Here is a 57,671-nt window from a genome sequence, read left to right on the forward strand (position 1 = left end):
AGTAATATCTAATTCATATTTTATTAATAATTTGGAGTTATAGTAACTACTAGAGGGGATAGCATGCGTGGCTATCAGGGTATTTGGCGAAGGTGGAGCAAGTACTTGCAGGGAAGTGTTTGTTTTTCCCTATGTCGATATTGCGAAGGGATTCCCAGTATTTTTCGCATAATAAATAGCTCGGAGTAATTCTCCAAGCCATTCTTCACATAATTACTCGTTTTTTCTAAAACACTTGTTACCTGAAATAAAAAACCTTGGATTTAAGGTCTAAATTTAGGTTAATTTTCTTCACATGCAGCTGATGTAAGAGACCAGAAATGCTTTTGCCCGACCACAGCGGTTCCTCCATTATCTACGCACGATTCTAATATAAGTTTGTTCGCTTGATAATTACTTTTTATTTGAGTGAACCTAACAACTCCAACTGTTAAGATTATGATGGTTACCATTATTGCGGCCAACACATTTATTTTATTTTTATTCAATCCCGAGCTCCCCCTTCAAGTTAAAAAAATAAAACCCATCAGAGATAAACATATTTACTTACTATTAAAATACAATTCAATGAAAGAAATCAATGTCGTGGCGCCCACAGCATGACTGAGACGCCAATTAAACAAATAAATGCACCAATCCAATCGTATGTATCAGGGGCCTTTTTATCAACGGCCCATCCCCACAATACAGCAAGAATAATAAAGACGCCCCCATAGGCAGCATATACTCTGCCAAAGCTTGGGAATTTTTGAAGGGTAGGGATGATACCATACAGAATGAGGATGATGCTGCCGATTATTCCATACCAAAATGATTTATCTTCCCGCAGCCACAACCAAACTAGGTAACCGCCGCCAATTTCCGCTAATCCTGCAAAAATAAATAATATAATTGAATAAACCATTTATTCCACTCTCCTCACCCAAAGATTTATGCCTCGTAATGCGTTTATAGGGGGCTTACCCTACTCATTCTCAAATCATCAAAATTTCCCGAATATCTTCCTCGCTAAGAGTAGAATTTATTTTTTCCTCAGAATCGATGATTTCTTCGATGAGATGGCGCTTCTTGTCTTGCAGTTCATTCATTTTTTCTTCGATGGTCCCTCGGGCAACAAGCTTGATGACCTGAACCACGTTTTTCTGTCCCATTCGGTGAGCACGGTCGGCTGCTTGTTCTTCGACTGCTGGATTCCACCAAGTATCATATAAAATTACGGTATCCGCACTCATCAGGTTCAGGCCCGTTCCTCCAGCCTTCAAAGAAATCAGGAATAAATCGCGCTCACCCTGATTAAATCGTTCGCAGATTTGCACCCGTTCTTCTGCGGGAGTTGTTCCATCAAGGTAAAAGAAGGGCAGTCCTTTCGCCGTTAACGCCCTGCCAATAAGCTCAAGCATTTTCGTGAACTGGGAAAAAATTAACACCCTTCTACTAGATTGCTTTGATTCTTCGACAATCTGCAAGAGCTGTTCAAATTTCGCTGAACTTCCTTTATAACCGTCGACAAACAAGCTGGGGTGGCAGCAAATCTGCCGCAGCCGGGTCAAACCAGCTAAAATTTTGATGCGATTTTTCCGAATCGTATCTTTATCGAGGTGCTTCAACGTATCATGCCTCAATTTCGCCAAATATGCTGCATACAGCTTCTTTTGTTCAGGAAACAGCTCCACTGATTCCTGCGACTCAATTTTTTCAGGAAGTTCTGCAAGCACATCCTCCTTTATCCTGCGAAGTAAAAAGGGCCGGATTCTTCGGGCAATGTTTTTCCTTGAAAGCTTACTATATTCCTTTAAGCCGCGGAACAGTTCCGGAAAGACGACGTGAAAAATCGACCACAGCTCCTCTGATGAATTCTCCACCGGTGTACCCGTAAGCGCGAAACGGTGAACAGACTGGAGCTTCTTCGCCGCCCGTGCCGTTTGCGTCAAAGGATTTTTAAATGCTTGGGCCTCATCAAAAAACACCGTATGAAACGATTGTTTCTCAAACCAAGTGATTTCCCGGCGTAATAACGGGTAGGAGGTGATCAGCACATCAAAATCTTTTACTTCCTTCAACAGTTTGGACCGCTCAGCCTTATTCCCATCGATAACAACCGCTTGTATCTCAGGACCTGCAAATTTCTTGATTTCATTCAGCCAGTTATACGTCACGGATGATGGGCAAACAACGAGGACTGGCTGCTTATTTTTGCGAATATCGGGAAGCACTGACACGACAAACGCGATGCTTTGGATTGTTTTTCCGAGTCCCATATCATCGGCTAATATCCCGCCAAATCCATAGTAGGCAAGGGTTTTCATCCATTTATACCCAAGCTTTTGATAACTTTTGAGTATCGGGTCCAAGCTGGTTGGCACCTCGAACTCCAAGCGGCCGGGATGGTAGAGGTGATCAAGCAGCTGCCGGAAGGATTCCTCCAGCTTGAAGGCATCGCTTACATCAACTGAATCAAGTAGTTGAAGACTCCTTTCAATCGGTAAATCTAAACCGCCTGCGATATCTTTATTTTCTACATGCGGCGACTGAAGAAAACGCTGAATTTCTTCCAATTCTCTTGTCTGGAGCGAAAGCAGCGTGCCGTTTGGCAAACGATAATATTTCCGCTTTTCCTCTAAAGCCTCTAATATCTCGCGTATCTGTTTTTCCGGAATACCGTCCATTTCAAATTTGAATTCAAGCCAATTGGTCCGTTCCTTTTTGACCCTCACCCTTATCTGTGGACGAGCATTTTCTCTAAAAATTCGATTTCTTACGGCCGTCGTTGCATAAATTTGAACCAGCTTTTGGAGCTTCGGAACAATATAGTACAAAAACTCATACTCGAGTTCTTCATTATGTAAATAATAGCCGCCGTCTGTTTTGGCAAACGAGCTATCCTCGATTAGCTTTAAGATCTCTTCTTCCTTGTCCACATCCCTAACCATCATCGTGCCTGCAGGGAGTTCCCTGTTTTCCAATGGGTTAAGAACGATATTTTCGTAGTGAAACTCATGCCCAGCTAAGAGACGATTCTTGACACGGTCAAGGTAGAGTTTGGCGGACAACGGCGTCTTCATCCATTGACTGGTTAAGCTTTCAGCTATGGTTACCTTGCCTAACTTTTTTAATCCCTGGGCCACTTTTTCCAGGAAAAAATGGAGTTGCTCCTGGGGTATCGGAATTTGATCGGTTCCGGAAGCAGCGAGCATCTGTTTCAGGTCTGAAAGCCGTTTACAGTCTTGAGTTTCCAGCTGCTTAATTTTCCCTTCAAATAAAACAGTCCGATAGGCCTCAAGGACAATCATCTGATGAAAGCCGTTCACCTTCAGTTGATAGCCCATTCCTTCCGCTTCTCTAAAATCAAACTGTAATGGCAGCGATTCATCTGTTACGTGCATTCCCGCAAAGGTTCGTCCATTATATTCCAGATCCACTTGCGGTGCTTTAAGCAGTAAAGGCAGCAGCCGTTCCCATGTAGTTGGCGGAATATGGAGTGTCTGATGGTTTTCCATCTCTGACTCAGCGTTACCATACACCCTTTCATCACGAATCAGGTGGATGAGCTGCTGAATAACCGCATCTGTTTCATTTTGAAAACAATGTAGACTGGGGTCGTACGTGAATGAAGTGGAAAGTAAGCAGCGTTTTCCTTCTCGAACTTGCTCCAAAAAATCGCGGATATTTCCCACTTTCGTTGACCCTAGCTTGATTTCTATCCCGAATATGTATCGGCCGTTTCCGATTTCAACTGGTTTACAGGTAATTTCGACATCAAGCACTGTTCTTTTTTCAAAATGAAGCTGGTGACCGCTTGAGCGGACAGGCGGATCAGTGAAAAGAGTCCTTAAGCCTTCTGCAAGTCCCTGATTAGCTGCCGTGGAAGGGATGGTTCCTTGACGCTGGTGGTCGTAAATCGCTATTAAAACAGCTGCAATATGCTGACAATCCTTAGCAAAGGATGCGAGCTTCGGACAGCTGCATTCGGTTAGGATATCTCCATGGGCATCCGTTTCAACTGTTACATGAAACTTTTCCTCCCCAATAACGGTTGCTTGACAACGATTAGGCTGATAGTGTTCAAAAGTTACTTTATCCGAACGATAAAAATAATCTCCTCGTTTGAAGGAGACCATGCCACACATTTCTTGAATGACTTTATGATTTAATCTAATGTTCACGCGGCTTGCTCCTTCCTTAAGGATTATTAGTTAATATCCTGATTGTACCATAAGCCTGAAGCACGCGAAAAGGATGCTCTCCCCCGTGAGTTAAAACGTAACACATCAGTGGCAGGCCCAATCTTCAAGTTCGAGTATTTTATTAATATACGGGCAAATTACAGTAAAAGATATAGACAGGGGTGTTAAATACATGAAAAAGTCTGGTTGGATTATTATTGTTTTATTGCTTTTGATTATTTCCGGGTGTACTACTACAAACAAGCCTGAGAAACATGGAAAGAATGCGACGAAATCAGAAATAAAGAAAGAAAACAAGGGAGAGGACAGCGCACAGCAAATGGATGATAGTAAGCCGAAGGATCAGTTGGCGGGCACCGATTATCGTTCTTATCAGCATATGGATTACAAAGCCAAGATTGCGCCAAAGTTTGCAGCCGATGAACTGACTAAACCTCCAGCAGGGAATTGGACAACAAATGGCGGAGATATTCATAATAGCAGATATTCTCCCCTAGAAAAGATCACTGCTTCAAATGTAAAAAATTTAAAAGTGGAATGGGTCACAAGCTTAGGTTCGGGTTTAGAATTTAAATATTCGGGTGAGGCGACTCCGCTTGTCTATGATGGGGTCATGTTCACCACTACAGGAGCCAACCAAGTCCAAGCCCTCGATGCTAAAACGGGGAAAATGATTTGGGAATATCGCCCACAGCTTGCTGATGGATTAAACACTGTCTGCTGCGGGTGGACAAGCCGCGGGGTGGCATTAGGCGACGGAAAAGTCTTTGTAGGATTATTGGATGCAAGACTGGTCGCTTTAGATCAAAAGACCGGGAAGGTGTTATGGGAAACGAGGGTGGATGATTGGGAGAAAGGCTATACGATTACAAGCGCCCCCCTCTATTATGATGGCAAGGTCTATACGGGGATTGCTGGCGGCGAGTATGCAATAAGAGGGTATGTTGCCGCCTATGATTCAGAGATAGGCAGACAAGTTTGGAGAAGCTATACGCTGCCTGCACCAGGCGCCAAAGGAAGCGATACCTGGCCGAAGGATAGCAGGAACTGGCTGACAGGCGGTGCCCCGGTTTGGCAGACTCCAGCCATTGACCCGGAACTGGGACTGATTTATTTTTCAACCGGGAATACCTCCCCAGACCTGGATGGCAGCAAAAGGGAAGGTGATAATTTATTTGCCGACTCCATTCTGGCGTTGGACGCCAATACAGGCGAATACAAATGGCATTTTCAAGAGGTCCATCATGATATTTGGGATATGGATCCTTCCAACCCTGTTGTTCTATTTGATGTAAAAATGGGCGGACAGATGAGAAAAGGAATGGCCCAGGCCGGCAAAACAGGGTGGCTCTACATTTTGGACCGGACAAACGGGAAGCCGCTGATTGGTATTGAGGAAAAGCCAGTTCCGCAAAATGCAAACCAAAAAACCTCTCCTACCCAGCCATTTCCAACTGGAGATGCCTTTGTACCGCAGGCAGTCACGGAGGAAGATGTTAAACGTGATCTGCCAAAAGATTTTAAAGGTGAGATTGGCAGTATCTTTACACCATTCTGGGATAAGCCGATGACCCTCAAACCGTCGCCTCAAGGGGGCGCGAACTGGCCGCCATCCGCCTATAACCCGAACACAGAGTATTTTTACGTATTGGGTAATGACAATTATTTTGCTTATGCCCATTACGGGGAAGAGGAAAAGGATCGGTTTACAGAAGGGAAAGAGTATATCGGTAGTGTCTGGCAGCCGGTAGAAAAGTCCCCAAGCCGTGGCACCGTGACCGCACTCGACATTAAAACGAATAAAATCGTTTGGCAAAAGAAGTGGGATGCAATCGCCTACAGCGGCCTTTTAACAACAAAAGGGAACCTGGTATTCACGGGGCATAATGACGGCCGGATTATTGCCTATGATGCCTCCAAGGGTGACCAATTATGGGAGTTTAAAATGGATGCCGGCGCAAATGCCCCGCCAATCACCTATGAAGTCGATGGAAAACAGTATATCTCCATCTTCGCCGCCGGAAATACATTAGCGGGAACAAAACATGGTGATAAAATTTATACCTTCTCATTAGAGGGTAAATATGGATCTGTCAAGGATATTCCTAAGGATAAAATCAATACATCACCAGTCAAGAATAAGGCTGCTAAAACAGAAAAGCAGCCAGCAGCCGATAAAAATAAAGCCAAAAAGGAAGACACCAGCACGGCAGCAGGAGAAACTGTCTATAAAAACAATTGCTTGGCCTGCCATGGTGCAGGCGGCGGAGGCGGACATAACGGTCCAAATTTACAGCAGACAAAAATGGACTTGGATGCCATCATTAAACAGGTGACAAATGGAAAAGGCCAGATGCCTCCGTTTAAAGATACGTTGAGTAAAGACGAAATTCAAGCAGTTGCCAAGTATGTAAAGAGCCTTGGCGGCGGATAATGCAAAAAAAGGTAATCGTCCCGTTTTAGCGGACGATTACCTTTTTGATTATTTTTTATTAGTAGATGCCTTTTCTGTTAAAGAAAGATGAATTAAGCGGTCATCTTTTTCAGTTGGTTTCCCGCGTTTGTCACGGTTACTGGTAATCGTATACAACTCATTGTTCTCTACTAGCACATCCCTTAATCTGCCGGCATCTCCGTAAAACTCATGAAATTGCTTATTTGTGAGGTCATAGGTAAATATTTTTTTGCCAGCTAATGAAGCGACAAAAAGTTTTCCATCATTAAAAGCCATACCTGATGGTGCCCAAGTTTTCTCACCTGATTGAATAATCGGCTTCATCATGTCCTTTGCTTCTTCATCCCCTTGAATTACTGGCCATCCATAGTTCTTCCCTGCTTGAATTAGGTTAATTTCATCATGCCCTGATTCTCCATGCTCGGAACTATAGAGGTTCTTATCATTATCCCAAGCCAACCCCTGAGGGTTACGATGACCATAGGAGTAAATATATGAATTTTTATATGGGTTGTCCGCTGGAATACTGCCATTTACATTCATTCTTAAAATTTTTCCGGCTAAACTGTCAAGTTTTTGTGCATTGTTCGATTGGCCAACATCTCCTGTAGTTGCGTATAACATTCCATCCGGACCAATTTTAATCCGGCCGCCGTTGTTTACCACGCCGCCTGGAATCCCATCTAAAAGGACTTTTTCTTCCATCCACGTATTACTTTTAAGTTTGAGCGAAATAATTCGGTTTAGTGTTTTACCATCTTTCTTATAGGTATGATAAGCAAATGCCCTCTTTGATGTCGCAAAATCAGGTGCTAACGTAAAGCCAAGAAAACCGCCTTCGCCTTCATGGAAAATATTCTCTGAAACCTTTACATTCTGCACATCTACTAAGCCAAGATTGCCGTCAATTTGAATGACCGAACCGTCCCGCTGACTTAAGAAAATCCAACTGCCATTCTTGTTAACCGTCCATGGGATATTCAAATGATTCGCATTGACACTCCCATCATCCGAAACCGCAACCTCTACCGCCCTTTTGATTACCTCATTTGCATCCTGCTGAAAGGAACCCTGTTTTTTATCTGCATCATTCGCCACATCCTTACCATCCCAAAACAATGCAATCCCAAGCCCTGCTGCCAAAACAACCCCCAGCACGCTAAAAAATACTGACCTTTTCAAAATACCACCTCAAAATATAATAATTTTCTCCAACAGTGTAGACAACTTTCGGACTATTTAAACTCTTTTAAAAAGAAGGTGCCTTAACTCCAGTGAGTTAAAGCGTTAACGCAACGGGTGTCAGGCACCAATAGTCAAGAGGTTTTGTCTTAAGACCATCGTTCACCATCTTTAGTATCTGTTTCCGTCCTTTCGGATGAACCAGAAGCAGGTCTACGGAACTAGTCTTGGATCAAAATACTAGGAGAGAATAACTGTTTTGTTGAAAATTTACATTAGCTTAATATTCTAGATATTTTCTCAGATTATAATAGGGTCGTCATCATAAACAAGGAGGAGCGACATAATGAGAAACAAATTTTTTAAGAGGTTTTTAAATTTACTAGTTATTGCTGCGCTGGTTCTACCAATCTTCTCTAGTATTTCCATACGTGCGCATGCAGAAGACACTGTATCTGTTAAATTACTTTCTGTAAATGATTTACATGGGAAGATTGATGTAACTGGAACTGTTAATAATGTCGATTATGGACGCGCAGATTATTTGGCTACTTACTTAAAAGACCGTAAAGCAACCAATCCAGATAACACGCTGATTATCCATTCTGGAGATATGATTGGCGGAAGCTCTCCGGTTTCAGCCTTGCTTCAAGATGAGCCTACAGTCGAAATCATGCATGCTATCGGATTCGATGTAGGGACTGTAGGTAACCACGAATTTGATGAGGGTACACAAGAACTCCTTCGGATGGTGCATGGCGGAGATCATCCAAACGGTACAAAAGGTTACAAAGGGATGAACTTTCCAGTTGTTGCTGCTAACGTGGAATACAAAGATACCGGAAAGCTCGTATTCGATCCCTATGCCATTAAAGAAGTAGCTGGTGTAAAAATAGGCTTTATTGGTGTAGCCACGGTTGAAACACCTAATATGGTGATGGCTACTGGAATTAAAGATATTCGATTCACGGACGAAGCAGCTGCGGTAAATAAATATACGGAAGAGTTAAAAGCGCAAGGAATTAAAGCAATTGTCGTTTTAGCTCATGTTCCCGGAGATCAAAGCGGTGAAACGGCCACTGGTCAAATTGCCAAATTAGCGAAGAGCTCAGATGACGAAGTAGATGTCATTATTGCTGCCCATAACCATGTGAAACTTAATGCGATTGTAAACAACAAGCTAGTTGTCCAAGCATGGGAATATGGAAAAGCTTTTGCAGACATTGATTTGAAAATTGATCCTGTGACAGGTGATATTGTTGAAAAACAAGCGGAAATTGTGGATGTTATTCAAAAAGATGTAACTCCCGATCCTGAAGTCAGTGCCATTTTAGCTAAATATCATGAATTGGTTGGACCAATATTAAAAGAAGTAGTGGGTGTTGCTTCCGTTCCAATGACTGGCGGCTATCCGATAAAAGGTATCATTGGTGACAATGCGCTAGGAAACTTGATTGCAGACGGAATGAATTATGAAATGAAGTCTGATTTTGCGTTAATGAACGGTGGAGGAATACGTGACATTCTAGGTAAAGGCGAGATTACTTGGGAGAATCTTTTCAATATCCAGCCATTTAACAACACGTTGATTACGGTTACCATTCCAGGATCTGCATTGGAACCGATTTTAAATGCGCAAATTTCATCCTATGGACCGGACGTTTCCATTGGCGGTTTCTCTTATACTTGGAATAGTGCGACAAACAAAGTAGTGAACATCTATCTTCCAGATGGAACGCCAATTGATAAAAATAAGACGTATTCACTTACGGTCAACAATTATATGTACGAACATGCGACTGATAAATATAAAATTCGCCAATATGGCAAAAACCCAATTCAAGGACCTGAAGATTTACAAGCCACTGTAAATTTCGTGAAAAGCATTGATGGGCCAATCCATTATGCAGGGGTAGGAAGAATTTCGGAAGATACCAAAGCGCCTGAACTAGCGGATGCGAAATTACCTGCGGCCGACTTCAGAGATGGGTCCTATCTTCATGATGTTACCATTGCCTTAGAAGCAACAGATGCAGGTATTGGTGTATCGCATATTGAGTATAGCCTTGATAAAGGTGTCACTTGGAACCGTTATGACAAAGGGCTTACTGTAAATAAAGCGGGTAAAAACTCTATTCAATACCGTGCAATCGATAAGGTGCATAATGTTTCAGCGACGAAAAACATTGATGTAGTCATTACATCTGCGACAGTCGAAAATGCAATTACTCTAGTGAATCAAGCAAAGGGTAATAAAGGAGTCAAAACTTCTCTTATCGCTCAATTGGAAGACGTGATTAAAACATTTGAAAAAGATCAGGAAAACAAATCATATCAATCTTTAGAAAAAATTAACTCACGTATTAGTAAGCTCTCAAATAAGGATCTAGAAGAAGTGGATAAAAAGGAAATCATGTCCATGCTTCAATACATCATTGAACATCGAACAGCAAGTAGCGGAGAAGAGTTCCCTGCCTTAAAAGCAAGTTAGTTTAGACAAAAAAACAGCGGTTTTCTTCTGTAAAGAAGACCGCTGTTTTTTTTCAATGTTTTACTATAAATATTGCATACTCTTTATAATGTTCCTGCAGATTGATAACCAGACAATATTTCTGGTAAAATCATCTAAAAGGATTGGGAGAGGATTTCCATGATTACATATCCGCATTTACAAAATGGAGCGTCGATAGGGGTAACCGCACCATCTTCAGGAGTACCTGCCGAATTACACGAACTCGTCAAACTTGCATGCAGCCGATTAGAGCAGAAAGGTTTTCAAGTTACATGCGGCGACACTGTGTGGACGCAATACAAGGCAAAATCTGCACCTGCGCTAAAACGGTCAGCCGAATTTAATGAGATGATGACTGACAGTGACACCGACATCATAATTCCCCCATGGGGTGGTGAACTATTGATGGAGGTTCTCGAACATATTGACTATGAAAATATTAAAAATAAGTGGGTATTAGGCTATTCCGATATTAGCGGCTTACTTTTAGCCATCACTTTGAAGACAGGAATCGCTACTGCTCACGGGACAAACTTAATTGATTTACGTGGTGAATTTTCAGACGAAACGACAGCCAAATGGGAGTCCGTATTATCGACAGGCACAGGTGAATCTGTCCTACAACATTCCTCGGTTCAATATCAGAAGGAATGGAATCACGCTGATCCCTCTCCTTGCGTTTTTCATTTAACAGAAAAAACTGAGTGGAAAACTGTCTCCAATCGTAATGTGAAGATACAAGGCCGCTTGTTAGGCGGATGTATTGATATCATCAGACATCTAATCGGAACACCATTTGGTGATGTTCGAAGCTTTAGAAATCAACAAATCAATGGAGAGCCTATTATTTGGTATTTGGAGAACTGCGAAATGAACACTGCAGATTTACGGAGGTCATTGGTACAAATGAAATTAGCCGGCTGGTTTGATCATTGCTCAGGCCTAATGTTCGGCCGAAGCCCAGCAAATACGCCGGTCGATAACTATACGGCGGAGGATGTTTATCAAGACCTGGTTGATGAACTCGACATACCGATTATTTACGACATTGATTGCGGCCACGTTCCCCCACAAATCACCTTCATCAATGGTGCTTATGCTGAGGTTGAGGTTGCAGAAGGAAAAGGAACCGTTTTGCAATTTTTCCGGCCATAATGGAACTTCATATGGAATGTATCCGTAAAGAAAGGCAACTCCCTGAAGTTGCCTTTTTATGTTCAAAATTAAAGGGTTGATTCATGTGATTTCTAATTCCCCTGTTTTTCATATAAGTAAAAGATATAGTCTGTAGATGGACCTGGATACCCTAATTGACGGAGCATAGCCGTAATATTTCCCCTATGGTAGGTGCCGTGATTGACGACATGCTGGACCAATTCTGAAATCCGTGTTTCCAGTTGACCATGCATCGGATGCTTAAGCGTCTTATTGGCATCTAAATCATCTTGGCTGCTTAGAAAATCTGTATATTGCTCCGAGAATTTCAAATACTCTCTTTCCATTTCTTCGAGAGTTTTATTTTCCATTTCCGCGGAATACTTTCCAACAAACTGCTGTATTTCTTCATAGTTTTTATCTGACATCGCACACAACCAAACTACATCTGTTTTAAAAAGATGGATCACGACCTGTTCCAAACTTGAAAACACACTCTTTACTTCCTGGCGATATACTTCATTAGGCAAATCCTTTAAGTGGTTAAAAACCCGCTTATTCGCCCAAACATGGTAATCATACAAACGCAGCGAATCCTGTTTCATTGGTAAAACACCTGCCTTTTTATAATTATATTCAATCTATATTTTCTCTAAAGAAGACGTATTTCCTTTTTTCTATAGGTACAATTAAAAATAGTTGCACGAAAAGTATGAATAGAGTATCCTATATACATAGAAATTCTACATATATAGAATACTTATATACAAGGAGATCTGATGATGGAAGATGAGCAAGTAAGAGTTTTTGATACCAATCGGAATCCTATTGGAGTAGCAACTAGGGAAGAAGTCCACCGACTCGGGCTATGGCATGAGTCGTTTCATTGTTGGATTGTTAGCCGTGAAGAAGAAATCGATTATCTTTATCTGCAGCTTCGCTGTGAAATGAAAAAAGACCATCCGAATCTGTTCGATATTACCTCAGCAGGACACTTATTAGCCCACGAATCGGCATTGGATGGCATTAGAGAGATCAAAGAAGAATTAGGAATTGATGTTACTTTTTCAGATCTTATACCATTAGGGATCATCAATTACTGTGTCAACCATGAGGACTTAATTGATAATGAACTTGCACACACATTTTTATATAAAAAGAATCTTTCCTTTGATGAATTTACCTTACAGAGGGAAGAAGTTTCAGGGATCGTTAAAGTTAAATTTGCCGATTTCACCGACCTTTGGATTGGAAAAAAACAAGAAATATATATGATGGGATTTGAGATCAATCAAAACGGGGAAAAGCTCACTATTGACAGAATGGCTGATAAAAATCAGTTTGTCCCGCACGAGCTTTCATTTTACGAAACAATTATCCAGTTGATTTCAGAACAACTAAATGAATGAAGCTAACCTGCCTTTCAGCGAATCAAAAATCAGGCGAACAGTAATGGAAATTGTTCGCCTATTTTTTGATTCGCAAATAATATAAACCTTACCGTACGGACGCGTGAAGATATTATCCCTTCTTCAATATTTTCATATTGCACCACTTTTCCTTACCTTTTTTGTTAATCACATATTCTCTCCCTTCATTTTCAAGCAAAATTTGACTGCTGTTTCTGTTTTCTCGGTCCCCACGGTTTGAAGACCGAAATTACGAACATGGAAACTAGAGAAATGATCTGGAGGATGATTCCAATCCACATCTGCCACTTGTTTACCGTATAAGCTGGATTCAAAAGAGCATTGACCCCATCATTTGTTGTCAACGTTACCGCGTTTAGCGTCAAGAAATACATAGCGATGGGCCCAAGGACTATTGAGAAAAGGGTTAGTCCTTCTTTGACGATTATCCAATAATATTTGAATAATCCCCATTTGGTCAGCACAGATAGTAAAATTCCTGTTACAACCGTTCCAATCGTCGAAGCACGAACAGTTGTCTTGGCAAGCACATACATGCTGCTATAACACGCTTTAAGCACACCCGCATCATCCGTGGTGGCAGCAGTTATACTTAATATCAGAAAAACGAATGCCGTGCCTAACATAATGGCTGAAAACAATAGATGAAGGATTAGTAACCATTTTCTCTTAGTAATGCTAAGTCTTTTCATACACGGAAACTCCTTTCTTCAAAATCTCTATTATTTATGTTACTAGGGGTATCTAAATGGACTCTAAACGAAATCTAAAAAAAGTATAAAAAAATAAAACGGCCCTCACCAAAATGTGAATAGGCCGCTAAGAATTCCAAATAGCTCAATTTTTCCACCACAATTAAACATTAAAGCGATACCCAACACCCCAAATCGTCTCAATATATCGCGGCTTTGATGGGTCCGTTTCAATTTTTTCACGCAGTTTGCCAATAAAGACGGTTACCGTCGCATTGTCCCCGATAGAATCCAGTCCCCAGATTTTTTCAAACAGCTCGTCTTTGCTGAAAACCCGATTTGGGTGGATCGCCAAAAATAGCAGGAGATCAAACTCTTTCGAGGTGAACGGAACTTCCGTTTCATTCACATAAACCTTACGCGATAACTTATCAATGCGAATCCCTCTTATTTGGACTTCGTCCATTTGTCTCACCCGGTTATCTGTCATTAATCGATCATAACGAGCTAGATGTGCTTTAACCCTCGCCACTAGTTCGCCAACACTGAACGGCTTGGTCATGTAATCGTCTGCACCAAGTCCGAGACCGCGTATTTTATCGATTTCTTCCTTTTTGGCTGATACCATTAAGATGGGAATGTTTTTCTTACTGCGTACCTGCCTGCAAATCTCAAATCCATCCGTTTGCGGAAGCATGAGATCGAGAATAATTAGATCATAATCCTCCTCCAAGGCCTTTTTGAGGCCCAGGTCTCCACTGGTGGCAAGCTCCACCATAAAACCGCTAGCTTCTAAGTAATCTTTTTCCACTTCCACAATTACCTGGTCGTCCTCTATGATTAATATTCGTTTCACTCTTGCTCACCCTCATTATTGGTCTTTGGCAGCGTAAAATAAATGCTTGTACCTTCCCCTAATTGACTTTCGGCCCAAACACTACCGCCTTGCCCTTCGACAATCTGTTTGACGATCGCAAGTCCAAGGCCGGAGCCTCCCGTTTCAGTATTTCTTGATGGATCTGCCCGGTAAAAACGATCGAAAATATGGCTTAGTGCCCCACTCTCGATTCCCGGCCCGTTATCACGGATGTGCACAGTTGCTTTCGTCTTGTCGTCGAACAATTCCACTCTGATTTCCTTTTGAATCTTGTTCATATATATTAAGCTGTTACCAATGATATTCATCATGACTCTTCGCAGCTTTTCACGGTCGGCCATGATAGAAACCGGCCTAACAGTTTCAGCAAAGAACGTAAGATTGATTTCTTCCATTCGCGGGTCAAGGCGCAAATCTTCCACACAATCCTGTAAAAACAAATGAAGATCGATCGGTTCCAAATAAAACGGCAGACGGTTTAAATCAAGTTTAGAATATAACATCAATTCGTCAATCAAATGATCCATATCTTCCGCTTTTTTCGCAATCATATTGATATATTTTTCCTGTTTCATAGCGGTATCCGCAATACCCTCTTGAATGCCTTGAACACAAGCTTTAATTCCGGTGATCGGTGTTTTTAAATCATGAGAAATGTTGGAGATTAATTCTTTACGGTTTTCTTCGTACTCCAGCTGAAGATGGATGGACTCGTTTAACCTGATGCGCATTTCTTCAAAAGAAGCACCAAGTTCTCCAATTTCATCTTTCCTGTTTAACACGACTTCCTGTTCAAGGTTCCCTTCTTTTATTTGTTCCGCAGCATGTTTGAGCGTGTACAAAGGTTTAATGAAACTGCGGGAAACTAAAAAAGTAAGAAATCCATTGGTTAGCCCAATCACCAATAGGAGAGACAATAAAAGCAGCGGAAAAAACTTGCTTGCTTCATTAAAAAAAGATTTTAAATCAGAGAGCAAATACACCGTACCTGCAGTGCCATCGCTGTAGGTAATCGTATATTTTTCAATCGAATAACGACTTTTCCCCCAACGTTCTTGGGACTGACTGGTTTGCAGTTCTTGAATCTCTGTATTTAAATGAAGGTTGCTCACAAAGGGTGACGTAAAGCTAACTTGGTTATTCTTCAGCACCACAAGTCCTGTATGCAGACGATTCAATTGGCCGTCGGTTTTTTTCAAAAACTCACTGTCAGTAAATCGGTCAGGATCTGTTTGCGTCATAAACTTAACTCCGGCAATCAAATCTCGGCGTTGGTTGGCCGTTTCCCAAAAGGCCGGCATTCCCTTCCCACCCTCTGTACCTGCCATACCTTTATAAAAAGATGAAACTAGCGTTGTAGCTATTAAAACAAACAGGACGATCGGAATAATCGTCATAGCAATATAGGAAAGCAATAGTCTCTTCTTGATGGACATCGGCGAATCTCCTTAAAGCTGTTTTTTCTCGAACAGAATCACACCTGCTGAATATGTCATTATACAATATGAAACCATCAGAATGAACGAGTTGGCAAGTTTCGCAAAAGAGGCCCCGTTTCCAATCCAGAGAACATACCAGTTTGTATAGGAAAAGATCGACCATACTGAGATTACCGGGAATAGGAACGGTGCGAACTTAGCAGCAGCATAAATGAGAATCATCGTTACCAAGGCTCCACTGCTTTTGTTAAAAAATTGGGCGATGAACACCGAAACGAAACCAATGGCCATTAATGGAATAAACGCTGCCGCATAGGCCGTAATGATTTCGAGAAAACCACTCGCGATATTTCCACCTGGAACCAACCCTCCCGAAATGATAGTCGTAATCATTAGCACCCCGAGAAGAATGGCTAGAAAGATGGTGATAGCCGCCACTTTCGATGCAAACACTTTTGACCTTGTAATTGGGCGAACAAGTCCCAGCTTTAATGTGTTTGATGCTACTTCACCTGAAAAAGATTCCGATGCAGACATAAACAAAAACAACGGGAGTAAAGAAAACGTGAACAAACGAAGCATCAACATGGGAAGATTGCTGCCAAGTCCCAAATTATTATGCAAAAAAAGAAGAATAATAGCAGATAGCACTGGGAGCAAAATGGAAAGTAGCAGAAATCCCTTTGTTCTATTATGTTTCCATAATTTTTCCGTCTCATTTAATATATTGGCGATGATCATCATGATCTCCTTCCTTTGATGTGTGTAATTGGGAAACAATATACTGTTCTAACGTAATGCCTGGCTTCACGAATTCATTCACGCCACCAACACGGATCAGCTGCCCGTTTTGCATGATCCCAATTTGACCCGCAATGAGACTAAGTTCATTAATCATATGGCTAGAAATCAAGAAGGTAATCCCGTGTTCGCGGGCCAACTGCTGAATCGTGTTTCGGAAATTGACGATGCCCTCAATATCAAGACCGTTTGTCGGTTCATCCAAAATTACTAGCTTTGGTTTCGACAGCAAGGCTGAAGCCAATCCCAAGCGTTGCTTCATTCCGAGCGAAAAACCGTTTACCTTCTCTTTCTTATATGGAGCTAGACCTACCTGTTCCAGTACCTCGTCAATCCTAGTCTTTGGAAGTTCGGGATAAAAACGAGCAGCTAGTTTCAAATTATCGTAGGCACTCAAAAATTCGTATGAATCAGCCGTTTCAATCATGCACCCGACTTGTTGCATTGCTTGTTCAAACTGATCAGTCGTATTATTCCCAAAAATAGTGATACTTCCGTGGTCCGGCCGAATTAACCCGATAATGATTTTTAATAGAGTTGTTTTTCCTGCCCCATTTGGGCCAATTAAACCGAAGATATCTCCCTTCGCGATGTCAAAACGGATATCTCGAACACCGCGGCCATTCTTATATTGCTTAGAAATTCCATTTACTTCTAGTACGGTATCCACTTTTCAATCATTCCTTCCTCAGATGTATGTTTAGAGAGGACAACCGGACATTTCGCTGTCCGGCTGCTTTGCCTATTAATGACGCCAGCCGCGCTTCATTCCCTCATTTTTGATTTCTTCTATTTTCTTTCCCGTTAAGTCGATCTGTTCAGGTTTGGTTTTATTAAAATCGGAGTAATCAACATGAATTTTAATAGTAAGTTCATGTTTTTTCCCGGATTCATCTGTACCGGTAATCTGTATTTTCGCCGTTTGCTCTTCAAGGATATCTTTTGTGCTAATCTCAGCATCGATATCGATTTTTTCAACCTTAAGATTGTCTGTTAATTTCGGCATGTTGACCATCCAGTCTGGGATCTTTTCGGTTTTTTCGTGATTCGCAATCTTAGAGACAACTATTGATCCCACCGCATTTACTACTGCAGGAACCTGGTCTCCGGAAAGATGCAGTTCCGCATGCTTGCCACCGTTTGCTTGATTTTCGACTGTCGCAAGGTCCTTAATATTCCCCAGCAATGACCCAAAAACTTGCTCCACCGCTTTTGGCAAGTTCGAATGATCTCCTTTATGCTGCCATTTTGGAGCATTGATTTCCATGACCTTATAAACATCCTCTTCACTGCTTTTAAAAATAACCTTTCCATCTTGTCGAAATACTTTAATCGAGCGTTTTTCGGTAGAATCACCAATGGTTGCAGCCACGCTTCCAGCTTTCTGGTCCTTATTTACTTTCAAATCAGCAGCTCCTGTGACAAGCTCTTTCCCGTTATCTGTTATCGTCAAGTCAACATTCGTTGTTATACTCGATTCTGCCTTCGTATTTTTCAGCGCTGTTTTGTACGCATCATAACCAGATGTGTTTGCCATCGCGGAAAAACCACTTGCTAAAAGCAGTACTGCCCCGATTCCTAATCCTGCTCCCGCCGTCATCCATTTCTTTTTCATAGCTATACCTCCAAAGTACAATTTTTAAAAGCCTCAGCTGACTCTTTACCCGATAAGTCAGGCTTACCAAAGCTTTCTGTAATTCATCATACCTTTCATGTCTAAACCGCCTCTAAAGCAATTCTAAAAAAAGTATAAAATCTGAATGAAGATTATTTTAAAGGCTGTGTTAAAGAACATTGTTGATTTTGAACATAATGTTGATTGGAGTGGAAGGCGCGAGACTCCTGCGGGAGCAGCGGGACAGGTGAGACCCCGCAGGCGCTTTAGCGCCGAGGAGGCTCACCGCCCGCCCCGCGGAAAGCGAAGCGCCTGGAACGGAAATCAACATTCACTTTTAGCACAGCCAAATTAAAAAAGCTGCCATATAAAGGTTCATACCTTTGAGGCAGTTTGGCTACAAATGATTGATTAAATCTAAATAGTATTCTTTCAGCCTTTCTTTTAACATAGGCGGATCAATTATCTTTATGGATTTACCAAAGCTAGCTAGATAAGGAATAATAAAACCCATTTCCGAAGGCTCATATGTTCCAACCAAATAGCTATTTTCATCTTCTTCAATCACTTTCATAGAAGAAAAATGTTGTTGTTTGAATTTTTCAACACCTGAAGCAGTAATCGAGCATTTAAAACGAACAGCATGCTCAGTTGCTTGCCAAAGACTATGAGCGTTATCAATATTTACATACTTCAAATCTACTCTTGGTTCTAGATCTGCTACTTCTACTGACGTAATACGATCACAGCGAAAAACACGATATGCTGTTTTATATAAATCATAAGATTGGCAATACCAGAAACCTTTCATTGCATAAATAGAGATTGGTTGAATACAGCGAATGGTCGTTTGTTTTGGTGTTGTATAGTGTATCTTTAAAACCTTATTCTGAACCGCAGCTAACAAGAGTTCTTCTAGATAAGCACTTTCATGCGTTTGTTCTGTATGATAAAAAGCGACTCTTTTTTGAAAGCTTTCAATTTGCTCCCGATGTTTTGGTGAAACCACTTCTAAAAACTTCTCATTAATGGAATGAAAGGATATTTGAAAAGGGCTACTAGCAAAACTTTGTAATGCTTGCATGGAAAAATAAAGCGCAAAAACTTCTTGGCTCGAAAATGAAATCGGTGGTAATGTCATCGATTTCAGTAAATGATACCCGCCATACCGACCGTAATCTACATAAAGAGGGGCACCCATTTCCTCCAATGAGGAAATATCACGTAATGCTGTTCTTTTAGAAATTTGAAATTCATGCATTAAATCTTTCAATGTGAACCGTTGTTTCTGATTGATAAAGCGCAGCATCTGATTTAAGCGATCACTTTTTTTCATAAAAAATTCTCCTTATTGGTGCCATTAGTTGTCACCCTTTGAATGTATACTAATAAGTGTAAAAGACAAAATCGAAGGAGGCAATACAATGAATTTTGAAGTTATTCCTTTTTTATCGTTAAATGGACAAGGGGCTGAGGCCATTGCCTTTTATGAACAATATTTAGGGGCAAAGGTTTTATTTAAGAAAAATTATAAAGAAATGAAAGAAATGGATCCGCAGTTTACGTATGAAGATGCCCAGGACGATTATATTACGCATTCTGTTTTACAAATTGGTGTTAACAAAATCATGATTGCTGAAGAGGCAATGGATTCAACTCGTCCATGGCAATTAAGTAATAGCTTCTCATTATGTTTTCAATCGAAAGACTTCTCAGTTATTGAAACACTCTATAATAATCTAACTAAACATAATGAAGTGAAACCCTTAACACCTTTTGAAAAAACTTCATTTAGCCCGGGTTATGGCAGTGTACGAGACCCATTTGGAATCGTTATACAATTAACCGTAACAAGACATGATTTTTAAAGGTCCCTTCTCGAAAAGAAAAAAAGCCCTTGATAACTAACATTTTGTTAGTTATCAAGGGCTTTTTAGAATAATGCGCTATTTCTTTTTTATCTGCTTAATGTGTCGGCAATTTGAAGAACTATCCGTCCTCGTCCATGTCCCGTTTCACTCACTGAATGTGCATGCTGGACTTCATTTAATGTAAATATTTTATCAGCGATAGCTTTAATCTTTTTCTGAGCAATTAAATCTGCAATCGCCCTTAAATCCTCCTTAGAGGCCAAACTACTATTTTTTTTCGCATTAATTCCAAGTTCCTTAGCCTTATCTATTGGAGGCTGTTCCACAAGCGAAATCAACGTTCCACCGGGTTTGATAATGGATAAAGACCGCTGAAGAGTATCGCCACCTACCGTATCTAGAACTAGATCAACATCCTTTACAACCTTTTCAAACTGAGTTTTGTTGTAATCCACCACATTATCTGCACCAAGAAGACGGATAAAATCTACATTTTTTGTTGAGGCAGTCCCGATGACGTTCGCTCCTTTCCAGTGAGCAAACTGTGTCGCAAATGAACCAACTCCTCCGGCAGCACCATGGATGAGCACTTTCTGACCAGACACTAGTTCTCCTTCATTAAATAGAGCATTATATGCAGCTGCAGCCCCACCTGTAATCGTAGCAGCTTCTGTAAAAGTAAGATTTTCTGGCATAGGAATGAGTTCATCGACAGAAGAAATGGTATATTCAGTATAGGTTCCTTTAGCCCGACCAAAGACAAATTGTCCTATTTGAAAGTCTGTAACCCCTGGCCCTTGTTTTTCAACCACACCGGAAAAAGCAGAGCCAGGTATATAAGGAAAGTGAACAGGAAAAATATTTTTAGTTAACCCTCGTCGGATTTTCCAATCAATCGGAAGTACACCTGCCGCTTCAACGCGAATAAGCACTTCCCCTCCTTTTGGTTCTGGACAAGGTATATTCTCTATTTTCAGTTCTTCAGGTCCACCATATTGATAAACCTGAATCGCTTGCATCATTTTTGATGCCATAATAGTAGCCCCCTTTGCTCTATTCTATTGCTTATTATTTTCTCCCCAAAAAGTTATGATATCACTTAACATCGACTGTTTAATATCTTACAATTGTATAACCTTTTTCACATCGGCAAAAGGGCTGGCTTTTTCTACAACTTTAGATTGATTAATTGGAATATAGGAGAAACTTGTGACTCCATTTCGATATTTTTACTATAATTCCTAACGTAATACAGACATAAATGGGTTCATCACAATTAAGTACTTTTATTCTAAATCAAGTGTTTTGCCTGTTTCTACTAATGTCTTTGTGTTACTAAGGATCATCCACCATGCAGCATCGCTGTTCTCGTAATGAGGATCTCCTTCCTGCCACTGGTCATGAATAAAGGTTAACTTCGTACACGCGCCTACTGGCTCAAGCAGGTAAGAAATTCTCGATTCATATTCCTGTTTATCATCTTTCGTGTACGACTTTCCAGCAAAGTGGGTAAAACGGAGTAATTGATTAGGAACATGCTCTAATACATTCCCATAAACATGAACCGTTTCATCGCCATCAGCCCCCGGACCAACGTATTCCAACAGATCCCCAACTTGAAAGGTGGATCGGATCACGCTTCCACAATAAATTTGCTTTGTTCCCTCCGGCGAGATTAATGCCTTCCATACATCCTCTGGTGTTCCGCCAATATAAAATACATACTTCAGATCTCTCATTAATTAAATCCCTCCTAATATTATTTCTACCTCCATCATAAACAAACTTCACTGACATATACGGTCAGTGAAGTTAAAAGTTTTGATAATGTTTTACTAATTCTGAAGTAACTGTTACCATTTTCTCTTTTAAAAATAACGGTTCTAGAATCCTTATGGTCCTTCCATAAGGAAGAAGATAGTAGGGTACATATGTATTAATCGATTGCTCATCTATCCTAAAATGAGCATGATTTTCCGATCGACGGGTAAGTGCATGCCCAAATAACCAATGCTGGCATAAATCATCGAGGGCATGCGCCTGTCCTTCAATTTGAATGGAGATCAGCTGTTCAGGCTGATCTAAATCAGGCAAAAGTCCATTTAGAAAAAAAGAACGTGCTGAAAAATCTGCTGGACGATCAAATTCAATACCTGTTCGAGATAGACTCACAATCCGATTCACACGAAAGCTGCGTATTTCACGGCGGATGTGACAATAGGCGATGACATACCAATTGCCTTTCCAATAAATAAGACCATAAGGATCAATATTGCGTGGTTGAGGTGTGCTTTCATTTCCTTTTTGGTACTCCATTAATAGTGTTAAGCCTTCTGCTACGGATTCTTCTATTTCTTGCAGCAGCGATTCCAATTCTAAATTAGCTGGAGGCTGAATCACATCAAACCCTGTTTCATGACGATTAATATAATCCAATTGTTCTGGATTTGTATACATTTTCAGCTTTGTGACTGCCCTATTCAAAACCTCACTAAATGGATACCCTGCCTCTGATGCAAAACTTGCTGCATGAATCAGCGCTTTTTGCTCTTCTACATCAAAAAATAGCGGTGCTTTTGTAAACTCATGGAGCAAACTGTAGCCGCCATTATGACCTGCATCCGAAATGATCGGAACTCCGCTGGCACACAAGGCATCAACATAACGGTATACCGTGCGGATATTGATCTCCAATTCTTCTGCAAGTTGCTGGGCAGTCATTCGTTTTCCAGTATTGAGCAACCATAGTATAGAAAGCATATTTACAGCCTTGGTCATGAGTTATTTAGTCCCTTCTACAGCAACTTTGGCAAGTCCCTTGCATCTTTCATTCCTTTATACTTGGTGACGTAATATAAAGAGTTTCGATAACAACTCCTTATATAAAAACGAACTCTCATTTACTTTTTTCAAGTGAGCCACTTATGGCAATTATTAGCTAAATGCTGTAACTCGTCTAGAAATGTACTAGCGTGATAACCATCGCAAACTGTATGATGCACTTGTAATGAAATAGGCAACAAAGTTCTATCTTCCTGATTAAAATATTTTCCCCCTGTAATGATTGGTAATAAAAAGTCGCCATCATTATTTATATTTAAGTTAAATCCAGTAAAACTAACCCATGGAATACTGGATATAGGAAAGGAATTTTTAGGTTCATTTTCTTTCGTAAAAAGACCCTTAACATCTGCGTATTGCTTTATATCCTCTTGATAGTTTTTATAAAAGACAGAAAATACATTTGAGAACTCAGTCCAAATGCAAGAGAATGTTTTATTATCATCATGGAAAATTGTATAACTAGGAATCATTTGATCCCAATACCCCAGAACTCCCTCATCATTAAAACAGGTTCTAAATTCCGGATGAGAGTTTACTATTTTACTTACCATATATATAAAGCTCGGGTATAGTTTAATCCCCTTGTTGCGCAGGTGTTCTAATAATGTTGTGATGTCTATATTTGCTGAAATGCTAAACGTACACTTTTGATTTAAATAATACTCGAAATACTGATTTCTATCCCAGTTTTCTCGATCAATTAAATTAAACTTCATTTTATTAGCCTCCTAAAATAGTTTTTGTAAGCCGCTGTCTTACATTGACTATATTAACCACACTACCTTTAGCGGACCTTTAATGAAAGTTTGTTTCCCCAATATTTAGAATTACTTGTTAAAAAGGACCGCTGCTGCCGTTATGGAAGCCGTCAGTCTTCTTAGAGTCATTTTTCCTATTGGTCATCCACCTTATTTTTTTGTTTTAGCTCTTTTAAAATTTCATTTAATAGTTCATGTGTCTTTTCGGTCTCCTGTCCATTTCTGTAGTGTATGAAAGCTACTAATACAAATATCCCCACTAATGCTCCAAATATTAAATTCATGATAGGAATCCCCCTAAGAATGACCGAATATATGCAATAAAATCATAAAACATATAGAAATTTTTGTAAATATATAACTCTGAATTTACTGACACTTCGGAAGTGAATAAGAGCATATCAAATTTACTCAATAAAAAAAGAATCCTTTTTGATCAATCTTTTTCAAAACGGATTCATTGTGATTGCCTCAAGGTATCTCATGCACCAAAACTTGATGTATTAAATGATTGCATTATTTATTTGGATATCCATTCATATTGAATATCAGGTAAATTCTCTTCATTTTCGTGTCCATAACCAATCTTTTTAAATCCATGTTTTTCATAAAACCGTTGTGCCTTTTCATTTACCTCAAATGTATATAATGTTAATCTACCACTTGATTGTTCTTTTGCTTTGTCTAGTAATGTTTGACCTATTCCGATTCCTTGATAATCATTATGAATATAAAGCTGGCTTACTTCCCTCTCATTATAGGCAATCATTCCAACTACTTGTTCATCAATTAATGCTAAATCTATTTGAAACTGTTCAGGTAATATAGAATTTAAAAAATATAGGTGATTTTCAAAGCTATGAATTTCTTTCTGGCCAATTGCCTGTTCCTTACTATCTCGCCACATAGCCACTGTCTGTTCAGCATACTTGGGGCTATACTGAGTTATGATGAATTTGTGTTTGTTCACTTCAATACCTCCATTAATGGAATTGCTCGTTCTTAATTTTAGCCATAACTTGTTCATTCGATATTAGGTTGGAAGGAATCCTTATTCAAATTTCTTAAAAATTGGCTCTGTTAAATAATATTGTTGATTTCGGTTAAGAACGAAAGGACCTTAATTGAGGGTCCTTTTCTTCAATTCATTATCAAAATTATCGTAGCCAAAATACGTCATTTCCCACAAACAATGTGCAAGAATACTTTCAAAACTCATTGAGTTTAAAGTGTCCGAGTCGATGTAAAAATTTAACCATTCATTGAAGTTATTACCAACAAGTGAGTAGCCAATATGCTCATCATCTCTACCCGAAACGTCAAAGTATAAGTTTTGATTATTTTCATCGAAAGATGATTGAAAAACTGATTCATCATTTTCATCCGTTTCAAACGCATTTATATAAATAACCATATTTGAATGATTGTCTTTTAGCTCAACATTATGCAGTTTTTCATATAGAACTCTAAAATCATTTTGAATATCCTTGATTTCACGTTCCATTCTATCTGAATAATGCAAAATGATTTTTTCCCAAACTTTATCAAAGGGGGTTGTTGAAACTAAATCCTTTAAGGTATTCATATACGCCTCCAACAATTATATTCGAAAGCCCGACAATCTTAGGCTTTCATAAGTTTCATTAATCGAGCACAAGCAACTATCAATAACCATTTTGCTTATCGTTGTGGAATCATTACGGAATCTGATTAAGTCCAGGAATTGAAACCAACTCAAATAATGGTCGAGGTATTTGGTTGCCACGCCTTTAAATCGGTCCATCCAGCCTTTTAAACGGCTATGATAGTTATTTACATTTTGAATATGATAAAGCCCTCTGACTCGTTCCTTTCCGTCAGATTTGAATGGGTAATGTTCTAACCCTTTATCTTTTGCATAGGTTTTGAAAGCGCGCCACGCATCAGTAAAAAGGGTATTCGATTTGGATAATTTGGACCCGATAGCTCTATCCAAACGGGATTTCACAATACGTCCTTGCCCTATCACTTTGGAAAAAGTCAGTTTTTGACTGTCTCTAGCAATCAACACACAAACTTGTTCCTTGCTGATGCCACGGAACTGAGAAGCACCGCCACGTTTTCGTGCTTTACGCCCTTTTAAATTCCGTTTCCCTTTTTCAGAGTATAGGAAATAGGTTTCGTCCATTTCGACGATACCAGAAAATTGGTCGAAATCCATTTGGTTCAAAACGGATAAAACCTTATGCCTCCAATAAAAAAGGGTGACAAAGTGGACTTCAATCAGCTCAGATGCCTTTCGTAAAGAGTAGCCTTCTATCATACATTGAATAAAATCCAACCATTTGTGAGGAAGGTGTGAACCCTGCAAAGGAGTGTTTGTGACATCGGTAAAGGTTTTACCGCAATCTTTACAGCGATAACACTGCCGTTCCATTGTTTTCATACCTGATTTGACGGAGTATTTTCCAAATCGGACAACATTATTTGAATTACAGTGAGTGCAAGTGTAGCCGTCTTTATGTTTCTGTTCGGACACCTCTTTAAAGATAGGTTCACTTGCAGAAGATGCCGCAAGAGATTTCGTAAAAAACTCTTTCAAACGAAGTTGGTCTGCGTATTAAGTTTTTGAATCTCCTTAATGATGTCTGTTAATGCCATTTGAAACCACTCACTTTTGTCCTTATTTATATTACTATTATAGAACAAAGGTTCGTGTTGTTCAAATATCAACATAATTGTTTAACAGAGCCTAAAAATTAGTTGATACATTTTATTCCTACAAACTGCCCTTTACTTGAACATCCATTCTTAACGATTTATATTCCTTGTCATTCCTACAGAAAATTTCTTGAATCCAACAGATTCATAGTAGGATTCCAGGCTTTCTGCACACATTAATTGCGGAATGACGCGATTGTGCTCACAATGTGCAACCATTCGCTGCAGCATTTCTTTGCCGATACCTTTGGACTGAAAACTCGGCAGAACACACACTCCACAAATAATTCCGGTAATTACACCATCAGAAATAATGCGTCCCATCCCTACCAACTTTTCTTGATCAAACGCATAAATAGCATACCAGCTTTGAGTACACATTTTTTCCAAATCATTAACGGTTAAGTGTAGTGAATTCCAGCCTAATTGTTCATATATGGTTAGTAGTTGCGTAAAATCATCAGGGCGTTCGATTGTATATTTTATAGTTGCTTCCACACAAAAATCTCCTTAACTCGTTTTTTTAATCGAAAAGAAGTAAAGTATACCCCCAACCATCCAATAAGGCTCCCAAAATACTAACCTCCAAAATGTGGCGTACCTTTCCAATTCAAGGTTTAAAATATCCATTGCACCTAAGGATATTGTTATAAAATTCAACAAACCATATAAAAAGAGTAATAGTCCAGAAATCTTCGTTATGAGATAGAGCGTCGTTTGAATCCAAGATTTTCTCCATTTCATTAACAGCATCATGAGCCATACAGCTCCGAGCAATTTGATGAATCCCGTTATCCAAACTATTTTTACAAACGATGGTGGTGGGTTTAATGCCATTTCATAAATGGATCCTCCAAGGGATCTAACACCAAACATGCCTCCCATTGCCCAGTAGAAACTCAAGCCGGAAAAAAGAATCGTCCATAACACCCCAAAAGACAATATCCACTTTTTAGTTTCCATAAAATTGCTCCTCATTAAAATGGCAATATTTTAAACAACTTCATTACTACGGAAATTATGTTGAACAACCGCTGCCGCAGCTGGAACAGCTGGAGCTTGAGCAGCTCGATCCCCCGCTATCGCCGCCGTCGCCACAATCTCCTGAACCATCCGAAGAAGCGGAACCGCAAAAAATGGCAGCGGTACAGCCGCTCATGTAATTGGCGGTATTGGCAAAGGCATATGCTTTCGCATAGTGCCAATAATCATCAAAATAATGGCAGGAAAAGAAAATCATCACTAAGGATAGAGAAGACATTTCGCCAAATGATTGCTGTTTCGAAAAATTGCCTTTTTTGTTTACTTGATATACTTTTTCGACTTCGTCTAATTGCTGTTTCATTTTAGTTACCAGATCGTCAATCATATCCTTGTTATCTTCATTTATCTTAAAATATGTTTCCATCAAATATTCTTTTTTACCTGCTTTAAATTCCTTTAATAGTTGTGAATCGACCGGATGTTTAAAATAGCTCCCCCACGTTTTCCAGCTGAATTTGGTAATTTGAAACAGCTGCGAAAAGACCCAATCAAAAAATGCCCGTTCCTGGGGTGCAGGCTCTGGACTTGTGTTCGGTGTATGGTGCAGCATGGTCCCAAGAAATTGCTCTGAAAACACCTGATATTTTTGCGTAAAAAGCAGCATATCATGCCAGATTTCATCTACCTCTTCACTAAACATCGGCGTTTTCTTTAAAATATTCGATAATAAGAAATAGCGCTTTAACTCAAATAATCGCCATTCAAATTCATCTTCGGTCCGTTTCGGATTCTCCTGAAGAAAACGCTGCTTCACTTGTTGAATATAATCATCATCTAATGCGCCGTTTAATTTATCAAGCAACGGCTGGATTGGAACATGATCAAGGACTCCCAGACGGGCCGGGATGTTTTCCTTAGCCAATTTCGGCCGTTTGTTTTTTATCATTGACGTAACTCCTGCACTTATCCCGACCAACAAAAGACCACCAACCACCAGTTCAGCAATCATGTAAATTCCCCCTTTGAACGAACTGCTATAGGTTCAATTCCCATCTAACTTATTTTACCATATACTCACTCTCAATATTTTTAATTTTCATTCACTTCGTAGTGAAAACCAGTTGAGAAATCCTTCATTTTCTAATTTCATAGTTTACATACCAACTTCCAGCTCTTTTTCAATATGCCATTGAAAAGGGTGCGAAACAAATTTCGCACCCTTTCTATGATTTGTGATTTCATGATTTCCAAAATGTTTACCTTTTTAACATTTATCCTTAACAACTACTTCATTATTTCTTAATATGTTCAGTTTACAATGGTATTGTATGAACCATTACTTATGAAGGGGGGAATCTAAATGTTTTTAAAAAAACTGGCAGAAAGAAAACTTGTCACCATTGACTATGATAAAAATGGTATTTTACAAACTATTAAAGGACGTGTCTATCGCCTAAATTTGCGTGAACAAATTCTTTCGATGAAAGATGAACAGCAAAATTCTTTCTCCATCCGTTTATCCGGTATAAGAAAAGTTTATTAACTTTCTTATACTTTTTTTTTATTCAATTAACGATATTAAAATCGGCATCATGTGATGACGCGAAACGGTCTCATCATGACATAATCCTCATGCTCCAAGATATGACAGTGCCATACATACAATCCTGCGTAAGGTCCAAATTTCATGATTATCCGAGTAACCTGATTAGAATAGGCAATGACGGTATCCTTCCGTCCTCTTTCTTGTGGAGTAGGAGGCCTTGCCGGGCCAGTGTACTCGAGAATTCCCTTCTGTTTATATTTTTCAACGTCAAAAGCTCTGCGGTCTATTACTTGAAAATCGATTAAATGAAGATGTATCGGGTGTGTATCGTTTGTTAGATTAATGAGATACCATACTTCTGTCTGTCCTAATTTAGGGTTTTCAGTTATCGGGGCATCCCAATCCTGATCATCGAGCAGCATTAAATCCCGACCGTATGAATCAACACTTCTTGTTAAAGTGAGAAACCTAAACTTTGAGGCTGTCTGCACTCTCCTTTTCGGAAAAGGCACCATGAAAGAGGGAATCACACTCGTATCATTGCTTGAAAGCGGCAGAACCACTCGAAATTCCATCACTTTTCCAACCGTATTAGAATCTACTGGCTCGCCATCTGGAAACGGAAATGGGGCATCATTTGTCATAACGATTCTTTTTCCTTCAAGTTTAGTGAAATCAATGATCACTTCTACCCGCTCTGCAGGCGCCAAAATGACTTCTCTGATTCCAATCGGGTATTCGATTAAGCCGCTATCTGTTGCAATATGGTAAAGAAGCTGCTCTGAATCGAGCTTAATTCGGTAAAAACGGGTATTAGATCCATTTAACAGCCGGAAACGGTATTTCCGCGGTTCCACATTGAAATAGGGCCATACTTTCCCATTCACCACGATAGTATCACCTGAAAATTCAGGTATGATAGAGGTATCTAATTCTTGCACCGGTTTTTTTGGCTGTTTCGGATAAGAAAGCGAACCATCTGGATGAAAGGATTTATCTTGGATAATCAGCGGAATATCAAATTGTCCACTTGGTAAATTTAATTCACGTTCCCGTTGATCTCTTATCAAATAAAATCCTGCTAATCCAGCGTACACATTGAGCCTGGTAATCCCGATGACATGATCATGATACCAGAGAGTGCAGGCTGGCATAAAATTATCATAGCGATAGATCTCCTTTGAAAAATGAGGTCCTACTTGCTCAAACCCTTTTGTGAACCAAGCTTCCGGATAGCCGTCGCTTTCCGACTCAACGCTTGCACCGTGCAAATGAATGACCGTTCTGACTTCTGGAACACTCAAGTGGGCACCGTGAATTGTATGGTCGACCGGCAGCAAATGCTTATCAGGCAAGTTGTTGATCCACTTTACAAAAACTTTTTCACCACTTTCAACCTCAAAGGTTGGACCTGGATAGACACCTTCAAAGCCCCAGACAGTTGTCTCAGGCAGGTCACGATGGAGCGACTGCTTGAATTGTGTCATATTCAGTTCATAATAAGTATGGAATCGATCTTTGTGACGAGGTTTTAAAACAGAAGGCACAGGGAGTTCATCAACAAATTTTGAAAGATTCATATGTCCGCTCCTAGTTATACAAATGGTTACCATCACTTTATGTTAAAAAAGCAATCAGTATCACCATCCATGGTCAACTCTTAACATTTTCTTCACCCTTTCTTAATATCTTAAGTCCGTTTCGGATTTTCCTGAAGAAAACGCTGCTTCACTTGCTCGTTAAGCTACCCAACTGGCTCTTTCTTAATGATTTCGGTCGCTTATAAGCTCGATAAGCTACCCAACTGGCTCTTTCTTGATGGGTTCGGTCGCCTATAAGCCCGATAAGCTACCCAACTGGCTCTTTCTTGATAGATTCGGTAGCTTATAAGCTCGATAAGCTACCCAACTGGCTCTTTCTTGATAGATTCGGTCGCCTATAAGCCCGATAAGCTACCCAACTGGCTCTTTCTTGATGGATTCGGTCGCCTATAAGCCCGATAAGCTACCCAACTGGCTCTTTCTTGATGGATTCGGTCGCCTATAAGCTCGATAAGCTACCGAACGGGCTCTTTCATGATGGATTCGGTCGCTTATAAAGCTGATTAGAGTAAAAACCAGTTGAGAAATCCTTCATTTTATGATTGGATTAAGAATAACAAAGGGGGATGGGAATGAAAGGGAAAATGAGGTTCATTACGGCTATGCTTATATTTGGGAGCATCGGGGTATTTGTCAAAAAGATTGATCTCACTTCTAGTGAAATCGCGTTTTTAAGAGGAGTAATCGGCAGTATATTCCTGCTACTTGCTAGTTTCCTAGTCAAACATAAGCCATCTTTAAAAGCATTAAAGGAAAATGCCATTCTACTGCTATTATCAGGTGCAGCTGTTGGCTTTAATTGGATCTTTCTTTTTGAAGCTTACCGTTATACGACGATTTCCAATGCCACGATCAGCTATTACTTTGCACCCATCTTTGTAATGATATTAGCACCATGGCTCCTGAAAGAAAAGCTAACGAGTGTGAAAGTTGTCTGTATCATCATGGCAATGGTTGGTTTGTTTTTAATCGTGAATAATGGATCTAGCGGTACAAGCGGTTCACAGAATCATACAGTAGGTATTTTCTATGGCCTTTTAGCGGCAGCATTCTATGCAAGTGTTGTCTTAATGAACAAATTCATCAAAAATTTGTCTGGGTTTGAAACTACATTAGTACAATTAATGGCAGCTGCTTTGGTCTTGTTTCCCTATATATGGTGGCAAGGTAACCTAAATTTTTCTAACTTAAACTTGACTTCAATTCTATTTATTTTAATCCTAGGAATTGTACATACAGGGTTAGGCTATTTTTTATATTTTACTTCGCTTCAAAAACTAAAAGGGCAAACGATTGCTGTTCTTAGTTACATCGATCCAATTTCCGCCGTCATCATCGCAGCGATATTCTTAAGCGAAAGCATGACATTCATTCAAATGATTGGTGGGGTCCTTGTTCTGGGCGCAACTTTTTTAAGTGAAAAACTAGAGATAAGAGTCGGGAAAAAAGGGCAAAAGCCTACTACTTCACCGTAATGGCACTGGATTCACACCCATAGCAGTGAGCGAACAGCGGAAGGGTTCTGTTCGCTTTTTTCTGTCAGTAATCCCTGCATTATTGAAAGGGATTCCGACTTAAAGAATCGAAAAGAATGGCAGGATGAGAATGGCAAGGGTAAGGAAAAAAACAGCCAGAGCACTAAATTTTTGTTTCTCCTTCCATAGGGTAATGGCAAAACCAAGGGTATAAAGGGTGATGACAAACAGCGCAGCGACAATGAAAATTTTCAACCTATTCCCCTGCCTTTCCGGTTTTTTTTGTTCGTTTACCAAAATCAAGAATGTCAATCTTCGTATTCACAACAATGTCTGACTTAAGATACGATTTTGCCCAATTAAATCTTTTATACTCCTGTATCGTTCCAAAATATTTCCGGGCATTCAAGGATAATGGGTATGGTACACCTTTTAATTCTGTTTGTGTTTTTTTTAACAGGTCCTCATTCACTTTTTTGATATGCCTTGCTATTTGTTTTTTTATGATTTGTTGGTTCCTTTTCTCTGTCAAGTTAACCATAGATGGGTTTGACATTATCTCAAACTTTAATGGGATGGTGATATCGATCTTTGGTCTGACGCCTTTTAAATTCATTTTTACTTTATTGTTTTCTGTTTTCATAAGTCTTGCTGCAAATTGCCTCTGATTATCGGAAAATGGATCAGGTATATCTATCAATATGTCTTTGATATTTGTTGTATCATCAAGGATATTGACAATGCGTGTTTCTTGACCGTTTATCTTATCCATCATCACCCCATTCTTGAAGACCGCCGAGCCAATAAATTGTGTATCATCCAACTCGCCAGTTGCATTCACTTGCCCTGCCAAGTATTCGTCTTCCCTTTTAATTTTACGATTCTTTCCCCTTTCTGCAGTTGTGTACATTGCCAAAAAAAGGTCTGTTCCCCTTTCCATTGTTTTAAAAAAACGAAGAAGCGTAGAATCTGGAATAAGCCCATTTTCAATTCCGTGAGAGATCATATATTGAAAGTACTTATGTGGTCTTGTTTCCATTTTAGGACGAATATGAAGAAAATACTCACTTGCCTTTTCTTTAGATACCGCTAAAAAACAATTCGTATGAATTTCTCTATCTTGTAAGACGTCGTAAAATACAGAAATAAAATGTTGCTCTTTTGCAAATTCCTCGGAAACAACAATAATTCTTAATAGATCATAACTAATAACTCGTGTGATGATGGCATTAGCCGTCCCTTTCGCCGCAATGAAATCATTTGCATCAAACGTGATAATTTCTCGTGGCTTTTCTGTTGAACCACCGCCGCCTTGCATACTTCCTACTTCTGGATTAGCCAGTAACATGGTGACTTTGATTTTTCCATCATGTTTTGAACGATCAAGACCGAGTCCAATCACATACGATTTGTCTTCAAGTTCGAGCCGATCCCAGCATCCTGCTAAGGAAGAAACCATGACGAGAAGCAACAAAAATTTACAAACTGTTTTTGTTATTTGCATGTTTAAACTCTCCCTTTACTAGTGCGACCAACCATAAAATGATGGAAATGGCAGCAAAGGTTGGACCCGCTACGTTTGCTATGATTGGTTTAATCTTTGAAATAACTTCAATTGATGGTTCTGGGATACTTCCAATCAATAAATATATCGTCGCAAGTGATGGAGTCAAAAATTCAAAATCTTTAACTTTAAAAATATGACCTAACATAAAGGCAACGATGTACAAAAAGGCTGTAAAACGAATAAATGCCGCCATAATCCATATCGTGAAAAAAATAATTTCGATATTCGGAATATAATTACCTAGCGAAATATAACGAATAGCTGTGTGGAATGGATAGTTAATTCCTCCTAAAGATTCATCAAACATGCAGATGAAGGTTAGGACAGAAATACTTATTTGGAAGCTGACAAAAGTAAAGGCAATCCATGTGCCTTTTCGAAATGCTTTGCTGGAAGGGATATAAGGAATGATCAGGGCAAGTATAAAAAAATCTCCATAAAGGGTTAAGCTTTGAGAGCTTTGTTTCAAAATTTCAAGTTTTCCGGGACCCCAAATAGGAAATAATGCTTGAATGTTGCTAACTTGAGTACTTAATAATAACGCCAGAAACAAGGATAGCACTGCAAAGTAAACGAGAAGATAGGAAACCGATCCAACATGTTGAATTCCTTTTTTAGCTCCATATGCACAAACGGACATTAAGAGCGCATAGATGATGAATGCAGGTGTCGTTGGAAAATAATACGTTCTAATAATATCTGTATAATTTCTCGTATCGAACGAAATAGCAAATGAGCTGATGACAAATATGAAAAGGCAAACAAAAAAGCCAATATATCTTCCAAGTAATGTTTGGATAACGGAAAACAGATTTTTGTCTTGAAACAATGACATCACTTTCATTAATAAAAAGAGAGGGATAAAAAAGATCCCTGCTGTAAGGATGGGAATCATCCACGCTGCATTTTGGACCTGATTATACAGCATGGATGGTGTATCTTCAGTTGCTTTCGTCCCAACCATTAAAATAGCAATGGACACGTATTCACGGATTCCAAGTTTTCCAGGCTGCTGTTTCATCTGCGTTTATCCCTTTCTTTGTTTGACCATATCCTTTGGTTTTAGATACCCTGGTCGAAACCTTTGTTTCATGGGAACATGACGTATAATTAAGTCCTTTGACGAGAAGAAATACGGTGTCATGGGTGCAAAGTATGATGTACCAAATGATTTTAATGAAACTATATAAAAGAGGCCGGCAATAAATAAAGCTGCTGCTCCATATATGCCGAAAAAGCCTGATGCAAAAATAAACAATAAGCGAGTTATGCGAATAGCGAAATTCATGCTCACATCGCTGACAATAAAAGAACTTAAGCCGCTCAAGGCGATGACAATGATGACAATCGGACTAATGATATTCGCTTGAACAGCAGCCTGGCCCAAAATTAACGCACCAACAATCCCGATGGTTGGACCAATAGGAGAGGGCACACGCAACCCGGCTTCGCGAATAAGTTCAAAGGCAATTTCCATCATTAAGATTTCAATGATCGACGGAAATGGGACTCGTTCCCTACTTCCAGCAATCGCCATTAACAAATCCGGCGGGATCATCCCGACATGATAGTTTGTAATTGCAATATAAAAGGAAGAGGCAAAAAGAGAGATAAATAAAGCAAGGAATCGCAAAATCCTGATGAAATTACCATACGGTGTACGCAGGTAATGATCCTCCGGAGAATGGAACAAGGTCCAAAAGGTAGCCGGAAGGACAAGACAGTTTGGTGAATTGGACATTAACAAAACGATGTGACCCTCTTCAATAAAAGAGGCCGCCCTGTCAGGACGCTCCGTGTTTAACAGAGTAGGAAATAAGGATCTTGGTCGTTCCTCCAGATACTGTTCCAATATACTTAAATCAAGAATACTATCCGTATCAATCGAAGCCAGCCGATCTTTTATCTCTTGAAGCAGTTCATCATTTACCAAGTCTTTTTCATAAACAATCAATACATCGTTTCTGGACCGTTTTGTAATAACTTGTGCCTCAGCAATCAGGTTTTCATTTTTTATTTTTTTACGGATTAACGCAATATTATCAGCCAGCTTTTCGTTAAAAGCCTCTTTTGCCCCTTTGACAATGACTTCATTATCGGATTTTTCAATGCCGCGGCCTTCAATTTTCGTCGTTTCAAATACATAGCATTGATGATCTCCATCCACAAAGAGCGCGGTAATACCCATAGTGATGTTTTCCGTAATTTCTCCAATATTAATGATTGTCTTTCCGACCGGGAAGGACACAATATCTTGAATCTTTCTTGAGGGCTGCTCGTTTTCAATTAGCGGCTTCACAATGCTCTTCTGAACCTGATCGGTGTCTACAATAGTATCGATATAAATGATAAAGGCACGGCATTTTAAAGATCGGATGGTAAACTCACGGATTTTGACATCAACATTTTTCGGTATACTAAACATCGCCTTAAATGTCTCTAAATTTCGCTCATAATGTCGGCTAATATCTTGTGTCTTCAATTCAATTGCTTTTGTATTGGATTGTTCGCTAAATTGTGGTTCCGTGTTAAATGCCCTTTTGAGTGACTTCCCTATCTTTTTTATCATCCTGAACCACCCCTAATCTTTATATAGTTTTCCATTTTTAGGGGTGGTTATGTATGGAATGGAATATCAATTCAAGCAAAAAACGGTATCTCCATTTTGGGAGATACCGCTTTTTGTTTTAAAATAACTTAAGAGCTTTGGCTTTCTGTATATTTTCGTCTAACAGCCCATGTAATCACTCCAATGGTGATTAGCAAAACTCCAATAAGAATGATGTTAAAGGTATTGGTAGCTGTTGAAGGCAAATGACTGCCGTGAGCCTCTGGTTTCTTGTCCGGACTCGTTCCTTTTGGATTGCCACCTTTCCCAGATTCATCCGGATTGGATGTACCGGGGGCAGAACCATCGGTAGGTTCAGGATTATTCCCTTGGTCGGTAGAACCATCGTTATTCCCTGGATTGTTTCCTTGCCCATCTTTAGGATCAGATGGTTCTTGCGGAACAGGATTTGGATCTGGATTTGGATTTTCATCCTTCCCTTTTGTAAATGTCCAGATATCGGAGACAGCTCTTCCGGTATAGTTATCTTCGGCCACTGCAAACCAAGAGTACGACTGATTCTCTGTTAACCCTTTCCATTCAGCTTGAGCAATAGTTCCACTCGGAATGTTTTCTGCCTTACCGATTTCAGTATCGGTATAAACATTGACTGTAAAGTAGTCAGTCGCGACGCGTTTTAGCTTCGGCTCCAAGTCTACTTCTAAATTCCGTTCATCCTTCTCCGGAAATTCAATTGGGTCATAATAATTATACTTATCTAAATACGGTGAATACGTATTAACGATAATTTTGTTATTTTTTTGATCAAAATGAAGCAGCTTCATGTACCCTTGACCGCCCTCAGGTCCACCCTGGTAGTCGCCAAGCATTTGATAAACTTGGCGATCCGGCACCCCATCGCCATCATCATCGATTGCATCAACCAATGTTTCCGAGTCATGATAATGGCCGCTAAGTACAGCAATGACATTTTTATTCGGCAGCACGATTTGCTGATATAACCGTTCGCCAATTGGACTGCGATTGCCGGAAACTAGAAGATATTCATGGAAGCTCAAGATTGCCTTACGGTGCGGATATTGTTTTAAGACATCATTCATCCACTTAATATCTTCATCTTCCACGCCCCAGCCCATGTATAGCATAATGAAATCATTTCCATTGGCTGAGATTAAATCATAGTGGCCGCGGTTATTTTTATAAGATTCACCATAGTATGGCTTGTCCTTAAAACGATCCTCACCAAACCACTTATAATATTGTGTATAATCACCTGTCTTATGATCGACATCATGATTACCTGCCAAAACTCCATACGGAATATGATTGTCATCCAGCACTTTCATAGATTTATCGGCATTCTGCCATTCGTATTCCACGCCTGCTTTATCGACAAGATCGCCTGTATGGAAAACATATTTGATTTTCATCTCATCCTGCTTCTCCGCAATCCACTGTGTCATCCGGTCATAAATATGCGGATAGCTTTCCGCATAATATTGCGTGTCTGACATCCACACAAATGTATAATCATACTGGTCAGGAGTTGAAGGGATTTCGTCTTGGATTAACACATTAATCTTATCATCCTTGACAAAATCGCTGACAGCCACATTCCCCTTCAATTCAAAGTCATCTTCCCCGGCGATTTTATATTGAATCGTTGACCAATTGCCAAGCTTATGATTCCATGCATACATGGCTACCTTTCTGCCCGGCAGAGATTTCCCCTTCCACTCCAATTCGACAAGGTCTGTTTCGTCAACTGAAGCATCCACGGCCACTTCAAACCGCTGATAAGGAAATTGCGTGTCTGAATCCGTCACTAAGTACTGCTGATCCTGCTTTGAAACAAGTGACATATCATCCGCCGTAAAGGCTTGTTCGCCGGCTGGAACCATTGCTTTTGGCGGTTCTGTATCGGTAGCATTTTTAAATGCCTTTACACGATCAGTTTGACTGGCATCATATTTAAAGCCCTTAAAGAAGGTAACGTCTAAATCGTCGTTAGTTGGATCGGTTACTTTTACCTTTAAAGTAGGATTCCCATCAACCGGAGTTGAACTCCTATCCGTCGGTGATATCAGCTCAGGTTTGTTTGGATTTTCATTCACAACTGAAAAACGAACAATCTTCTCTGCCTTATTTCCTACTTTATCAAAGGCTGTAACAGTCAGCGTATGGTCACCAGGCACCAATTTTGACGAGGCTGTTTCATATGGAACCGCTATTTCCTCATCATCCAGCATGACTTGAAGTGTTTGCACGCCTGCAATGGCATCAGCCGCATCGACCTGGATGTCAAACTTGCCCTTGTATTCCTTTCCATCCTCAAGGTTAGTTGTAATCACCGGTGCAGTATTATCGACGTTTACTGAAACAGTTACTTCTTCATCGGAGTCTTGCACCTTTACAACATGTTCTCCATCAGCGGCCTTCGTGGTATCCCATTTGTAGGACTTGGATGGCGCTTGATCCGCTGTAATCGTAAACGTAAAATCTTCAAATGGCCGATAGGTTCCGTCATCCCCCATATCATAAACCTTCGTGGGGTTATTTTTCACAGGGTCTCGTAAAATCGTGCCGTCTGCTAAAACCAACCTTACGTTTCTAATATCAAAATCATCGCGATTTTCTTTAGATTCCTCTAATTGAAATGGTGATGCTTTATTGCCGGAACGAATGGTAATCACATTTTCTCCAATCATAAGGCGATCGGCATCAATCGGTACGGTGATCGTATCCCAATTTGTGATGCCATCATCAAAAATCCGGATAATGTCATCCCCCATTGTGACACCATTTTGGAAAAAGGTATCCACACCACTTGCTTCAAACGCAAAATAAGCATCATGTTCCAACGATTGGTACGTATTTCCGGTCAACTCGGATCCATCAATGAAAAGTTTCACTTGGTCCGGTGATTCTGATTTAGATGTTCCTTTAAGAATCTTTTCTTTGGAAATAATCTCATTCGATTTCACATTTAAGCGCAAGCTTGAATCGTCCAAATCATTCGTTATAGTGATTTTATATGTTTCACTTGTTACTTCATTTGTACCATCTGACACAACAAAGTAATATTCCACGTATTGATTCCCGATGATTTCGGGAGAGTAAATCGTATGGTGATACATCATATCATTGAAATCTTCCGCTAACAGGACCTGGGTGTAATCCTGTTGATGGTTGGGACGATAAAATAAACGCACTGTTTTTACTTCCCTGTCATCAGAAGCATCGGCAACGATTTGGATGTTTTCCTTTTGATTTACTTCCGTTACTTTTGTCATGTTTTCAATCACAGGCTTGATTGTATCATCGCTAATATGGACAGGCTGTGCCGGAACCTGGGATGATTCAACCACTCCCGGTGTAGCGGCTTTCACACCAGCGCTGATTTTTGCCATTTTAGCGGACCCATCAAGCGGATATTTATAGAAAATCCCTTTATCCGGCTTGGTATCAAGTACATTTGGTTCTTCATTATAGTAAGCAACTGCGATTTCCTTTTTCGTATTGGTTGCCACAACGAGGCCTCTTGTCGATGCATTAGCCATTCCCGCACTATAAATTTTTACAATATCTTTGTTTTCCACTAAGCTTGAACCATAATTCGCATTAAAATCAGCAACTGTTTTATTTGTGTTTTGGTCGTTGATAATCCAGAAGACGAGCGTTTTTTTAGAAGGAATCACCACATCATCCGGTATGGACGGCCAAATAACGTCTGTTGTAGGATCAGTGCCATATCTGTACTGAATCTTGTAATCTTTAAAGTTCATGTCTTTATCCGTATTGTTATAGATTTCAATAAATTCATAGCCATCTGCTGAACCAACGTTAGTAGAATCCGGGACAAGCTCAGTCACTAAAAAGGCAGGGAGCTTATTATAATCCATATTGGTTTTCTTCACAGTAATGAGGTATTCTTCCGTCTTTGAACTATTGGTACCATCAGAAGCTTCGATATAATATGTAATATTTGATTCCACATTTACACCAGGGATTTCTACGGCAAATTTAGTTGAATCACCTTCACTTGCATTCATAGATATTGATGTAAAGGTTTCATCGCCTTCTTTTTTATAATGAAGGGTGACAAATGGTACGGTCATGTTATCTGTAACCGCTGCTTCTATTTTTATTGGTGAAAAAGCATCACTCCCGGTTACAGGTGTATGTGTAATAACTGGCGCCTCTTCGTCCTTAGGGATTTCATCCAAATTTACTGGTTTTACCGGAACCTGCTCTGCTTCAATGTCTCCAGGTGTCGGTGCTGCCAACACACGATATTTATCCATCGCTGTTCCTGATGCCGGATATTTGTATTCAATCCCCGCACCATTGTTATCGGTTTCCTCGCCTAAATAGCTTGCAGATACAATCTCTTTCCCTGCCTTATCCTTAATTACGAGGGCGCGGAACCCGCCGTTTGCAAATCCAGGGAAAACATCCTTAAACTCTACTACCTGCTCAGCTGTTAAATTCAGGCCAAAATTCGCATTAAAGTCTGCTAACGTACGGTTGCCATTATTAAACCAATAGACAATCGTTTGTTTTGGAGCGAGCGTAACAGCCGGAACGAGAAATGGCTTTTCCACGCCCGTGTCTGTATATTTATAAATAAATGAATAATTCTCTAGAGAAAGTGGTTGATTGGTATTGTTATAGAGTTCTATATACTCGTAATAGTCCGTCCCTGCTCCTTTAGAATTGGGAGATAGCTCAGTAATCAATAGCTGAGGAAACTGATTATAATCTTCTTCTCCTCCTTTTACTGCTTGAGAGGCAGCATTGTCATCTATTTGATTTTCACCTGATTGTGCAGATGTGTCTTCTTGTTGTGGACTAGATACAGAACCACCTTTTACTGAAGGAGTCTCCGTTAATGGTTCAATTGATCGACTTTTGTCAATTTCTGCATTTTGACTATCATCTGTTTGACTTGGGTCAATTGATTCATGTTGGCTATCACCGGGTTGATCTGATGCTCCAAATTCCTCTTGACCTTGACCTTGTTGACTTGGATACACAGGTTCACTTTGACTATTTTCGGTTTTAGCAGAATCCACATTTTGTTCGTCCTTTGGCATTTCTTCTGCATAAATTCGCTTACTTGGAGCTGCCAAACTAAGGTTTGATAGGATAATTGCGAACATACAGGCAAGTACGAACAGCTTCCTTACTTTCTTTCTAACCTTCCCCACTCTCATATTCTTCCCCTCTTCTCGTTTACATTTCCACCATGTACCATTCTACCTATATTTTGTTAAGAAAATTTTAAGCAAACGATAACTGTTTGTTAATTTTGTTTATTTTCTGTAAAAAAGGAATATTCCTTTAATGCCTATGATGCGCCCAAAATATGGTTTACAATAATATGAAACCATTAAGCTCTTGTTTACGTCTTACAAAGTGAAATCATTTTTGATACGAAAGGAATATGTAGTGTTGAAACTAAAACGGATAGGAAGTTCCATTTATCTATTTATTCTTGTGCTAATCGCTCTCCTATTCTTTAATCTGTTTTTTAAGGAATCTAATCCTTTTACGGAACGGAAAATAAATCATTCCGATTTTTTACCAACTGAGCTTCATCCAATTGTGAAGGAACGGACCAAACAATTAATCCAACAAGCTGCAGATAAAGGAATTGTCATCGTGATTACCGATGGTTTCCGAAGTGCGGACGATCAGAATCGGCTGTATGAAAAGGGTCGTTCGGCGGAGGGAAGTATTGTTACATATGCAAAAGGCGGAGAGTCCTACCACAATTTTGGGCTTGCGATTGATTTTGCGTTAAAGACCCCTTCGGGAAACGTGATTTGGGATATGGAGTATGATGGAAATAAAAATGGAAAGGCAGATTGGACCGAGGTTGTTTCATTGGCAAAAGCTTTAGGGTTTGAATGGGGCGGTGATTGGGCTAAATTTAAAGATTACCCTCATTTACAAATGAACTTTGGCTTGACTATTGCTCAACTACAGAATGGCGAGAGACCCGCTGAATCATCCGTGACGGCAGACATCCAATAAGGTGGCGTAAATGGTACTTTTTCGGTAAATTTCCGCAATAAATCAACATAGAAAGGCGAACAGTGGTAATCACTGTTCGCCTTTCATGTTGATTTAGGAATTACTTAATCCATTCACCATTCTTATTGACCTTGTAGCCATTGATGGTAGTGTTTGCTGCCATACTGCCATCGTTATATAAATAGTACCACTTCTGCCCAACTTGAACCCAGCCGGTTTTCATTTCACCTGATGACGCTAGATAATACCATTTTGATCCATCTTTTACCCAGCCAGTCTTCATTTCACCGGATGACGCAAGATAATACCATTTCGCTCCATCTTTCACCCAGCCGGTTTTCATTTCACCGGATGATGCTAGATAGTACCATTTCGCTCCATCTTTCACCCAGCCGGTTTTCATTTCACCGGATGATGCTAGATAGTACCATTTTGATCCGTCTTTCACCCAGCCGGTTTTCATTTCACCTGACGATGCATCAAGGAAGTACCATTGTGATCCGACTTTCACCCAGCCAGTTTGTATTACACCTTTTTCATCATAGAAGAACCATTTACCGGAAACAAGATGCCAGCCAACATGTAGATCATTTAGTTGCGGCATACCGGCGATATAACCAACACCGCCTTTTTTCAGGATGCCGATGCCCTCTTCCATCGCCTTCTCTAATGCTTGTTTATCAACCGCCGTTCCTTGGAAATTCTCAAGGTCTTCCCCAGGATGTTGATAATTACTTAAAATATAAGAGAATCCATTAAAGTTATCAAGAACACGTAAGCCTGTTGCCTCAGCTCCAACCGGTACTGAAAGCACACGGGATAATTCTTTTGTATCAATATTATAGGCCCAAACAAAGTTATTGGTGTGTTCCCCGCCATCTTCACCAATAAATAAAGTTCTCATGTTCTCAGAGTAACTTAAATTATCCGGTTTAGATACTTTATCTGGATTGGCTCTGTTGCCGTATGCATCAGGGGCTGTTAAATCTTCACCTACAACAAGGGCTTTCATAGCAGAGGCAACATAATTACTTGCAATCATATTGCCATCCTTATCTTTTTGCCCGCCCGTAAGATTTAATTCATATGTTGCACCAGCAAGAATTTGCGGTAAGCGAATATCATCCACAGGGTCAGCATGCTTCGTATCTTCCAGCATCCCTTTTCCGATTTCAGACATTGCCATATAGACCTTCTTATCTTTTGCGTTGACTGCAATTCCTTCCATTTTACGGAACTCTGCCGTTGCTCCTTTTAAGGCGGCATAGCGACGGGATTCCAAGAACGCTGCTGCTTTTTCCATTCCTGGTTTTACCTTCAGATATTCTATTTTGGTTCCGCTTGAATCTGTTTTAATCGCTGTAAATCCTTCAGTTGGTTCACTGGCTGTTTCAAAAATATCACTAAATTTTGTTCCTTTATCGATGATGGCTCTAATTTCATCATCAGTAGCATGTCCCAGCTTTACCCACTCAAGATTACCTGCTCCGCCATTTTCTGAACTAGTTTGTGAAAATTTTGCGGCGTATAAGGTACCAGCTGTTAAGTCTTTTTCTTTGTCAGCGACATACATAAACGTGACAGTATAGTTACCATCATCACCGAAGAATGCAGTTTTATTGTCCGGCATTACCTGCATCAATTCATGAGAAAAACGACCCGTACTATAGTGTTTTACTACACTCGTATCACCATTCGGTTGTACCGTTACTTCAGGAATCCAGCCATAATTATAGGGATTCCCTTTTGTTTCATCACCAAAATAAAGCTTGGCAAAACCTTTTACATTTGTTGAATCTTTATCAGTCCCTATTTCAGCCTCAAATTGACGCGCATTTGGCTCATATTCTTCCGAACCTAAATGGGTGCCCCAAGGAGATGTAGTTCCATTACACGGAATCCACAAGCCATTTACTAGCGAGAAATCAACCTTTTTTGCTTCTTTAACAGATAATTCACCATTCTTTTTATCTTGATTTAATGCTGCTAACGTCATAGAGGCTGGTACAACACCGTAAGCCGATTCCCCGGAATTATCAAGAGTTTGATATTCAAAATGAGAAATTAAGAATAGGTTCCCGCCAACATTCATTAAGCTGTTAGAATCTGGTGCATCGGAAATATAGTACGACTCTTGTCCCGGAACACTCTTGTCAATAATTGGATCACCTTTTGCATCAATTGGCGTACCTGCAGGGATTTTCTCCCCTTTATTTGTGACAATTTTTTCATCAGAAAGATATAGCTGTTTATATGTAAGTGGAAAATTCTTCTTTGCGCCGTTGCTATACGTAACATCCAAAGACGCACTTGTATAGGTTTTCACCATTTCTTCGATGGTAGCTGGAGCTTTCATTGAGTTAAACTTAAAAGAATTGATCGTGATATCCTTCCCTGCCGCTGCTGCAGGTGTTACTGCAGGAATCATTAAACTAAGGGCTAATACAGCAGTCAATCGCTTTTTCATCTTTTCATTTCCTCCCCTTTTTTCATTACCACTCTATTAAAACGCAAATATATTAAGCTACGGTTAATAGAATGTTGAGCGGATGTGAAGAATTGTAAATTTTCCATCTATTTTTTAAAGTGTATACACTAAAGTATCATTGGGCAAAAAGTGACTGTCATTTGTTGCCATGGTATACTTTAAGAGGTTTTTTTATATGAGAGGAGTTCTTTGAGTGGAGTTACAAAAATCGAATACACGTACGAAATCGATATATATGTTTTTGCTCGTTTCAGGGATTGTCCTTGTCGCATTTAATTTGCGCCCAGCCATTACATCAGTAGGACCGTTAGTTGCAATGATTCAGGAAGATGTTGGATTAGCACATTGGAGCGCAGGCTTATTAATGAGTTTGCCGTTAATTGTTTTTGCTATCATGTCCCCCATTGTTCCTAAAATCGCCAATCGGTTAACAAATGAGCGGACGTTACTCGTTGGTTTGATCACTCTTTTAATTGGGATAGGGATTCGCTCCATCTCAATGACGTTTTTTCTTTTCACTGGGACTCTTTTTATTGGGGCAGGGATAGCGATTGGCAATGTTCTGTTGCCAGCTGTTGTAAAGGATAAATTCCCACAGAAATTTGGTCTTATGACAAGTGTTTATTCCACTTCAATGGGCTTGATTGCATCATTAGCATCAGGAGTAAGTGTTCCTTTAGCAACTGGTTTGAACATTGGATGGCAGGGAGCTTTAATCGTTTGGGGAATTCCGGCCGTAATCGCTATTATGATATGGGCTTTTCTTCTCAAATTTAAGCAAGGAGGTCAAAAAGGAATAAAAAGAGTTAGTGCTACCTCTAATCACATCTGGCGTACACCTCTTGCCTGGCAAATCGCTATCTATATGGGATTTCAGTCCTTTTTATTTTATGTAACGATTTCTTGGTTACCTGAGATTTTACATAGTCGAGGAATAGGGATGGGGACTGCAGGCTGGCTGCTGTCATTTACCCAGCTTGTGGGATTACCCGCGAGTTTCTTCATCCCAGTCTTCGCAGGACGTTATCGTTCCCAAATATGGGTTGCTTTCGTGTTAGGGTTGTTCTCTGTTATTGGTTATGGTGGATTACTATTAGGCACGTCCTATCCGATATTAATTACAAGTATTATTCTAATTGGGATTGCATTAGGTGGAAACTTTCCACTTGCTCTAAGCTATATCGGGCTTCGTGCTCGAAATGCTAATCAGGCTGTCGAGTTATCTGGAATGGCACAATCAACTGGTTATGTCCTTGCGGCAGTAGGCCCCCTTATTATTGGATATTTATTTGATAAAACGCATATCTGGACAGTTCCTATTTTCACGCTTATCTTGATTTCTATTGTTATGATGCTATTTGGTATGTTATCAGGCCGCAATCGGTATGTTTAATGGCTAACAGAGACTGTTACTGTTTGAGTTGGTGACCGGATGCGGCGAAAAATAGGGAAAGTGGTCACCAATGAGGACTATTGTTGACCGAAAGCGCTGAAAAAAAGAGAAAGTGGTCACCAATGAGGGCTAATTGATGACCAGTAGCGGAGAGAAAAAGAGAAAACGTGACTCCTTAAGACAATTTGGGTAATTTAATGGAGGTGGATGGAATGAGTCAGCCTTGGTCTCCCGAGAAGGTTATTTCGGAAAAAAGGGCGAGTAGGATTATTGAGAACCAATTCCCTGAGTTTAAGCCAGTAACAGTGAAGGTATTGGGTGAAGGGTTTGATAATTCCGTTTTTCTCGTAAATGATCGGTACGTTTTTCGTTTTCCTAGAAGAGAAATTGCAGCACACTTAATTCAAACTGAAAATCGGCTTCTCCCTGTGTTAGCACCCTTGCTGCCAATTCCTGTTCCAAATCCACAATTTCAAGGCATTCCAGAAGATCGTTATCCGTGGCCATTTGGAGGATACACCATCTTATCAGGAATAACACCCACTAATTTGACACTCGAACAGAGAATGTCTTCGGTAGAACCTTTGGCTCAATTTTTACGTACACTGCATAATTTTCCGATAACAGATGCAAAAAAGCTCCAAATTCCTTATGACCAACTGGGGCGGATCAATATCACTAAAAGAAAACCAATGCTGGAAGCAAATATCGAATCAGCCAGGGAAAAAGGGTTAATCGACCTAGATGTAGTGGAGCAGCTGCAATTCTTTCTTCCATCCATAAAGAAACCTTTAGAGGATGAAACCAAAACACTCGTTCATGGTGATTTACATATTCGCAATATGCTCGTAAATGAAGATGGCATAGTTTCAGCAGTAATTGATTGGGGCGATACGCATATTGGACATCCAGCGGTCGATTTATCGATTGTTTATAGTTTTCTTCCTGCGGAAGGCAGGGAAGCCTTTTTCACAATATATGGTGATGTTGAACCTGAAATTAAAAAGATCGCAAGGTTTAAAGCAATTTATACAAACGTCATACTCCTTTTATATGCGGATGATCAAAAGGATGAAGAATTAGTAAACGAATGTCGTTCAACATTACTTTTAGCATTAAATGGATGATCTTTTTGCGAACAGTACCAGTCACTGTTCGCCTATTTCATTTCCACGGGAAATTTGACAATAAATTTACAAATGAAATATAAACAATTAACAAACTACTTTTATACTAAGTTTATAAAATCTAATCCTAAAGGAGTTGTTATCGTTGAAAGAATTCATGATTCGACTCGTTATTTTGATTCCCATTTGTACACTTCTTTGTCCTTAATGATCCAGCAAGTCATGCGATTAATTACAATTCCACTTTTGTTCCCCTACATCGCTTTTATCAAATATCTAATTGCTTTACCAGATGAAAAATCACCGCCCACGTTAAAAAGAAATGATGCCCCCATTTTTTATTTTTTCTCGCATCGTTTATAAGTTTTCTTCGACCTTTTAATCCATTATCTGAAAAAGAATCCTCGGGATATCGCTGTTTTCCATTCGGCCGCTAAACAAATGCCTATTTAGACCATACGCATATATGGGAACATCCTCACCCGTGTGACCTTTTGTTGTCCAACCTGTACTGGAGTAGTGATTGATGATGTTAATGAGTGTTTCCTTTGAGTCTTCTACTTCCATTTCTAGCGTTGATTCGATGGTTTTTAAGTCCTCTTCATGAAGTGAAAAGGGCATATGATGCTTTAAAATGGTCATATCTTTTGTATCATGCAATCGCCTGGCAATCACAGAAGGTGTGGAGGTAATCGATTTAATGACACTTGGATCCCATCTATAATTATCATTTCGAGCGATGCTCATTCCGCCGGTTGAGTGATCTGCTGTCGCGATAACAATCGTATCCTCTCGATCGGAAGCGAACTGAATTGCCGTTTTAAAGGCTGCTTCAAAGTCTTTAACCTCACTCATCGCCCCTACAATATCATTATCATGCCCTGCCCAATCAATTTGACTTCCTTCTACTAATAGAAAAAAACCATTTGGATTTTGCTGTAAGCGTTGAATAGCCGCTAGCGTCATTTGCGAAAGGGAAGGAACAGTCGAATCGCGATCAATTTGTTTCGGTAGCTCAACCGGTGCGAATAAACCAAGCAGCTGCTCCTTTTTATTCGTAACAAGCTCCTGTAAGTTGCTCACATAGCCAAAACGATTTTTAACAAACTCTTCTACTAAATTTCGATCATTGCGAACGAAATAGGATATTCCACCACCAAGCATCACGTCAATTTTCAGTTTGCCTTCTATTCGTTCATCAAGGTAGTCATCAGCAATTTGATCGTATTGTTCTCGAGATTCAATATGTGCTGCAAACGCCGCCAATGTTGCATGATTGATCTGACTTGTTCCTACTAAACCTGTAGACTTCCCTCGAAATTTTGCATATTCTAAAACTGTCGGAACAGATTGTTTATCAATGTTTAAACCAAGAGCTCCATTATAGGTTTTATACCCCGTCGCTAATGCCGTACCTGCTGCCGCGGAATCTGTAATATTACTTTCTCTATCTAATGAATAGGTTGATTGGGAGCCAACAAAGTATTGGTCAAATATAGTGGGAGTCATGAATCCTTTTTGGGAAGCATGATTGAAGTAGCGAAGACCGGTAGTATAAGAATAGCCCATCCCATCTCCGATTAGTAAGATGACATTTTTTACTTTCCTCGTTCCATTATATTTCAAAATAGGATGGAATGAATTCAGTTCACTATCATGTTGAAGAACGGCAGAATTTAACAAAGTTAACAACACCCTTTCTTTTTTAACGTAGCAATCATAACTGAAACCACTTATTCACACTCCTTTTATAACATATAAAAGGAAGAATTAATTAGATAATACAGTAATTTTACAAAAATTATAAAAATTATTAATATTCATCAGGATTTAATCCGATCGTTCTTAACCCGCTTCAGGAAATAAAGCCGAACTCCTTTAAATTGGTAGAATCTTGAATTATACAATAAAATGGCTGCCCAAAAATTAATTAGGGCAGCCTTTTCCTTTGGAGCCAACCAAACACTGGTTATTCCGTTAAATTAATCGAATATTTCACAAATCCTCCACTAGATGGTCCAATATATTTTATATTAGGGTACTGGCTAAGGTAATTTTGTGCCTTCGGTGATGAATCAAACACCGGTACCACCGTGCCTTTGAATTTTACAAACGACCAGTTTTGGTCCGCAGATGGATTAATCGTTTTATGCGCTTGAATATAGTTCGTGACAATTTGCCGATTTTCATCTGGAGCCTTTAAGACGATTTCGCCCTGACTGACTCCAGGGAAAGTGTTGCTTGAAGCACGATAGTTATTTGTCGCTACGATAAATTGTTGGTCTGCTGCGACAGGCTTACCTTGATACGTGAGATTGACAATTCGACTTGCCCCTGCATTGATGACATTTCCGTTACCATCATATTTAGCCGGTTTTGTCACATCGATTTGATACTGCACACCATCAATTACATCAAAATTAAACGATGGAAAATCCGGATTAATTAATGGCTGCTCGCCCGTTTTAGCTGGGTCCAGTTGATTGAATTGCCCGGCACTCATTTCCAGCCATTCTTTGAGCTGTGCTCCATTCACGATTTTTGCCTGAAGCGTATTCGGATACAAATATAGGTCCGCGACATTTTTAATCGCCAGCGTTCCCGCAGGAATGTCCGTATAATAATCAGGACCGTTACGACCGCCTGCTTTAAATGGCGCTGCTGCCGAAAGAACAGGAATCCCCGCATACTTACTGTAGGCTGGGTCTTTTAATTTTTCCACTAAATAATCGGTTTGTGCGTTATTTACAATTTGAACTGAAGGATCATCCTGAACGAGAGCAAAATAGCTATATATTGGAGCGGTCGTTTCTCCGACAGGTTGATTAACATATTTAATCGTTCCTTCATGCTCTGGTAATATCGCCTTCATTAATTTCTCATCTGTTTGCACAATCGATTTACCCTCTGCATCGACAATCGGTCTTAATGTGGCCTTACTGTCAACCACATTCCACTTTCCACGCTGCTTCTGTAATTGGAGGTCAATGACTCCAAGATGACTGCCGAATGCTCCTGCCATTACGACCGGTTTTCCATTGATGGTTCCTTTCTCAAGATTCGTATTTGCTAAATCTTTATAAATAGGGCCAGGGAAGGTGTTATGTTGGTGGCCAGTCATTACTGCATCAATGTCTTTTATTTGCGTTAAATAGTAAGCTGCGTTTTCCATTCCTGGCTGATAAGGCTCGCCGCTTATTCCCGTATGTGCAAGGGCAACAATGACATCCGCCCCCTTTATTTTCATCATCGGAACATATTTTTTCGCCGACTCAACAATAGATTTCGTCTCCACTTTTCCTTCTAAATTTGCTTTATCCCATTCCATAATCTGTGGAGTTACAAAGCCAATGACCCCTACTTTAATCATTTGCTTTTTTCCGCGGTTATCGATAATCTTTTTATTCAAAATGACGTATGGTTGAAAATAAGGCTTTTCTGTTCCCGCCTTATAGACATTCGCATTCACAACAGGCATTTTGGCATCATTAAGGGTTTCGGCTAAAAAGCCCAGCCCATAATTAAATTCATGGTTGCCCACTGTGGCGGCGTCGTAGCCTAATAGATTAAAGGCGCGATAAACGGGATGGACCTCGCCCTTTTTTAATCCCTTTACTTTTGCCACATAATCCCCTAAAGGATTCCCTTGAATCTCATCCCCATTATCAAACAACATCGAATTCTTCACTTCATTTCGTGCCTGTTTGATGAGGGTAGCAGTTTTCACCAATCCAACCTTATCGTCCTGTTTTGTCTGATAATAATCATAATTTGCTAAGAAAACATGGATATCGGTCGTTTCAAGCAGGCGAAGCTGAACAGTCCCTTCTCCCTGCGGCCGAATAGACCCGTCTGCCTTTTTGGCATCGGCATGTAAAGGTAGAAACTGTCCAGCCACGACCAGCATGGAAACTAAAAAGATGGAAACTTGTTTAACCAATCGATAAACCTCCCTATCAAAATCATACAAACGAAAATAGTATTTGTATCTTTTTCCAAGAATATGACTTAATAGGGAGATTTCACTGTTATTATATTTTTAGGCTCTGTTATAACTGAATGTTAATTTCACTGTGTTTGAAAAATAAACGGTAAAATTCCGTTTAAATTGGGAAATACCCATATTTCCTTAAAAATAAAGGGAGTATTTCCGTTTATATTATCCAAATCGTTGGATTTTGCCGTATTTAGAGCAGTTAATCGGAATATCTCCGCTTATTTCTGCTTCTCAAGCTTCCTCTATATACATTAGCCGGAAATTCTCCGCCTATGAATTTTCATACCTACACGAAAATCAACAATGAATAATAACAGAGCCTTTTTTTAAAAAATAAAGAGACAATGTTCCTGTCCCCTACCTAGTCCCTTAAGGAATTATCCTTTAAGATAAACTGAGCTAGTTCTTCCATTTGATCGGAAATAGCGCGATCACTTTCTAGCGGCGGGCAGATGACGCGGATTTGTTCCAAATAGGCTCTTGTGGCCGGCGCTAGCTCTTTCTCTGCCTGTTCCAAGTAAATCGCCTGCGAGGCACAGATCATTTCAATCGCAATAACTCTTGCTGAATTGTGAATAATCTCTCTTGCTTGCCGGGAGGCGATTGTCCCCATGCTGACATGGTCCTCTTGGTTGGCAGAGGTCGGAATGGAGTCGACGCTTGCCGGATGGGCAAGTACTTTGTTTTCAGAAACAAGTGATGCAGCCACATATTGGACAACCATCAAGCCGCATTCTAACCCTGGATCTGGCGCTAAGAATGGTGACAAGCCGCTTAATTGCGGGTTGACGAGCCGTTCCGTTCTTCGCTCGGAAATATTCGCCCACTCTGCGGCCGCAATCTTCAAAAAGTCCATCGATAACGCAATCGGCTGCCCATGAAAGTGCCCGCCCGAAAGGATTTCGCCGTTTTCGAGAACTATCGGATTATCCGTTGTCGAGTTCATTTCGACACTTAAACGTTCATTTACATAATTAAACGCCTGCCACGATGCGCCATGGACTTGGGGAATACAGCGAATGGAGTAGGCATCCTGGATGCGGATTTCCCCTTGCCGGGTAATCCGTTTACTGCCCTCCAGCCATTTCCTCATGCGCGATGCAACAAATTCAAGCTCCGGATGGGGCCTGACAGCTAATAATTCACTGTCAAATGCGGAGATTACTCCGTTTAGTGCCTCCATTGTTAAGCTTGCTGCCATATCTGCCGCTAAACCAACTCTTTCCGCCTCGTTAAGTGCAATTGTACCAACAGCCGACATCGCTTGTGTTCCATTGATGAGGGCTAGACCTTCCTTCGCTTCTAAAGAAACCGGTTGTAGCCCCGCACGTTTTAACGCTTCAGCACCCGGGAGAATTTCTCCTTTATATTCCGCTTTCCCCTCGCCAACTAAAACAATGGCAATATGGGCAAGCGGTGCTAAATCGCCGCTTGCCCCGACCGATCCCTTACAGGGAACGACTGGATGAACTCCGCTGTTAATCATATCAATTAGGAGCTGTAAGGTTTCTTCTCTAATTCCAGAGAACCCTCTCGCAAGTGAATTGGCTCTTAATGTCATCATTGCTCTTACCACTGGAATCGGAAGAGGTTCCCCTACACCGACAGCATCGGCACGCAATAAATTCAGCTGTAATTTGGCATTATCTGCGCGGTCAATCTCGATATCACTCAGTTTACCAAACCCTGTATTGACACCATAAACTACTTTTCCATCATTGATCTGCTTTTCAACCCGTTCGCGGCTTACTCGCACTCTCTGCCAGTTTTGCTCTGGTATCCCTACTTGTGCCTCTCCATCGGCAATACTTTGTACTTTATAGCGGTCCAATGTAACCCCGTCTAAGTCTACCAATTTTAATTCGACTAATTCTTTGCTGCTCATTGTGTCCAACTCCCATTACTATACTTTAGATGAATAATCGTCTTCCTTTTTCATTTACCTTTCTTTCTCCGTTTTCACCACTTCGGTAAATGGAACCTCTTTTCATTTACCTTTCTTCGTCTGTTTTCACCACTTCGGTCAATGGAACCCCTTTTCATTTACCTATCTTCCTCCGTTTTCACCGCTTCGGTCAATGGAACCAAATTATTATAAACTAGTTAGTATTATCACTAATAGAAAATAGTGAATTTAATAGAGTTTAGGGTCTGATTAAAAGGTTACGTTAACGAAAGCAGCATGGAATTTTGTAGAAACTGCTTGCATCAAGCCCCATCAGGCATTTTTATGGTTAGCATACCACTGTTCAATCAATGCCGCGGTCAATCTGCCCGTGTTTATAAGATTTTCAACGCTGATACACTCTCGGAATGAATGAATATTTTGGAATCCTAATCCAAGGGTCAAGCAGGTCAACCCATGTTCATTTAATACATTTGTGTCGGCACCGCCTAATGTTTCGGTTAAATACGGTTTCACCTTAATGGTGTTGGCCGCTTCATTAGCTGTTTTTACTAAAATATCATCCTTGGCAATATCAAAGCCGAGGTATTTTTTCTCAACTCTCACCTCAACTTTTCCGCCATTTTTCTCTACTGCCTGCTCCATAACTTCTTCCATATGCTTCAACTGTGCGTCTAACTTTTCTTTAGAAAAACTGCGTACTTCCCCGGCAATTATGACACTTCCAGGAATGATGGAGGTTAGCTCTCCACCCTTTATGATCCCAATATTGGCAAGCGTTTCTTCGTCAATTGCCCCCAGCCTCATGTTTGATAATCCTTTTGCGGCAAGGAGAATCGCACTATTTCCTTCTTCAGCATTCAGCGCAATATGGGCGGCATTTCCTTGTACTTCCATCCAGATGCGGCTGCTGTATGGTCCTTTAAGAATAATTTGACCAACATCCCCACTGCTATCAAAAATATAGCCGGTTTTACTTTTCGCCTTGCTGTAATCCATATAGGTAGCGCCAACAAGACCCGGCTGTTCATTAACAGTCAGAATCAATTCGATCGGTCCATGCGGTACCCCGCTTTCAATGATGGCCCGTATCGCTTCCAAATAAGCAGCTAAGGCAGCACGGTCATCGGCCCCTAAAATGGTCGTGCCATCAGAATAAATCACGCCATCCTTTATAACAGGCTTGAGACCCTCTGTTGGCAATACCGTATCCATATGTGTCGAGAAAAACAACGGCGGGACCTGTGGATCTGTTCCCTCACGCCAAGCAATCAGGTTGCCAACTTCCCCGTTAAAATGTTTATGCGCCTCATCAAATTCCAATGTAAAGCCAAGCTCCGGCAGTACTTTTTTTAAATAATCCGCCACAAGGCTTTCTTTCCCGCTTGGTGCATTTAATTTTGCCAGTTCAAGAAATAACGCTTGTAAACGGTCAGCCTTTATATGATCTGCTGCACTTGATACTTGATTCGTTTTCACATTTATTCCTCCTACAAATCTATTATTCTAGCGCTCCACGACAACCTTCCCGTTTTTAATTACGGTTTCGACCACGTTCGTTCCAAGCTCATAAGCAATATGCTTATAGGTTGGGACATCCCAAATTTGTAAGTCTGCTAGTTTCCCTTCCTGGATAACACCGCGATCATCGAGGTCAAGCGCCCTCGCTCCACCATATGTAGCCGCCTTAATCGCTTCCTCAACGGAGAATTGATAAAGTTTGCATGCAAGGGCGATGACAAATTGCATGGATTGGGTATAACTTGCCGGACAAAGATCGGTTGCCAAGGCGATATTCATTCCTAAATCAAGCATTTTTCGTGCTTCAAATGGGCGTTTATGACTCACTGCAAAATCTAGCGAAGGCATTAACACTCCTGTTACCTTTGCTTCTGCAAGCTTCTCCATAACCTCTACTGGTGTATAGTTTAAATGGTCGACTGACACCATTTTCATCTCAGCCGCGAGGTCCGTACCGCCAATATAGGAGTAGGCATCTGCATGAATTTTTGGTTTCATTCCATACTGCAAACCTGCTTTTAGAATTAATTCCGATTCTTCCGCGGAAAAATACCCCTCATCACACCAAACATCGCAAAACTCCGACAATCCCCGTTCGCCTATTAGCGGAATCATTTCATTGATAATCACATCAAGATACTCAGCCTTTGTTACATTTTCCGGGAACCCATGAGCACCTAAAAATGTATTGAATACATCTTGCGGCGTTTCTTCATTTAACCTTCTGCTTACTTCTAAAATTTTGATTTCACTTTCAGTCGTTAACCCATAACCGCTTTTGCTTTCGACAGTGGTAATCCCATGTGCCAGCATGGTCATGAGGCGTTTCTTTGATTGCTCTAGTAACTCTTCTTCAGGTCGATTTCTTGTTAGCTCAACCGTCCGGTTCGGGCCCGTAGCAATGCCCAGTTTTTTTAATTGTTCAGGATTATTTTTCCCAGTCAGCTTTGCTGCGTATTCCTCAACCCTTGTGCCATAAAAAACTAAATGGGTGTGGGAATCAACAAAACCTGGGGCCACCACTTTTCCAGAAGCATCGATGGAAGCGGCTTCATCAGAGATAAATCTCAGCTCGATCTCTTCATTGGAACATACTCCAACAATTCTACCGTCCTTTATGGCAATCGCTGCATTTGTCAGTAATCCGATATCTTCCATGCTATCCCCTGTGCAGGTGATCACTTCTGCCGCATTACGAATGATTAAATCAGGTTTTATGCTTCGACTATTTTCAAACATAGGTGTGCGCCCTCCTCAAGTTGTAATTGTTTTATAGGTAAACTTCTATTTCTTACTGATGAAACTCTTTGACATCAATCTTACATTCTTGCAAAGGAATGACTTTTGTTTTCTTAATAAATTTATAACCAAGCCAAAATACGAGAAAAACTGGTATTCCTAGGTAGGCAGCGAATACACCTTCCCAATCGATATGGCCTGATGTGAAGCCTTGATAGTCCTGTGCTAATAGAATGACAAAACAGATAACAAAAGCAAAGATAGGTCCAAAAGGATACCATTTGGCGCGATACGGAAGGTCGCTTATCGAGTTACCTTGGGCAACGTATGCTTTTCGGAATCGATAATGACTTATGGCAATACCCAGCCAAAAGATAAAAGTGGTCACTCCAACAGAGTTCATCAACCAAAGATAGATCTTTCCATCACCAACAAAAGAGGCTAAAAAGGCCAGCATGCCAATCAAAGTGGTTGCAACTAGGGCTGCTACTGGCACACCACTTTTCGTAACCTTGGTAAAGATACGCGGCGCTTGTCCGTCTTTCGCCATTGCATACATAATTCGACTAGTTACATAGAGGCAGCTGTTCCCAGCAGATAATACAGCAGTCAGAATGACGGCATTCATAACGGAAGCAGCTAAAGCAAAGCCAGCTCGTTCAAAAACAATTGTAAAGGGGCTAGTCAAAACAGATGAGCTCTGAAGGCTTTCATTCGTGTAGGGAACGAGAAACGAAATAATAAGTATCGCTAAAACATAGAATAGAAGAATGCGCCAAAATACACTGCGAATCGCTCGAGGTATATTTTTTACAGGATTCTCCGTTTCACCCGCTGCAACACCAATACATTCTGTTCCTGAGAAAGAAAAACCGGCAACGAGAAAAATCCCTAGTGTACCGAGAAATCCGCCCACAAATGGAGCATCGCCAATAGTGAAATTCTTAAATCCAACTGGCTGACTGCCGTTCATAACTCCAAAAATCATCAAGATTCCAACAACGATGAAGATGATAATGGTGGCGACTTTAATAAATGAAAACCAGTACTCTCCTTCGCCAAATCCCTTAACGGATAAAATATTTAATAGGAAAAGCAAAGCCAAGAATAACCCGCTCCATAACAGTGACGGACTATCGGGAAACCAATATTTCATCAAGAGTACAGAGGCTGATAATTCGGCTGCAAGTGTCATCGCCCATGACAACCAGTAGTTCCAACCAAAGGCAAAGCCCAAAGCAGGATCAATAAAACGTGTGGCATAAGTACTAATCGAGCCGCTTGTCGGCATAAATGTTGCGAGTTCCCCAAGCCCAGTCATCACAAAATATACCATGATGCCAATAATACTATAGGCAACTAATACACCACCCGGTCCTGCTGCGTGGATCGCCGGGCCGGTTCCAAGAAAAATACCGGTTCCGATTGTACCCCCCAAGGCAATCATCGAAATATGGCGTGTTTTTAATTTTTTTTGTAGATGACCAGGTGAATTACCTGGTGTAACATCGGCAGATACATGTAACGGTGAATTTTCCAAACGAATGCCCCCTAAATTTCTATAGAATAATAATTTAATTAATCAGGAACTATAAAAGGGATAAGTTTTTTCAATGAATTTCACAGGGTATTAGAGGAAGCATTGGTTATTTAGGCAGAGACCCTTGTAAGGTGCCCTGCCTTTTCTTATTTGTAGATTTAAGC

Annotated in this window: 45 protein-coding genes and 2 pseudogenes (1 of these 47 running past the window's edge); 10 read left to right on the forward strand and 37 right to left on the reverse strand. The window is 40.2% G+C overall.

Going from position 1 to position 57,671, the window contains the following annotated elements:
- Positions 1–281: 281 nt before the first annotated feature.
- From ACFVSW_RS14515 to ACFVSW_RS14525, 3 genes are all read right to left on the reverse strand, one after another.
- Positions 282–488, reverse strand: coding sequence for a hypothetical protein (locus ACFVSW_RS14515; RefSeq protein ID WP_387317214.1), 207 nt, complete (start codon positions 486–488; stop codon positions 282–284).
- A gap of 89 nt (positions 489–577) precedes the next feature.
- Complete coding sequence (locus ACFVSW_RS14520) at positions 578–904, reverse strand: YnfA family protein (RefSeq protein WP_387317216.1); 327 nt, start codon at positions 902–904, stop codon at positions 578–580.
- 70 nt (positions 905–974) lie between these two features.
- The gene (locus ACFVSW_RS14525; RefSeq protein ID WP_387317219.1) at positions 975–4,163 is read right to left on the reverse strand and encodes a DEAD/DEAH box helicase; all 3,189 of its coding nucleotides are present in this window, start codon (positions 4,161–4,163) and stop codon (positions 975–977) included.
- A 193-nt stretch (positions 4,164–4,356) separates the two neighbouring features.
- Here ACFVSW_RS14525 and ACFVSW_RS14530 point away from each other — a divergent pair, with 193 nt between their 5' ends.
- Positions 4,357–6,618 carry an outer membrane protein assembly factor BamB family protein gene (locus ACFVSW_RS14530; RefSeq protein WP_387317221.1) on the forward strand — a complete coding sequence of 754 codons (2,262 nt, stop codon included), beginning with the start codon at positions 4,357–4,359 and terminating at the stop codon, positions 6,616–6,618.
- A gap of 48 nt (positions 6,619–6,666) precedes the next feature.
- Here ACFVSW_RS14530 and ACFVSW_RS14535 read toward each other — a convergent pair whose 3' ends face one another.
- Positions 6,667–7,821: a PQQ-dependent sugar dehydrogenase gene (locus ACFVSW_RS14535; protein WP_387317223.1), complete on the reverse strand. Its 1,155-nt coding sequence runs from the start codon at positions 7,819–7,821 to the stop codon at positions 6,667–6,669.
- A gap of 346 nt (positions 7,822–8,167) precedes the next feature.
- Between ACFVSW_RS14535 and ACFVSW_RS14540 the strand changes: the two genes are divergently transcribed.
- Positions 8,168–10,312, forward strand: coding sequence for a bifunctional metallophosphatase/5'-nucleotidase (locus ACFVSW_RS14540; protein WP_387317225.1), 2,145 nt, complete (start codon positions 8,168–8,170; stop codon positions 10,310–10,312).
- Positions 10,313–10,471: 159 nt separating this feature from the next.
- Positions 10,472–11,488, forward strand: coding sequence for a S66 family peptidase (locus ACFVSW_RS14545; protein WP_387317228.1), 1,017 nt, complete (start codon positions 10,472–10,474; stop codon positions 11,486–11,488).
- Between the two features lie 92 nt (positions 11,489–11,580).
- Here ACFVSW_RS14545 and ACFVSW_RS14550 read toward each other — a convergent pair whose 3' ends face one another.
- Positions 11,581–12,093, reverse strand: coding sequence for a DinB family protein (locus ACFVSW_RS14550; RefSeq protein WP_387317230.1), 513 nt, complete (start codon positions 12,091–12,093; stop codon positions 11,581–11,583).
- Positions 12,094–12,270: 177 nt separating this feature from the next.
- On the opposite strand from ACFVSW_RS14550, the gene ACFVSW_RS14555 reads away from it, so the two are divergent.
- Positions 12,271–12,897, forward strand: a complete 627-nt coding sequence (locus tag ACFVSW_RS14555) for an NUDIX hydrolase (protein WP_387317232.1) — start codon at positions 12,271–12,273, stop codon at positions 12,895–12,897.
- A 191-nt stretch (positions 12,898–13,088) separates the two neighbouring features.
- Here ACFVSW_RS14555 and ACFVSW_RS14560 read toward each other — a convergent pair whose 3' ends face one another.
- From ACFVSW_RS14560 to ACFVSW_RS14590, 7 genes are all read right to left on the reverse strand, one after another.
- Positions 13,089–13,610, reverse strand: coding sequence for a DUF2269 family protein (locus tag ACFVSW_RS14560; RefSeq protein ID WP_387317234.1), 522 nt, complete (start codon positions 13,608–13,610; stop codon positions 13,089–13,091).
- Positions 13,611–13,773: 163 nt separating this feature from the next.
- The gene (locus ACFVSW_RS14565; RefSeq protein WP_387317237.1) at positions 13,774–14,466 is read right to left on the reverse strand and encodes a response regulator transcription factor; all 693 of its coding nucleotides are present in this window, start codon (positions 14,464–14,466) and stop codon (positions 13,774–13,776) included.
- Positions 14,463–15,923 carry a sensor histidine kinase gene (locus ACFVSW_RS14570; RefSeq protein WP_387317239.1) on the reverse strand — a complete coding sequence of 487 codons (1,461 nt, stop codon included), beginning with the start codon at positions 15,921–15,923 and terminating at the stop codon, positions 14,463–14,465. The genes ACFVSW_RS14565 and ACFVSW_RS14570 overlap by 4 nt, the downstream gene beginning before the upstream one ends.
- A 12-nt stretch (positions 15,924–15,935) precedes the next feature.
- Positions 15,936–16,667: an ABC transporter permease gene (locus ACFVSW_RS14575; RefSeq protein WP_387317241.1), complete on the reverse strand. Its 732-nt coding sequence runs from the start codon at positions 16,665–16,667 to the stop codon at positions 15,936–15,938.
- A complete protein-coding gene (locus tag ACFVSW_RS14580; RefSeq protein WP_387317244.1) occupies positions 16,642–17,397 on the reverse strand; it encodes an ABC transporter ATP-binding protein in 756 nt (251 codons plus the stop codon). The genes ACFVSW_RS14575 and ACFVSW_RS14580 overlap by 26 nt, the downstream gene beginning before the upstream one ends.
- A 75-nt stretch (positions 17,398–17,472) precedes the next feature.
- Positions 17,473–18,342, reverse strand: coding sequence for a hypothetical protein (locus tag ACFVSW_RS14585; protein WP_387317246.1), 870 nt, complete (start codon positions 18,340–18,342; stop codon positions 17,473–17,475).
- Between the two features lie 397 nt (positions 18,343–18,739).
- Positions 18,740–19,678, reverse strand: coding sequence for a helix-turn-helix transcriptional regulator (locus ACFVSW_RS14590; RefSeq protein WP_387317248.1), 939 nt, complete (start codon positions 19,676–19,678; stop codon positions 18,740–18,742).
- A gap of 88 nt (positions 19,679–19,766) precedes the next feature.
- On the opposite strand from ACFVSW_RS14590, the gene ACFVSW_RS14595 reads away from it, so the two are divergent.
- Entirely contained in the window at positions 19,767–20,210 is a 444-nt protein-coding gene (locus ACFVSW_RS14595) for a VOC family protein (protein ID WP_387317250.1), read from the forward strand.
- Between the two features lie 89 nt (positions 20,211–20,299).
- On the opposite strand, the gene ACFVSW_RS14600 is transcribed toward ACFVSW_RS14595, so the two are convergent.
- From ACFVSW_RS14600 to ACFVSW_RS14650, 11 genes and pseudogenes are all read right to left on the reverse strand, one after another.
- The gene (locus ACFVSW_RS14600) at positions 20,300–21,247 is read right to left on the reverse strand and encodes an NADP-dependent oxidoreductase (protein ID WP_387317252.1); all 948 of its coding nucleotides are present in this window, start codon (positions 21,245–21,247) and stop codon (positions 20,300–20,302) included.
- 252 nt (positions 21,248–21,499) lie between these two features.
- Positions 21,500–21,952, reverse strand: coding sequence for an SRPBCC domain-containing protein (locus ACFVSW_RS14605; RefSeq protein WP_387317254.1), 453 nt, complete (start codon positions 21,950–21,952; stop codon positions 21,500–21,502).
- Positions 21,953–22,025: 73 nt separating this feature from the next.
- Positions 22,026–22,991 carry a helix-turn-helix transcriptional regulator gene (locus ACFVSW_RS14610; protein ID WP_387317256.1) on the reverse strand — a complete coding sequence of 322 codons (966 nt, stop codon included), beginning with the start codon at positions 22,989–22,991 and terminating at the stop codon, positions 22,026–22,028.
- Between the two features lie 131 nt (positions 22,992–23,122).
- On the reverse strand, positions 23,123–23,773 hold the full coding sequence (gene catA / locus ACFVSW_RS14615) for a type A chloramphenicol O-acetyltransferase (RefSeq protein WP_387317259.1): 651 nt from the start codon (positions 23,771–23,773) through the stop codon (positions 23,123–23,125).
- 176 nt (positions 23,774–23,949) lie between these two features.
- On the reverse strand, positions 23,950–24,099 hold the full coding sequence (locus ACFVSW_RS14620) for a hypothetical protein (RefSeq protein ID WP_387317261.1): 150 nt from the start codon (positions 24,097–24,099) through the stop codon (positions 23,950–23,952).
- A 236-nt stretch (positions 24,100–24,335) separates the two neighbouring features.
- Positions 24,336–24,785, reverse strand: a complete 450-nt coding sequence (locus ACFVSW_RS14625; RefSeq protein WP_387317262.1) for a GNAT family N-acetyltransferase — start codon at positions 24,783–24,785, stop codon at positions 24,336–24,338.
- A gap of 150 nt (positions 24,786–24,935) precedes the next feature.
- Positions 24,936–25,400, reverse strand: a complete 465-nt coding sequence (locus tag ACFVSW_RS14630) for a DUF6557 family protein (RefSeq protein ID WP_387317265.1) — start codon at positions 25,398–25,400, stop codon at positions 24,936–24,938.
- Between the two features lie 15 nt (positions 25,401–25,415).
- A pseudogene (locus tag ACFVSW_RS14635) lies at positions 25,416–26,455 on the reverse strand (IS1595 family transposase).
- Positions 26,456–26,605: 150 nt separating this feature from the next.
- Entirely contained in the window at positions 26,606–27,013 is a 408-nt protein-coding gene (locus ACFVSW_RS14640) for a GNAT family N-acetyltransferase (RefSeq protein WP_387317267.1), read from the reverse strand.
- Positions 27,014–27,025: 12 nt separating this feature from the next.
- Positions 27,026–27,478: a DUF3995 domain-containing protein gene (locus ACFVSW_RS14645; RefSeq protein ID WP_387317269.1), complete on the reverse strand. Its 453-nt coding sequence runs from the start codon at positions 27,476–27,478 to the stop codon at positions 27,026–27,028.
- Between the two features lie 55 nt (positions 27,479–27,533).
- A complete protein-coding gene (locus ACFVSW_RS14650) occupies positions 27,534–28,508 on the reverse strand; it encodes a glycine-rich domain-containing protein (protein WP_387317272.1) in 975 nt (324 codons plus the stop codon).
- Between the two features lie 351 nt (positions 28,509–28,859).
- On the opposite strand from ACFVSW_RS14650, the gene ACFVSW_RS14655 reads away from it, so the two are divergent.
- Complete coding sequence (locus ACFVSW_RS14655; RefSeq protein ID WP_387317274.1) at positions 28,860–29,042, forward strand: hypothetical protein; 183 nt, start codon at positions 28,860–28,862, stop codon at positions 29,040–29,042.
- Between the two features lie 47 nt (positions 29,043–29,089).
- Here ACFVSW_RS14655 and ACFVSW_RS14660 read toward each other — a convergent pair whose 3' ends face one another.
- Entirely contained in the window at positions 29,090–30,625 is a 1,536-nt protein-coding gene (locus tag ACFVSW_RS14660) for a multicopper oxidase family protein (protein ID WP_387317276.1), read from the reverse strand.
- Between the two features lie 593 nt (positions 30,626–31,218).
- On the opposite strand from ACFVSW_RS14660, the gene ACFVSW_RS14665 reads away from it, so the two are divergent.
- Positions 31,219–32,121 (forward strand): DMT family transporter, encoded by a 903-nt coding sequence (locus tag ACFVSW_RS14665; protein WP_387317278.1) that lies wholly within the window; start codon positions 31,219–31,221, stop codon positions 32,119–32,121.
- A gap of 99 nt (positions 32,122–32,220) precedes the next feature.
- Here ACFVSW_RS14665 and ACFVSW_RS14670 read toward each other — a convergent pair whose 3' ends face one another.
- The 5 genes from ACFVSW_RS14670 to ACFVSW_RS14690 form a co-directional block, all read right to left on the reverse strand.
- On the reverse strand, positions 32,221–32,376 hold the full coding sequence (locus ACFVSW_RS14670) for a hypothetical protein (protein ID WP_387317281.1): 156 nt from the start codon (positions 32,374–32,376) through the stop codon (positions 32,221–32,223).
- 1 nt (position 32,377) lies between these two features.
- The gene (locus ACFVSW_RS14675; protein WP_387317283.1) at positions 32,378–33,625 is read right to left on the reverse strand and encodes a Ger(x)C family spore germination protein; all 1,248 of its coding nucleotides are present in this window, start codon (positions 33,623–33,625) and stop codon (positions 32,378–32,380) included.
- Positions 33,600–34,709: a GerAB/ArcD/ProY family transporter gene (locus ACFVSW_RS14680; protein WP_387317284.1), complete on the reverse strand. Its 1,110-nt coding sequence runs from the start codon at positions 34,707–34,709 to the stop codon at positions 33,600–33,602. The genes ACFVSW_RS14675 and ACFVSW_RS14680 overlap by 26 nt, the downstream gene beginning before the upstream one ends.
- 6 nt (positions 34,710–34,715) lie before the next feature.
- Positions 34,716–36,257, reverse strand: coding sequence for a spore germination protein (locus ACFVSW_RS14685; RefSeq protein ID WP_387317287.1), 1,542 nt, complete (start codon positions 36,255–36,257; stop codon positions 34,716–34,718).
- Between the two features lie 128 nt (positions 36,258–36,385).
- A complete protein-coding gene (locus tag ACFVSW_RS14690; RefSeq protein WP_387317290.1) occupies positions 36,386–41,467 on the reverse strand; it encodes a lamin tail domain-containing metallophosphoesterase family protein in 5,082 nt (1,693 codons plus the stop codon).
- 220 nt (positions 41,468–41,687) lie between these two features.
- Between ACFVSW_RS14690 and ACFVSW_RS14695 the strand changes: the two genes are divergently transcribed.
- Complete coding sequence (locus ACFVSW_RS14695; RefSeq protein WP_387317293.1) at positions 41,688–42,296, forward strand: M15 family metallopeptidase; 609 nt, start codon at positions 41,688–41,690, stop codon at positions 42,294–42,296.
- Between the two features lie 100 nt (positions 42,297–42,396).
- Here the strand turns inward: ACFVSW_RS14695 and ACFVSW_RS14700 are convergent, their stop codons facing one another.
- Complete coding sequence (locus ACFVSW_RS14700) at positions 42,397–44,763, reverse strand: alkaline phosphatase PhoX (protein WP_387317295.1); 2,367 nt, start codon at positions 44,761–44,763, stop codon at positions 42,397–42,399.
- A gap of 214 nt (positions 44,764–44,977) precedes the next feature.
- Between ACFVSW_RS14700 and ACFVSW_RS14705 the strand changes: the two genes are divergently transcribed.
- Positions 44,978–46,177: a CynX/NimT family MFS transporter gene (locus ACFVSW_RS14705; protein WP_387317298.1), complete on the forward strand. Its 1,200-nt coding sequence runs from the start codon at positions 44,978–44,980 to the stop codon at positions 46,175–46,177.
- 212 nt (positions 46,178–46,389) lie between these two features.
- Positions 46,390–47,304, forward strand: a complete 915-nt coding sequence (locus ACFVSW_RS14710; RefSeq protein ID WP_387317301.1) for a phosphotransferase — start codon at positions 46,390–46,392, stop codon at positions 47,302–47,304.
- Positions 47,305–47,682: 378 nt separating this feature from the next.
- Here the strand turns inward: ACFVSW_RS14710 and ACFVSW_RS14715 are convergent, their stop codons facing one another.
- The 7 genes and pseudogenes from ACFVSW_RS14715 to hutU all read right to left on the reverse strand — a co-directional run.
- On the reverse strand, positions 47,683–48,987 hold the full coding sequence (locus ACFVSW_RS14715; protein ID WP_387317303.1) for an alkaline phosphatase: 1,305 nt from the start codon (positions 48,985–48,987) through the stop codon (positions 47,683–47,685).
- A gap of 289 nt (positions 48,988–49,276) precedes the next feature.
- Positions 49,277–51,211, reverse strand: a pseudogene (locus tag ACFVSW_RS14720) (bifunctional 2',3'-cyclic-nucleotide 2'-phosphodiesterase/3'-nucleotidase); the annotation flags it as partial.
- 451 nt (positions 51,212–51,662) lie between these two features.
- The gene (gene hutH, locus ACFVSW_RS14725) at positions 51,663–53,186 is read right to left on the reverse strand and encodes a histidine ammonia-lyase (RefSeq protein WP_387317306.1); all 1,524 of its coding nucleotides are present in this window, start codon (positions 53,184–53,186) and stop codon (positions 51,663–51,665) included.
- A 333-nt stretch (positions 53,187–53,519) separates the two neighbouring features.
- The gene (locus ACFVSW_RS14730) at positions 53,520–54,686 is read right to left on the reverse strand and encodes a M20/M25/M40 family metallo-hydrolase (RefSeq protein ID WP_387317308.1); all 1,167 of its coding nucleotides are present in this window, start codon (positions 54,684–54,686) and stop codon (positions 53,520–53,522) included.
- Between the two features lie 27 nt (positions 54,687–54,713).
- Positions 54,714–55,967, reverse strand: coding sequence for an imidazolonepropionase (gene hutI / locus ACFVSW_RS14735; protein WP_387317310.1), 1,254 nt, complete (start codon positions 55,965–55,967; stop codon positions 54,714–54,716).
- A 52-nt stretch (positions 55,968–56,019) separates the two neighbouring features.
- Entirely contained in the window at positions 56,020–57,414 is a 1,395-nt protein-coding gene (locus ACFVSW_RS14740) for an amino acid permease (protein WP_387317417.1), read from the reverse strand.
- Positions 57,415–57,665: 251 nt separating this feature from the next.
- On the reverse strand, positions 57,666–57,671 hold the end of the coding sequence (hutU, locus tag ACFVSW_RS14745; RefSeq protein WP_387317313.1) for a urocanate hydratase. 1,716 nt of this gene lie beyond the right edge of the window; 6 of the gene's 1,722 nt are visible here — the last part of the coding sequence; its start codon lies off the right edge, out of view — the gene reads right to left on this strand; its stop codon occupies positions 57,666–57,668.

The sequence above is a fragment of the Neobacillus sp. NPDC058068 genome, assembly GCF_042885335.1.
GTDB lineage: Bacteria > Bacillota > Bacilli > Bacillales > Cytobacillaceae > Neobacillus.

Excerpts from the sequence above, each read along its gene's own strand:
- ACFVSW_RS14560 (WP_387317234.1), bottom strand. The coding sequence starts at position 13,610 with ATGAAAAGACTTAGCATTACTAAGAGAAAATGGTTACTAATCCTTCAT.
- ACFVSW_RS14655 (WP_387317274.1), top strand. The coding sequence starts at position 28,860 with ATGTTTTTAAAAAAACTGGCAGAAAGAAAACTTGTCACCATTGACTAT.
- ACFVSW_RS14685 (WP_387317287.1), bottom strand. The coding sequence starts at position 36,257 with ATGATAAAAAAGATAGGGAAGTCACTCAAAAGGGCATTTAACACGGAA.
- ACFVSW_RS14620 (WP_387317261.1), bottom strand. The coding sequence starts at position 24,099 with ATGAATTTAATATTTGGAGCATTAGTGGGGATATTTGTATTAGTAGCT.
- ACFVSW_RS14660 (WP_387317276.1), bottom strand. The coding sequence starts at position 30,625 with ATGAATCTTTCAAAATTTGTTGATGAACTCCCTGTGCCTTCTGTTTTA.
- ACFVSW_RS14520 (WP_387317216.1), bottom strand. The coding sequence starts at position 904 with ATGGTTTATTCAATTATATTATTTATTTTTGCAGGATTAGCGGAAATT.
- ACFVSW_RS14575 (WP_387317241.1), bottom strand. The coding sequence starts at position 16,667 with ATGATCATCGCCAATATATTAAATGAGACGGAAAAATTATGGAAACAT.
- ACFVSW_RS14605 (WP_387317254.1), bottom strand. The coding sequence starts at position 21,952 with ATGAGAGATCTGAAGTATGTATTTTATATTGGCGGAACACCAGAGGAT.
- ACFVSW_RS14675 (WP_387317283.1), bottom strand. The coding sequence starts at position 33,625 with ATGCAAATAACAAAAACAGTTTGTAAATTTTTGTTGCTTCTCGTCATG.
- ACFVSW_RS14570 (WP_387317239.1), bottom strand. The coding sequence starts at position 15,923 with ATGTCCATCAAGAAGAGACTATTGCTTTCCTATATTGCTATGACGATT.
- ACFVSW_RS14610 (WP_387317256.1), bottom strand. The coding sequence starts at position 22,991 with ATGACCAAGGCTGTAAATATGCTTTCTATACTATGGTTGCTCAATACT.
- ACFVSW_RS14590 (WP_387317248.1), bottom strand. The coding sequence starts at position 19,678 with ATGAAAAAAAGTGATCGCTTAAATCAGATGCTGCGCTTTATCAATCAG.
- ACFVSW_RS14700 (WP_387317295.1), bottom strand. The coding sequence starts at position 44,763 with ATGAAAAAGCGATTGACTGCTGTATTAGCCCTTAGTTTAATGATTCCT.
- ACFVSW_RS14645 (WP_387317269.1), bottom strand. The coding sequence starts at position 27,478 with ATGGAAACTAAAAAGTGGATATTGTCTTTTGGGGTGTTATGGACGATT.
- ACFVSW_RS14585 (WP_387317246.1), bottom strand. The coding sequence starts at position 18,342 with ATGAAAAAGAAATGGATGACGGCGGGAGCAGGATTAGGAATCGGGGCA.
- ACFVSW_RS14630 (WP_387317265.1), bottom strand. The coding sequence starts at position 25,400 with ATGAATACCTTAAAGGATTTAGTTTCAACAACCCCCTTTGATAAAGTT.
- ACFVSW_RS14530 (WP_387317221.1), top strand. The coding sequence starts at position 4,357 with ATGAAAAAGTCTGGTTGGATTATTATTGTTTTATTGCTTTTGATTATT.
- ACFVSW_RS14595 (WP_387317250.1), top strand. The coding sequence starts at position 19,767 with ATGAATTTTGAAGTTATTCCTTTTTTATCGTTAAATGGACAAGGGGCT.
- ACFVSW_RS14650 (WP_387317272.1), bottom strand. The coding sequence starts at position 28,508 with ATGATTGCTGAACTGGTGGTTGGTGGTCTTTTGTTGGTCGGGATAAGT.
- ACFVSW_RS14550 (WP_387317230.1), bottom strand. The coding sequence starts at position 12,093 with ATGAAACAGGATTCGCTGCGTTTGTATGATTACCATGTTTGGGCGAAT.
- ACFVSW_RS14545 (WP_387317228.1), top strand. The coding sequence starts at position 10,472 with ATGATTACATATCCGCATTTACAAAATGGAGCGTCGATAGGGGTAACC.
- ACFVSW_RS14710 (WP_387317301.1), top strand. The coding sequence starts at position 46,390 with ATGAGTCAGCCTTGGTCTCCCGAGAAGGTTATTTCGGAAAAAAGGGCG.
- ACFVSW_RS14740 (WP_387317417.1), bottom strand. The coding sequence starts at position 57,414 with ATGATTGCCTTGGGGGGTACAATCGGAACCGGTATTTTTCTTGGAACC.
- hutH (WP_387317306.1), bottom strand. The coding sequence starts at position 53,186 with ATGAGCAGCAAAGAATTAGTCGAATTAAAATTGGTAGACTTAGACGGG.
- ACFVSW_RS14540 (WP_387317225.1), top strand. The coding sequence starts at position 8,168 with ATGAGAAACAAATTTTTTAAGAGGTTTTTAAATTTACTAGTTATTGCT.
- catA (WP_387317259.1), bottom strand. The coding sequence starts at position 23,773 with ATGAAGTTTAATTTAATTGATCGAGAAAACTGGGATAGAAATCAGTAT.
- ACFVSW_RS14665 (WP_387317278.1), top strand. The coding sequence starts at position 31,219 with ATGAAAGGGAAAATGAGGTTCATTACGGCTATGCTTATATTTGGGAGC.
- ACFVSW_RS14555 (WP_387317232.1), top strand. The coding sequence starts at position 12,271 with ATGGAAGATGAGCAAGTAAGAGTTTTTGATACCAATCGGAATCCTATT.
- ACFVSW_RS14600 (WP_387317252.1), bottom strand. The coding sequence starts at position 21,247 with ATGGCATCAAAAATGATGCAAGCGATTCAGGTTTATCAATATGGTGGA.
- ACFVSW_RS14680 (WP_387317284.1), bottom strand. The coding sequence starts at position 34,709 with ATGAAACAGCAGCCTGGAAAACTTGGAATCCGTGAATACGTGTCCATT.
- hutI (WP_387317310.1), bottom strand. The coding sequence starts at position 55,967 with ATGTTTGAAAATAGTCGAAGCATAAAACCTGATTTAATCATTCGTAAT.